The sequence below is a fragment of the Megasphaera hominis genome, from assembly GCF_014269395.1.
GTDB lineage: Bacteria > Bacillota > Negativicutes > Veillonellales > Megasphaeraceae > Megasphaera > Megasphaera hominis.
On sequence record NZ_JACOGK010000001.1, the window covers coordinates 54,532 to 109,084 of the forward strand.

The following is a 54,553-nucleotide window of genomic DNA, read 5'->3' on the forward strand; positions in this document are numbered from 1 at the left end:
GCGGGTCTGTGAGATTCTTCATCTGTGCTTCTACCAGTTTCTGTACATCGTCCAAGTCGATAGATTTAATAGCCGCTTCGGCTTCGCTCCTGGCAAAGTCTACAACGGTATCGGCGACGGCTTTCTTGATTTCTTCACGGTTCATAGTCATTTACCTCCTAGAATCAGCTGTTCATAATCTGTCACTCCCCTGGCGACAGCTCTGGCCAGGGCATCCTGGTCATGGGCAAGAATATCTTCATCGCCGGGATTGGTGATGAAGGCCAGCTCGACCAGGACGGCTGGCATGTCCGTGTTCGTGAGGACATACAGTCCGTTGACGCCGGGCGTAGCGATTTTTACGCCCCGGTCAGTGGTATCGAGGGCATTGACCAACTGGCTCTGGATGCAGTTGGCCAGCACGCTGCCACGGTAACTGCCGGCACAGGCCCAGGTTTCTGTGCCGTTGGCTTCTTCGGCTTCAACGGCATTGCAGTGGATGGACACGAAGATGTCGGCATCACTGGCATTGGCAGCTTCACAGATTTCGTACAAGCTGTCGGACTGGAGCAGTTCCGTTTCTACTCCAGCCGCATTCAGGTAGCTCGCAGCAGATTTGCCCACGGCCAGGGCCACATCACATTCGCGCAGGCCCGTTTCGCTATTGACGGCTCCGGGATCTGGGTTGCCGTTTGGCGCATGACCGGGATTAATGAATACTTTCATTCTTTTCGTCTCCTTTCATCTGTGCGGCGGACTTGACTGTGCCGCCGATATACCCGAGGAGCCCCGATGCGATAGACATCGCCAGCTCGTTCAGGCTATAAAAGATGGCCATTACCAGTGCTGCGACCAGCCCGATAATGACCATGCAGTCGGGGATATTAATTTTTTCAAACATGTATTAAGACACCACCTTGATATTCAGTGTCACTTCTGCGTTATCCGTTGCGCAGCCTTTCAAATACTCGTAAAGGGTATCCGTCAGAGCGCCAATCATGACGTTTCCAAAGTCTGTATCCTTCTCGTATGCAATCTGTATGGTTTCCGAGATTCCGGTACCTGTCGTAATAGAGACTGTGCAGCTTGCATAATGGGCATCGACTACCAAAATCAAACCCTTGGTATCTCCGCTTTCGGTAAGCAGGATTCCTTCTATCTTTGGGGTATCCGGAGACTGGTTCTCTGTCATTAGAATATAGCCAAAAAACAACTGACTGCCCTGGCCTTTCAAAGTTAGGCCGACATCCGTAAAGGGGATGGTAGGAATGACTATCGCGTCAGTGGCACTGATCACCATTCCATCCGTAATGTCAACCGTTGCATATGCACTTTGCGTACTGGATCCGCTGGATTCCTGTTCGACACCGTTCACAGTAATCTTTCCCACGGTGTAGTCGCTGTCGGATTGCAAGCTGATGCTCACCGTACTTTGATATTCCGTCTTGTACACAGTATTGCCGGATGCATCTGTCGAAGAAGACAAATCAGGGTGATTGCACGAAATAGTTAATGTCTGATGCTCTTTCTGGACGACCGTGATGCCCTTACGGCTATCTTTTGATGAGCCGGAAGCCGTCCCCTCCACAAGTTCCCCGTCCGCCGTATAAAATTTCTTTCCCTTAGCTACATCACCGGCGACCGCTGTCGTATCCGATACTTCGCAGAACCGGGCCTTCCCGCCTGCTGTAAGCGGCAACAGGATGGACGGCACTTCACTGTAGCTGGCCCCGGCAATCTTCACATCGACTTTCATGCACCATCACCTCTATTCAATCGTCAGCACCTTCGTCAGGCTGTCCTGAGACACGGCCACCGAGGTCAGCGCGCCAGTAATCTTGGCGCCGTTGATGTAGGCCGTCTTGCCGGATACAATCGTACTCGCCGCCGCTGTGGCATCAGCTGTATCGACCACGCTGGATTTGCCCGTCACGCCGAGCACCGTCACCCCGGCCTTGATATTGCCCGCAATAAGTTTGGCCTGCTCGCTGGCGGCAATGCCGACTGTGCCACTGCCGTTATGGTAGCCGGACTGGATAGTGTACGTGCCTTTGACGGTACTGATGGAACCGGACACCGCGCCATTATCCGGCATGGTGCCAGTCACCGAACCACTGCCTAAAAACGCTGTCTTGCCATTCCTGATGTCCCCCGCCACCGCGGTAGCCGAGGTCGTATCATAGAATTCTGCCGTCCCGGAGCCAGTCGCCAGAGGAATGGACACCTGCGGGACGCTTTCATACGTAACGCCATTAATCTTCAGATTCTTCGCCATGATTCTTTCTCCTTTACTCTACCCTGAGCTGGTAGCCGTTAAAACTGATTCTGCCATAGTTCGACGGGATGGCAGCGACCGTAACCTTTCGAAGTCCTGTATAGCCCTTATCCGCCTCGATGACCTGTTCCGTGTCCGTTGGAATCACGGTTTTCTCTTGATACGCCGAGGACGGCAATACAGGCATGGACAGGATGCCATTGAGTGTGCTTTTTCCCTTCACGGTTCCTTTAAATCTTTCCATGCACCGTCACCTCCCCGGTCACCAGAAACGGGCTGGGCGGAATGACCGTGTCCGTATAGCCGGATGCCAGCACCAGCTCCACGTCGTACCAATAGGCTCCGAAAGGGAGCCGGGCCGTGTCTTCCGGCACTAAAAGCAGAAGGCATTCCTGTTCCCGGCGCACGATGCCGTTATCCAGCGTTTTCACCACCACTGGGGCTTCATCAGAAAGTTCCCGTTTGACGGTAAATGTGAGCCGGTCATCTGGCCCCGGTATGAACGGTTTGCCCGTCACCCGGTCCCGGATGGACATCCTGATTTCCGCCGAATCCCCTCGCGTAATGGAAATCCGGTTCCGAATGACTGAAAAGCCCATCCTGCCACCTCCTATTCGTTCTGCCGCTGCTCGATTACATCCAGACGATGCTGCACATGGTCTGTGGCCTCCTCCACCCTGGAAAGGCGTTCCGCCATCTCCTGACGTTTGGCTTCCGTCTCGGAAAGCTGGCGCCGCAGATGGTCGATACATTCCTGCAAGCTCCGTACCGACTGGTTCAGCGGCTTGATGACGCTGAAGTTAAAAATGATGCCGCAAAGCATCAGGACGGATACCAGGGAACCCGCCATCTGTACCCATTCAGCCATACTGTTCACCTCCCTATCCTGTCCGCTGAAACATGTAAACGACAAGGGACGGCTGCATGTTGTTATGCGCCTGGCCGCCTCCTGTCCGTGAAAGGCTGTGGGAATGATTCCCATCCCAGGACGTATGCCCGTCCACCTGGTTGCCGTGCCAGCAACCATCGCCATAGCCTACCGCCACAGGCGCGTCATTTCCATCGCAGGCGTCCCACTGGAAATTTCTGGGAAGCGCGCCGCAGGACCAGTGACGATGATTTCCGCTATTTCCGACCGTATGGTCATGCGCCGGAGTTTCCGGAATCGTAAGGGTGTGTTTTTCTTCTCCCAGCTTATCCCCAGCCTTGTACATGGTTCCGCTGTCTGCCGCCCCGGCCCCGATCAGGCACCGCCCCATGGCAAAGGCCACCCAGGTCGTTCCCGGCCAGTAGGTAGCAGGATTCTTCCCGTCTGTGGAGATGTAGACGGCATTGACAGGGAACGGACAGGCTTGAATCTTAGCCACGGCTTCCTCATCCATATCGGCATAGGTAACCTTACCCCAGCTGCCATTGCTGTGCAGGACCGTATTCAGTTTCCCTGCAACCGGTGACGGAACCATACCGCTTTGTCCCGCTGTCTTTTCGCCGCAACCGCTGAAATCAGGCAGATTTATGTCCTTCGTACCGTCAAACAACACACGGTGAATTTTCCGTCCCGTTTGCAGTTTCGAAGCACTGGCCGCATTGCCGCTGATGCCGCTGACATGGGCCTTGGCATCGGTCAGATGAGCATTGATGTCAGCCGCCGTAGCGGAAATCCGTTCATAAAGACGGGCGTCATTGCTAACCAGCTGGGACACGGTCTTGTTTTGCTGGTTAAAGACTACCGGGTCTTCTGAAAGATACTGCGGGAACAGCACATCATAATCCAAGGTATTATCTACCGATTCTGCAGGCCGGACTTCCTGCCCGGCCCGGTCGGGAAAATCTGCCGACCACTTCTCCTTGATATACTCAGGCATTTGCCATCACTCCTTTCCCGGATACAATCGTCGCCGTCGAGAATGTGGCTTCGCCATTCCAGTGAATTTTTCCGTTCCAGGAATAGCCCAGATAGATAGCATAGCCCAGGTGCGCCGGCTTGTAGATATCAAGCTGCGCAATCAGCTTCGAAAGCGTCTCCGTATCCTCGTCATTCATAATGCAGTACACCTTGAAATAATATTCTTCATTCACTTCCTCGATATGCCCCACACTGTACATATTGATGATGGAGTTCATGAAGTCCACCGTGGACACATCTACATGCTGCAATTTAAAGAGAATCCGCTGCCTGCGGAATTCGTCCGTATCCCCGTCGCCGGGCTTGATACCAAGAAACGACTCATACAGCGGCAGCGCCCAGGTAGCCGTGTTCACGAAGAAGTTGTCCGCCAGGTCCTGCAGCGCCAGCCGTAACCGGTTATGCTCCGTGCTGCACGTATCCGCCGTCTTTTTAAACATCGGGTCTTTCGCCAGGAACCTGGGCAGATAATCCAAGACATCAATTTCACTTTGGCGCATCCACTCATTCGCTGACAAGGTTCAGCACCACCTTCCCCGCCACGGGAATCTGTTCATTGGTTAGGCTGATGTTGTCGGCCTTCCCGTTAAGTTTCAGGTTCCGATAATCTGTAATCCCGTTCACGCCCAGGATCAACCGGCCAATCTGGGCCAGGCTGACGTAGGACAAGTTGAAGCCGGTGTTCTTGAAATAAGCCGATACGGCTGCCGTCACCGCTTCCACATTGGCCGTCCCGTACACTTCCGCCGTGATGTCCACGGAGATTGGCGCAGGAGACACTACGGTCACAGTAGCCCCGATGGGACGCTGGGACTCGATATACTGAGCCACTTTCTGAATCAGCTCATCCGATGCCGATTCATTCTCCGCCGTCACGATGATGACTTTCACCGTACCGTTCCCATTCCAGAGCGGGATAACCTTGCAGTTGCCCACCCCGTCCACGGACATGGCCCAGGAACGGTAATGGTTGGCATTGCCAGACGTAATGGGCTGACGGACACGGAACAGAAGTCTTGCCAATAATGCGACATCTGTTTCCTCATCGGCCCCGTCCGTGCATTTTTCCTGGTTGGTCACACTGTACACGTTGGGAATGGAATAGGGAATTTCCGTAATTGTACCCGGTGCCACATTTCCACTTACGCCTGTATCACCTGCCTGGACAGCGATTTCCACTTCGGTTCCATCCGCCGGAATCGTTGCCGACTCCGTGGTGTAGAACCGCGACCCGTCTTTCGTCTGGAACAGGCTGCCGCGGATGATGTAGGCCCCGGACTGCCCAGTAACCGTCACCTTCCCATTGGCCTTCACGGCCTGTTTCCGCTGGATGCCAAATTCTTCCGCCCGCAGCGTCAGATAGTCGCCCCATGCGGTTTCGGCAAAAGCGGCGTCCCGCAGCATAGCCATCTCGGCATAGCTGTTCTCGAATTCCACGGCATTGGTATCAATCATGTCACGGGCAAAAGAGCCTTCAATCGAGGTCTTGTCCGTATCGGTCAGCGTGTGCAAGGTCTGCACCATGCGGCTTTCAATCTGGTCTTTCGTCTGGGTGTCAAACAAATTGCTCATGCAAGGCTCCTTTCTGCGGTAATCGTGATGCTTTCATCACTGTAAATGGATGTCACATCCACGACAATGAACAAATCATCTTTTTCCCGCTTTTCCACATCCCCCCGGTTGATCCGGGCGATATAGGGATTGACGGCAAGCCCTTCCCGGATATTCTGCCGGATCTGGTCTGCCGTATAGACGTTGTTGGGCATCGTTCCCTGATAAGGCTCGATAGTGATACCGTACTCATCGTGATAGGCCAGATACCGGTAGCGTTCCGTCATCAGAGCCTTATAAATCCACACCTTGAGGGCTTCATCTTCCGTCACGGTGATATTGTTCCCGTTCTCGTCATAGCGGAACCGATGCTTTTCAAAGTTATAGCCGTATTCCGAAAGGAGCGGCAATGTTTCTCTGGTACTGGCATCCGCTCCGGATGCCAAGGCCACAAAAGGATCAGCCATATCCATCCAACCTCACAATCTCGTCCAGAATCACATACTGCTGGATTTTCCCGTTCACCAGCATGGGCATGATGGCGACTTTCATGCCCGGCTTCAGTGTGTCCGTGGTAATTATCGAATCGGTATAGTCGTTATCAATATCATGGTTATGCGACTGGTAGGCCGCGTCCCCGCTGCCGCCTGCCCGGTTCTGGGTCGCCGATACCAGATGGCCCCTGGCGGTCCTGCCGTAGCCCGTCAGAAGGTAATGGGAAATCCACAGTTCCTCTTTCGTCAGGACGATGCCGTTGTATTTCACCTTGATATCCGGTGGGGACTGGAGAATCTCACCAATCTGGATGGACGGGCTGTTGCTGCTCCGGGAGACCTGTTCCATAAGGTTCAGCAGACTGATATATGGATTTTTCTGCATTTCCCGTCACCCCCTGGATGTCTTGATGATGGTCGCCGGGTAATAGTCGCTCCCCATATCGATGCTGCCTTCGTAATGATGGAAGCATCCGTACACATTAGAGCTGTTGCCCCAGCAGCCGCCGCTGCCGTCATAGACCACCACATGCCAGTTCGGGTCCGGCTTGCTGTAGCGGTTGTACATGATGATGTCGCCTTTCTCCAGCTGCGACGGGTCGTAGGGAATCGCCAGCCCCTTTGCTTCGGCATCGGCCCGGAGCTGGTCGCACCCTTTGACGTTGTTATTGTATTCCTGAGCGGCAAAGGGCGAATATCCGGCCGCCGCAATGGTTGCCCGGTCCACACAGCCTTCTGAGCCATAAGGAGATACCGTCCCGTCAAAACTGGACATACACTGGTCAATGGTATCGCCACTCGCTGCCATGCCGCTTCCCGTATAGGAAGTACCAGAAGATGTTGTCGCAGGCGGCATATAATCCGGGTTGGCATTATAGGACGCACTGTCGAGTTCTTGTTTCTGATCGGTAAGGAGCTTGTTAAATACCAAATTCAAGTCCATGATGTGCTTGTTGCCTTCAATCCGATGGCTGTCGGACTTGATAAAAAACCGCCCTTTGAGCTGTTCTTCCTGGATGTCCACGGAAAATCCGGCAATGCACTGGATGTGTCCCAGGGCATGGACAGACATATCATGGGCCACGGTCTTGAGCATGGCCCGCGCCTGGCTGGCGTCGTCCTGCTTAGAATCGGCCTTGCAGATGGCCTGGATGGTACCAAACTTTTGGATGTCCGTGTTGTTTGGCATCTCGCCTTTCGTCTGGCCCGTGCTGTCCACCACGATGACTTTGGATACCATGTCCTCAATGGACTCGGACACGGATGCCCCGGTGAGATTCGTTTCATCACTGATGAGGAAGTTTTCCACTACCTGGTCGTTCGTGCAGACCACGTTGAACTTCCCGTCCGTCATATAGATGTGGTAACCCTTGCCATCCTGAGCAGCCTGATAGGAAAGGGCCTGCTTGATAGCATCGGTTGCCGAGATATCATCGGCGATGAAGCTGCACACGACTGATAAATCCGGCATCGTCCCAGCTTCAACAGAAAAATCGTGAATTGTCTGCCGGATAGCATCGGCCACGGTCACATTGGCGTACTTGCGGGTAATGCGGGATTTAGCCAGATAGATGATATTGTCGAAGGCCACGAAATGCATGGTATAGGATTCGCTGTCCCGGCTCCGGGAAAAGATGCGCCCTTGGAAAACCGGGAACGTCTCCTGGGTTTTATCATCCAGGAAGGAAAACTGAACTTCATCCCCCAATTCCAGGACGGCATTCGTCCAGTCTTTGTCTTTCGTGGTATAGGCAATATCGAATTCCAACTTGCGCCCGGCCTGCTCCACATCGCCGGACCAGGTATAGGAAATGACGTAAACTGACAAGTCCGTGTGTTTCGGCTGCTCATTTTTCTTCCCGTCCTGCCGGGTCTCCGTATCCTGTTTATTGATCTTTACTAACTGGAACATTAGCTTCATTCCTTTTCAGGTTCATCGTCGTCAGACGGATAATGTCGCCCGTCTTGAGTCCGCCGTTGCGAATGATGCTGCGGTAGACCTGGAATTTGGAAAACTGCTCGTTATTGAGCGTGACCGATTTCCCGATGGCCCGCCCCACGACATTTCCGATGCTGTCGCCTGGATAATAGGTGATGTTCTTCTTCATCTTCTGCCAGAACGATTCCGGCCGTTTGGCAAGGCCCGTAGTTTTATCCGTCTTGGCAGACGCCGTGTCGGCTTCGACATAGCGGTATTCCATCAGTCCCAGTTCGTAATACACATCGCCGCTGCCGTCCTTTTCCCCGAACTTGAAGGAACTGATCAGGCAGGGCATGGAAAGCGGCGTATCCGATACGGTGAGCTGGCAGACCTCACCGCCAGTACGCATGGCTTCCAGCATAGAAATGCAGGTATAAGGCGACATGCTGGCATAAGCAAAAGGATAATCCTGGGCAGGAAAAAAACCGGACAGCGTCAAAGACTTCAGCCCGGTCTTGCCTTTCATGAGATAGTCCCCGTAATTATTGATGTTCACCGTGCCATGGTTCGTATTAACAGCTACCATGAGTTCTGCCGGCAGCACGGGAAAGGTCACGACAGAGCTACCTGCGGACAGGGAAATCGTCAGATTCTGTGATGCCTGCCCAATGGCGTTCAGAATCGATTCGAGAAATGATGCCATCAGATTGTCGCTCCTTTCATGCGGTTCATGCCGTACAGCCGAATTTTTTCCACCAGCTTATCGGCTATAGCATCGATGTCCTGTTCGCTGCGAACGTTCATCGTATCGATGCGGATAGTGATAGAATGACCGCCTGCACTCATGGCCTGCCGGATGCTTTCGTCATGAGGAACCACGGTACTGCCATTGGGCAGGTGGACCAGCTCGCCCCGGCGGTCTTCGTTGATGACAGCAAAGCCGCCGCCAAAGTTTTCAACGCCTTTGGCAAAATGGCTGATGGGTTCAATATTGAATCCCACATGAGTCGGCGTCCCGCCCGTCAGAGACGGGATATCAATCGAAAGGCCGTTGATGCTGGATATGAGTCCGTTCACCTGGTCCATGACCCAGTTCACGCCGCTGCGGAAAGTCCCCTTGATGCTCTCCCAGATGCCGGATGCCGTACTGCCAATGCTTTCCATCGCCCCGTCCCATGCTGAAGTAAGCCGCTGCATCCCGGCATCTACCGCTTCCGACACAGCCTGGACAGCCCCTTCGATGTACTGGGATACCGTGTCCCAGTTGCTCCAGAGAAGATACAAGCCTGCAATGATAGCCGCAATGACAAGCAGGATAGGATTGGCCATCGCCGCCGCGCCGACTGCCCGGATGACTGTGATGACGAGTTTTCCGACTGAAAGGAACGTACTTCCCAGTCCTTTAGCAACCAGACCGATGCCTTTTACTACCGGGATGATGCCCTTAAACTGTGCCGATAAATATTTGGACACGCTCCCGGCCTTGCTGATGCCCGTGGCAATAGAGGTAAAAGTACCGTAAGCCTTGCCGCCTACTGTAAGAATTCTTCCTAACGTAGAACCAAACATTTGAAAGGCTACGATACCGAAAGCGACCTGTCCGATGAGGGCTTTCTGTTCCGGCGTAAGGGAACGGAACCAGGCCGCCAGTTCCTTGACGCGCAGGGACATGGCCTTGAAGTACGGCGTAAAGGACACCGCCAGGTCCATCCCGGCGTTCTTCAGCTGGTTCATGGCAATCTGCATCTGTTCGGACGGGGTCAGCATCTTCTCGTAGGCTTCCTGCGTCATACCCGCGGAGTCGGCCATCTGTTTCATGACCTTGTCGAAGTCCCCGGCTCCCTTGCCCGTAAGGACGAGGATGCTGTTAAGGCCCTCGACAGAACTAAAGAGCTGCGCCATCTGTTCGGCATCACCGCCTGTGGCCCGCTTCACTTCATCCAGGAACTTCACCCAGCCCACGCTCTGAAGGTGAGCGGCGTTGAATTCCAGACCAAGGGACTGAGCTAGTTTCGCGGCTTCTGAGGACGGTTTCAAAATATTGCTGTAGGCCGCCTTGAGTCCCGTGATGGCCTCGCTCGTAGCAATACCGTTCTTGGTGAGGACAGCGATGGAGCCAAAGAGTTCCTGCGTAGTAACGTTGAGCTGCGAAGCAATCGGGATGACGTTGCCCATGGACTGGGCCATTTCGCCGAACGAGGTCTTGCCGAAGTTCTGCGCCAATAACATCTGGTCCGTGATATGGCTTGCTTCTTCTGCCGATTTTCCGTAGGCGTTGAGAACGGTCGTAACGCCATTGACGGCAGTCGTCGTATCTGTGAATCCGGCTTTAGCAGCAATGGTCATGTCCTTTACGAAGCTGACAGCATGACCGGCATCAACACCTGCCGAAATTGCCTGATAGACGGACTCCGAAAGGTCGGCTACGCCGGCCCCGGTTTCATCACTGACGCTCCGGATTTCCTCTTTGATTTTGTCCATGGATACTACAGTCGTATCTACCAGGGTAGACACTTTGGCCAGGCCATTGGTGAAATCGCTGTTCAGCTTGAAACCGGCCGTCGCAACAGCCAGAATCGGAGCGGACAGCAGGGCGAACTTATCTAACAGGCCGGAAATCTTGCCGCCTGTCTGCTCGATGCTTTTCGCCGTCCGTTTCTGGATGCGTTCATGCTCTGTCAGTTTCCCCGACAGACCGCTGACCGACTGCTTCGCCGCTGCCATCTGAGTTTTCATTGTATCCAGGCTGGCATTTACGCTTTTCACGGTCGGCGTGAATAAATCCCGTAGCCGGATAGCCGCATCGATGACGTTATTGGCCATGCTGTCTCACCTCGCTTTCTCAGTTTGTCTACATTAGCAAAAAAGATTATAATAAATTTAAATAATTCAAAAAAAACGCTTAAGCCACGTGTTTTGATATAAATGAATATATTGCAAAATTTAAATTACGTTTTAAAATATCCAATTATTTTTATATATTATTAAAATTCATGAAGGAGGTCTTCACAATGATAGGTAAAAGTAAAATAAGGTTATTATCAATATTTGCATTTTTCATACTGTTAGTGTGTCCAGCAATTTCGTATGTTAATGCGAATGCTGGCACAATGAAAAACGATCCGGGCGGATTTGCCGATTTATATTGGGGAGAAAGTTTAAACGAAGTTACGAGCAGTCATCAAACAAAATATCTGGGAAATAATCATGGAAGCGAACAATATGCAGTAAGTATTAAAAATGCAAATGGATGCATGTATTTGCGAGGACCCGTTTTGGTATTCGCAGTGTTTTTTAATCAAAAACTGGGAGCAATACGTATTCCGATATTTGGCGGATACTCTGCTATGATTTCTCCTTTGGAACAATTATATGGAACTCCAGAGTTTAAGAATGGTTTGTTTACATGGGAAGGCCAAAATACAGATATGATTTTTACAGCTACCAATGTACAGAAAAATGATGGAATAATATATTTGGTTAGTAATAAATTGAGGAAATAAAATCCAAGTTATTTTAAAATAAGATTTTTCTTACCTAAAGGAGCTGGCTTACCAATGACAAAAATTAAAAAAATAATTATACTTATGGCTGTTTTTTTGATACCTATTGTGTGCCCATCATTTTCACAGGCATATTATGTTACTCAGAATAACTATTTAACCGAATGCAAAATTGGCCCCTTAGGCTTAAAAAGCCCATTTGATATGAATGAACTAAATTCTCTATTTGGCAATATGACAAAACCAGCTATTCAAGGTGGTCCTGCAACGAATCCCATGGTGTTGTATTTTAACAATGCCAGAATAATTGTTATCGGCAATAAAATCTGGTGCGTTTCAGTTACCACAAATAAAGGTAAGAACGGAATAGCATTAACGACCCCTAAAGGAATATCAGTTGGCGACTCCTTGGATAAAATATTTACAAAATATGGTGCACCAGACAGCACACGCAAATCCACATTAGATAACACAACAAGGTATACTTACGGAAGTTTTGAGATTGATTTGACCTTTACGGTTAATGAGAAGAATAAAGTTACCGAAATCTCTATTGGTATGCCAACTTGTTGATACTACAGCTATTTAATAAACGGAAATTATGAAAAGAGCCTTCAAGCTATAGCAAAGGCTCTTTTTTATTCCGTTCTTCTATCTCATACCGCACAAAAGCATACAACACCTGTCGTTCCCCGTATCCCAATTTCATGACCGCTGACGGCAGCAGGTGATGGTCCCGGAAAAGGAGATACATCGCCTGCACTTCGCCATCGGTCCGGATCAGTTTTTTATGGCTTCATCCGCTTTTTTCTGCGTAGTGTAACCGTTGAGTTCAGTAATCTGCGCCGTAAGGTCAGCGATTTCTCCCGCCAGGAACAGTTTCCGGATGATGTCGCCCGGAAGGACTACCCCAAACTTTTCCATCAATTCTTTGTTCTTGAAATCGGGATCAGCGATGCCCGCCAGGAGCGTCTGGGTCTGCATCTGGTAAATGTCTACATTATCGGCATTGCCGTTCGTAAAATCCACGGCCATTTTCTGGATGTCGGCATAGCGTTCCGGATCGATGGCCCTGAGCGTAATAACGAAATCAAAGCCAAACAGCTTCGAGAGCCGCTCCATCTTCACCTTTTTAGTCGGTCGTTCGGCCAGTTTATTTACTACGTCTGCTTTCAGCAGCCTGTCTACCATATTCATAGTCATTTTCTCCTTATGCTAAATCCAGTAAATCCCAGTCCGAGAAAGTAAAGCTGTAACTTTCCTCGCCCATCTTGTCCACTTCCCAGTCTGCCAGAATCAGGCTGTCGAAGGTGGCGTCCTTGATGACGATTCGTTCACTGCCGATGGCATCCTTGTCATCAAGAACCGATACAATAGTCACCACGGTCTGTTTACCCGCCTTGATGTTGTCGTTCATCTTCCTGATCATGTAGCTGGAGACTTTGTGGAGCTTCAATTCGCCCTTGCAGTCATACCCGGTGACCTTGTAGCCCTTGCCCACATGGCGGAGCATCTTCACTTCTTCCTTAGTCAGCGTGACTTCAGCCTTAAAAGCGGTGGCTTCCGCCATGAGGTCGCCATCGATATACAGGTCGGCGTACTTGCCATTCATGACCCGTTTGGCTTCCATACTGTTCATCCGGCTTCACCTCCTCAGATATTGATCGTAATCGTGACATCTTCCATGGCATCCAGGAGCGATGCCTTGACGGAGATGAACACATTGCTGCCGATATTAGCCAGCTTGATGTCCATTTCAGACATATCCGCCAGTTCCTCTTTGGTATATTTGCCGTTGGATTCCAGCCAGATTTTCGTGGATTCCACGTCAATATAGGCGTTGTTCTGGTCCTGTTCCAGTAGTCCTTCCTGGGCCAGCTGGTCGAGATAGCCCTGGATAGCCGTTACCAGCAAACAGCGGTTGGCATAACTGTTGGCATACTTGCCGAGATAATGGTCCTGGGCCGTCGTGCGGATATCGTCGTGCATCATATCCATCAGATCCACGAGTTTGATTTTCTGGAAGCTCGTCCCCTTGTCCTGGACGGTCGTTACCAGGGAGTTGATGCCCCGGGCCAGTTTCACTTTTTCGCCGTCAAAGAAAAAGAACAGCTTCCCCGCACCCGTCATGGTATCCATTTCCTCTTTCGTCCAGACATCGCAACCGATAACTTCCGGCAACGGCGCGTAAGTACAGGAAATCGTCATGGGCGTCCCGGCAATGATGCCAGCAATGCGGCTGCAGTACTGGGCCGTCGTGTACGTTTTCGTCCGGGTCTGGATAGTCTTGTTGACGAAGTTGATGACCCCTTCCGTATCTGCTGTACACTCCGGCAACACGGCCTTTATCATCTTGTCTTTATTGGTACGCATCCCCTTGACCCAGGTGGCGATGGTATCAATATGCGACGTTTCAATATCCGGGATAACCAGATAATCGAAGCGTTTGTTCTCGATGATTTTCAGGATATCCGTATAGTCCTCGGTTTCGCTGCTGATGATTTCCGCAATGACTTTCTTCGGACTGTTCACATAACCCCGCAGAGCCAGTTCCAACTGTTCCCGGTTGCTGTCCGACAGTTCCTTGGGAATATCATCTGCCGTGTACAGGCTCACTTCCATTTCGGAAGGCAGCGTTTCTTCCTTCAGAATCATCAGGACAATGCCGCGTTCGCTCCGTTCAATCGCACTGATGCCTTTTTCCTTGAACGCGATATTAATAGATGGCATTTTCATCCGTTATCGTTTCCTTTCCCTTGTACCGCTGATGCAAGATTTCCATGAGTTCGGCTTCATCATTTTCCTCTGCCGAATCATAATAATTCAGCGTAAGCGTTACCCGGCCGCCATCGTTGTCCTCACCGATGAGTTCCTCGCTCATGGACGCGACAGCAAAAAACCTGTCCTGGACGGCAATCCCGTCACGGAACAGGTCTTCAACGGCAGCCAGTACTCCATATATGGATGTGCTGGCTGCCTGTTTCTGTGGTATATAGGTGATGTAAATATCCGTATCCCGGTATACTCCCTGACCGCCCTGCGGCGAAGTGACCGTCATGGATTTCAGGAAAAATGCGGGCGGCCGGAATCCTTCCTTTACTTCCTGCAGATACACGAGATACGGGAACCGCTCTTTCAGCTTCTGCTGTACGGCCTGCAGGATGTCGATATCATGAATCATGTGCCTCCCGCCTTCCGGATGAGTTTCTTCGTGAGTTTCTCAAGGCCGGGCTGCAGGTCCTGCGATTCAAACAATTTCACGGCTTTTTCCGTGTAGTGCTGTCCTTCGTAGTAACCGACAGTCCTGCCGCCGGGCGTTTTCTTGACATGCCCGCTGTTCAGCAGGTGATGGACCGGGTGCTTGTTGACCAGCTCGTAGGTCAGCTCCGAACCATTGAAGCCTTTCACTTTATGTTTCCATCCCTTCTTCAGCTTGCCCGTACTGCCTTCCGGGGTCTGGTTCACGCATTCCTTCTTGAGCTTGTTGCCAATCGTCACCAGTCCCTTTTCGGCCGTCCCCGGAAATTCCTCGATGGCAGACAGCAGTTTGCCGGACAATTCGTCTATTCCCTTAATATCAAATTCACTGTTGCTCATTGTCCTGCCCCCTGATTTCTTCCGTACAGTACAATTCCAGAGCTTCATGACGCATGTACGGATCTACGATGATATCGATGTCATACAGATGATTCTGATACTTCACTTTCATATCATGGGTGATACCTGGCCGCCAGCGGATGGTGATTTTGCTGTACTCCGTATCCGCCTTGCGCTCCATCTCATAGAACACTTTGCCACGGGCCGGCTCGATAGAAGCCCAACAGGTACAATGAACTACATCTTGTAACGTATCGAACCCCAAATCGTCAGTCTGTGCTTTCTGGCTAATAATCTGTACCCGTTTGTTGAGTTTTCCTGTCTGCATAATGATTCCCCCTAAAAAGCACTCCGCCGCACACCGAACAGCAGCCACCGCAGCATCTTCAGCAGGCCGGAATAATCCGCTTCTTCCCGATGCTCATACAAAAAGGCGGCGGCATAGAGAATGGCTTCATGGAACACGACGGGATTCTCTTCGGCATCCGCTTCCTCGCAGCGGGCCAGGTCCAGGCACAGCGCTTGGGCCGTTTCCAGGGATGACAGGATGACGTCATTATTCGATGTGTCATCCTCGTCAATCCGCAGATATTCCCTGACTTCTTCCAGGCTGACCAGCATGGCTTACGCCTTCGCTTTCACTTCGAGGGCTTTGACCGCTTCCTTCAGCATCAGCATACCATCGACGCGCTGGCTGGCGAGGAAGCCGATCTGGCCGTTGGCTGCATACAGTTCGTTGAGGCGCTTGAAGGAGCGGGATTCCCGGTCAGCAATCCAGTAGTAGCTGAAATCGCCGAAGAGAATCGGACGGTTCCCAGCAGCCAGTTCCGGAGCGAAGGATGTGCTGTAGCAGGGACGGTTCAGGATGGTATCCGGAGTGCCGGCCGTAACGGACGGCTGCCAGATATAGTTGCCGTTGTTGTCCTTGACCTTGCGCAGGGCCTTGATGGTGGAATCATTCAGAAGCCATACGGCCTTGCGGCGGTACGGGATGCGCAGGGAATGATACAGGTCGATGACGTCATCGAAAGTGATGGAAACCCCATTCGTCGTAACGCCAAGTTCCGCAGACGGGAACACGCCGGTCGGCTTGCTCTTGCCATCGCCCGTGAGGAAGGCTTCTTCTTCCTTGGTGCCGATACGGCGGGCGAATTCGCCGGCGATATAGCTTTCCAGGTCGAAGACGCTGTCGTTCAGAAGTTCTTCCGACACACGGATGGCCGTACCCAGCTTGTACGCCCCGATAGACTGCTGGCCAAAGGTATCCTGGCTGTCCGGATAGAGGCCGTTTTCTTCCATCCAGGCGGCTTCGCCGTGGCCCGTCACGATAGGAATCTTGCGGTCGCCGCTGGTGTGGATGACTGTTGCCAGGCTGCGGAAGAAGTTTTCTTCCTGGAGTTTGTCGATGAGCTGATGCTCGAATTCATCCGGCACCAGATAACCGCCATCGGCATCGGTACCCACGCTCAGGGCATTCTGCACATCGATGAAGTTCTTATGGCGGATGCTGTCCCAGAAAGCCTTCTGGTAGGCATTGGATGCGCGGCCCTTCTTCTCATTTTCCGTCTGGGGAGAACCCGGCTGTTCGGTAATGGGAACGCTCGTGGGTTTTGCCATTTCGGCATCCATACGCTGCTGGCGTTCCAGGCGGTCGATTTCTTTTCCCAGGTTCACTACATCCGCTTCCATCTTGTCATAACGGGCGGCATCTTCCGCAGAAATCATGCCGTTATCGTCACGTGCCGTATCCAGGAAGGCTTTCGCCGCATCCCAGAGGTTCTTGCGTTTCTCGCGCAGTGCTAAAATCGTATCCATTGTTTATTTCCTCCTGTCAATGAATGAGCAGTGCCAGCCGTTTTTCCAAATCAGCGGCTGGCACTTTCTGTAAAGGTTTATTCGGTTTTACTTTCTGTACAAAGGAATTCGTCACCGTAACCGGGCTGTACAGCATGGCGGCAGACTCCTGATCTTCTTCGTTCTTGTCAAAGAGAATCTCATCGGCAAAGCCCAGTTCCACGGCCTTGCGGGCATTGAGCCATGTTTCATCATCCATCATGTGCGAAATCTTCGTGCGGGCCAGGCCGCTCTTGATTTCATAGGCGTTGATGATGCTCTCCTTGACCTCTCTCAGCATACCGATGGTCTTTTCCATTTCGGCTTTGTCCCCGTAAGCCAGTGTCGCCGGATTGTGAATCATCAGGATGGCCACTGGCGACATGCAGACCTTCGTCCCGGCCATGGCAATGACCGAGGCTGCCGAGGCCGCCAGGCCATCAATCTTAACGGTGACGTTCCCCGGATAATCCATGAGCATGTTATAAATCTGGGCGGCAGCAAAACAGTCACCGCCCGGGCTGTTGATCCAGAGAGTGATGTCGCCGCTGCCCGCGTTCAGTTCATCCTTGAAAGCCTTCGGCGTCACTTCATCGCCCCACCAGGTCTCGTCCGAAATCTGGCCGTCCAGGTACAGCGTCCTATCACTGCCAAAGGCATCAGGCGCTTCATTGGTCACCCATCTCCAAAATTTATGTTTCATGTTCCACCCCCGTCCAAGCAAAAGAAAAGCACCTGGCAGTTTTCACTGCTAGGTGCCAATATATTGAATAGAAATTTTTAATTATTGAACATGGACAAGATTATGCTGTTTGGATAATTGTCAAACCACATATACTCTTCATGCCCCACACTGTACGCCCCGTATTGTCCGGCTCTTGGAACCCGATTAAATCCATACGCCGATTTGAATTCATACGGTGCATTGGCACAGTCAAAACCAGTCCTGTCAAAATGGCGATTGCCGTTCTGATATATTTTAATAATCCAAACGCGCTGATGTCTCATGGTCAGTTCCAATCCAAGCTTCTGATATTGCCATGTGTCTAAATTTTTCCAAGGTTTCAGGTTCTGAATTTTATCTGGCTTGCCATACTTAGCCAGCACTTCTTTTTCCGGCATATCAAGTCCGATGCCACCAACAGACTCATAATACTTTGCTGCTTTTGTTCTCATGAGCAGTATGCCTTTCCGCTCATCCATATTATCTCCGTTTAGGATAACATGCGCATGATAGCTGTCTTTTTGCAAATTTTCACCAATAACTGGCAAATCTCGATAACCATCCGCTTCAATTATACGAATAATGCAGCTGAAATTTGATCCACCTCCAGCCGGGTGGTATGCTCCTACAATAGCACAGCCATTGACAGTGTTACCTTTGAAATCCAAGACAACATTACCATCTGCATCATACCATGCTCCTTGAAGCTTAGACACGATACGTGGTGTCGCATCATAGTATGCCATTACTACTGAGCCGAAACACCACATCATGAATACAGCCACCAGCAAAACGAGTCTTTTCTTGTACCGTTTCATAACATCGCCTCCATAAAAGTATCATTCGATACTTCCATTATACAGGAGTGCCTGGGAAACTCAATCTGATGACAGCCTTTGATCGCCCTTGGCAAAAGCCCCGGCATCCTTGAGCTTGGTCATGCTGCCGTTCACTAGGTACAGGTTGCCGCCTTCCTCATCCGGCACGGGATTCATGTCTTCCATCTCCCTGATATCGTTGGCGGACAGCCAGCCGTTCTGCCGGCCGATGCTGTAGCCGGTCATGCGGCTCTCGTAGTCGCCGCGCATGAGGCCGTTCACATTGAACTTCAGGAAATACTGCTTCTTCTCTTCCGGCAGGAACAGGGCTTTCTGCATAGCCTGCTCCCAGCGGATGACCCAGGGGTCCAGCGTGTATTTCACGAATTCCATGGACTGCTGTTCGATATTATTGAAGGAGCTTTTCTCCAAATCGCCAATCATGTGCGGCGGGATGCGGTACAGTCTGGCAATTTCATCCAGCTGGAACTTCCGTGTTTCCAGGAACTGTGCCTCTTCCGGGGGGATGCCGATCTGCTGATATTTCATGTAGAGTAGGCAAGTGCCGCCGTGCATTGTTTCCAATGTCGGTTTGCACAAGCCTCTCCCCAAACCGTGCTTACACCTCTCGATGTACACGGCTTTCCATTTACACTATGACGAATGATGGATTTTCTTATGGCATTCTTTACAAACAACAAGTGTTTTCCGCTTTCTTGCAATCATCGCCATTTCCCATTGCTCCTTACCTTTGAGGTTTTTCATCTTGTTGATGTGATGAATTTCAAAAGCAATGCCATCACCTTCCGCACCGCATAATTCACATTTACAAGCCTTCAACCTGGCTTCAAGAGAATTTCTTGTGTTGAAATGGATATGGTTCTTCACCGTATCAATGCTTGGTTCGTCAAAGACAGTTCCTCGTTTGAAGTCCGAGAATTTCACAATCATCATGCGCTTTTTCTCTTTCTTCGTTTTATAAGGAATGCCCCACGACTTTCCGCACTTGAATATCCTCTTTATGCCTGATATTCTGGTTTTATGCTTCTTAGCAAGTGTTTTCAGACAGCTGTATTCCATCAGATAAACGAAATACGTCAGCTTTGAGAAATTACTGGCTATGCAGTAATAATTACAGATTCCACGAGTCTGCGAGTTATAGGTATCTACAATTTCAAGGTCAGTAAGACCCGCCATTGAGTTTCTTTGCCATGGGATGAGTTTGCCGTCCTTACCTTGAATGACAATCTCACGGTCGTACATGAACTTCTCAATCCGCTCCATGGGAATAAGCAATTCCACAGAGTTATTAAGCGTCCGCTGTAAAACCCCATTGGTTTTCCTTTTGGATTCCTGACATCTGCGCACGTTGATGTCATATCCGAGAAAATGAGCATTGCCGGAACTGTGCGTGATTTTTGTTTTCTCGTCAGACAATTCCAGTTTTAATCTTGTTGCCACAAACAACGTAAGCTCCTGCTTTATACGCTCCGCATCCTCACGGCTTCCGCTGACACCGATAATAAAATCATCAGCATAGCGTACATAGGCGATTTTCTTGTCGGAAGCGTCCTTGTATGGCAATCTGCGCTTTTCCACTTCAAGCTTATGAATCTGTTTTAACAGTTCTTTCTTTTCCGCTTCATCAACGCATTCGCCGTAACGCTTTTGCAATTTGACAATTCCTCTCACCTTTTTGCCGTATGCAGGTGTATAGGCATAATCAGCAGGCGCATTAAATTCTTTCTGCATGGCTTCTACTTTCTTGTCCAACTCATGCAGATATATATTTGCAAGAATCGGGGAAAGAATGCCGCCCTGCGGAGTTCCGCTGTATGTCTTGTGGTACTCCCAATTTTCCATGTAGCCCGCTTTCAGAAACTTTCCTATCAGATTTATGAACTTGCTGTCCTTAATCTTCTCAGAAAGCAGATTCAGCAGAACCGTGTGGTCAATGTTGTCAAAGCATCCCTTAATGTCTCCCTCGACAAACCATTTCGTACTGCGGAAAGAACGGCTGATTTCTTTCAGCGCTGAGTGACAGCTTCTATTCGGTCTGAATCCGTGCGAATGAGTACTGAAAACAGGCTCATAGATTACTTCAAGTATCTGCCGTATCGCATCCTGTATCAGTTTGTCTCTGAATGACGGAATACCTAATGGACGCATTTTTCCGTTGCGCTTAGGAATGTAGACACGTTTTACCGCTTTTGGCTCATAGGTTTGTTTTTTCAGTTCATCAATAATCTGATTCACATATTCCTTTCCAAAACCGTCAGCCGTATCATTGTCCACACCCTCAGTTCCTGCGCCCTTGTTTGCGTAAAGGTTCTTGTATGCGGTCATGTAAATATCCTCTCGCAAAAGATACCTATAGAGCCGCGTGTAGATACCGTCTGAATGCTCTTCAGAATTTCTGTACATTCGTTCTAAAATTTCAGATGTTGGTTTCATTGAGGTTTCTCCTCCCTTTCACCTTTCCTTTTAGAGTTGCATAAGCTGCGTTCCTTCGCCATGTAAGAGCTATTAACTCTCTCGGACTACTACGAACGCTCCGTACCCATGGGCGGTATTCAAGTCCTATAGACTATAGCCTTTCGGCATCCGCCTTTAGGGTATCCCCAGTTAGCGTCATTGCTTGGTATGCTCGAATTATCGGTTCCGCTTTAGACTCTTTAACACAGGTTCTCCTGCTCGTGCCGTGACATTCGCAATCATGCCGCCTTTGAAGGATGTAAAGACAGTCAGTCACGGAATGGGTAACAGGCTAATTTCCCAATTCCCCTCGGAAATGGACACTCAAGTCTCACGTTCAGTAGATACCTTAAACCTCATATCCGATTGTTGTGGCGGTTCAGTCGTACCCTTTAGCCTTTGAGTAACTTACCGCTTTCCTGTCGTGCTATGTTCCCGTATCAGCTTTCACTTTGCGGTAAGACAGGTCAACTCACCCATGATTGTGGGTGGTAGTACCAAACACTACTATCAATGACGCCCATCTGGGCGCACCCCTTCCTCGAGGACAGCCACCTTATGGGCATTGCCGCTGCCACGATAGACGGCATTCCACGAATCCCGGACCTTAGCCGGGTCTTTCAGGACGCCGGGGTGTTCCAGTACTCCGCTGGGACTGGCCCCGTTGGCAAAGAAAGACGCGCCATATTCTTCGCAGGCCATGGTCATGCCCACGGCATTGCGGGCCATGGCGATAGGAGAATATCCGACCAGGCCATCAAAGCCAAGACCAGGAATGTGCAGCACTTCTTCCTTTGGCAGAGCCACCTGCCCATACGGTTTGATGCTCGGATTTTCATCACTGGTCTTGGTGTACAGATAGAAAATCCGGCCCCGGTCATCCCGGCACACACTCATCTTGTCCGGCCGCAATGGATAGAGTCCCTGTACCCGTCCCAGGCGGTCACGGATAATCTGTGCGTAGGCATTGCCCCAGATGAGCAGGTGGCTCATGAGCGTTTCCCGGAAGATGAACGATGTCATCTCCGGGTTCGGCTCATCATGAAGCAGATGGTACAGCGGATGGTCATAGACCCGTTCCTTGCCGCCCTGCGTGTAACGGTACATCTGAAGCGGCAGGGCAGCTAAAGTTTCCGCCAGGATACGCACACAGGCATATACAGCTGTAGTCTGCATGGCCGTGAACTCGTTCACCGTCTTGCCGCTCGTGGACGGACCGAACAGGTAACGGAAGTCTGTACCGATGTAATAGTTCTGAGGTTTATCCCTTGATTTGAAGAACTGAGATAAAAACGGAATATGCATGGAAACCTCCTGAAATAAAATCAAAAGTATGATGGATCAATGCGTCTTTGCCTCTCTTGCCTTTTGATAGCATCTATGCTATCATCTAAATAGGAACACAAAGGAGATTAGGATGTACAAGATTGAATTTTATGAGAACCAGCGTGGTGAATCAGAAGTCTGGGATTTTTTGGAAACCTTGCGGGTGAAAAGCAAAACCAGTAAAGATGCCCGTATCCAGTACAACCAGATTCTTTTCTACATCGACCTGCTCGCTAAAAACGGTACCAATCTGCCAGTCAACATCACAAAACACCTGGAAGAAGATATATGGGAACTGCGTCCAGGAAATAACCGAGTCTTTTATTTCTACTATGATGAGAGCCAGTATGTACTGCTCCATCATTTCCGAAAAAAATCACAGAAAACACCAAAACGGGAAATCACCCGTGCTAAGGCAGAACGTGATGATTACATCCGTCAGAAGGAGGGAGAACAATGAGAACTTGGGAAGACTATAAAAATCATGTAAAAGCAATCAGTGAAGAAGAACGCCGCAATATGGAAGAAATCGAAGAAGTGAGCAATATTGTTTCTTCCATCATCCGGCGGAGACAGGAGCTTGGCATCAGCCAGCGCACCCTCGCAGAACGGTGTGGCATCCCCCAATCCTCGATAGCCCGTATCGAAACGCTGAAAACAACGCCAAAACTCGATACACTCGTCAAACTCATGCAAGCCCTCGACCTGAAACTCCAGGTTGCTGTAGCTGGTTAACAAAAATTAAAATGCAATAACGCCCCGTTCATCATAGACGCTGCCGCTGCCTGTTCCGTTACGGATGCAGCGATCCAGTGCCATGATGGATGCCACGATTCCGTCGATTTTTTCGACGGATTTTTCTTTGTCCGGCTTGATGTTCCCGGCCGGGTCCTGCCTCATGACCACATTTCCCGCCATCCATTTGAGGACGGGGTTGCCGCCATGGACGATATTCCCTTCCATCAGAAGCTTGAACAGTTCCTTGGAAGGCGGCGACATCTCCTTGAATCCTTGCCCGAAGGGAACCATGGTAAATCCCATATCTTCGAGGTTCTGTACCATCTGGGTAGCGTTCCACCGGTCATAGGCGATTTCCCGGATGTTATAGGTTTCACCCAGGTGTTCGATAAACTTTTCAATAAAGCCGTAATGAATGACATTCCCTTCCGTAGTCTGGATGAATCCCTGCTTCTGCCAGACATCGTAAAGCACGTGGTCGCGCCGGCATCGGAGTTCCAGTGTGTCTTCCGGCAGCCAGAAGAACGGCAAGAGCACATATTTCTCATCTTCCGTCCGTGGCGGGAAGGCCAGAACGAGAGCCGTGATGTCTGAGGTACTGGACAAGTCCAGCCCGCCGTAACACATCCGGCCACGTAAAGACTCCAGATTGATAGGCAGATTGCCTTTGTCGTAGACCTGCTCCGGAATCCAGCGGATACTGGCTGAAGTCCAGATGTTCAGGCGCAGCTGCTTGAACACGTTCTCCTCGGCCGGGTTCTCGATGGCGTTCCGGTACGCTTCCCGGACACGCTCTATGTTGATAGTGTAACCGAGAGACGGGTTCGCTTTATACCAGTTGGCTTCGTCCGTCCAGTCCTCCCCTTCTTCCAATCCATACACAACAGGATAAAAAGTGTAATCCCTCTTCCTGCCGTGCATGATGTCGAGTGCTTTAGTATGCAGTTCATAGCAGATGCTGTTCTTGTCATTGCCGGCTGTAGTGATGATGAAAAAGAGCGGCTGTTCACGGGCATCCCCAGAGCCTTTGGTCAGGACATCGTAGAGTTTCCGGTTCGGTTGGGCGTGGATTTCATCAAAAATCAGGCCGGATACATTCAATCCGTGTTTCGTGCCAGTCTCCGCTGAAAGCACCTGGTAGAACCCGGCGTTTCGGTAGTTGATAATCCGCTTGCCTGCCGACCGTATCTTGGAACGACGCAAAAGAGCCGGGCTCATCTCCACCATCTGCTTTGCTACATCGAACACAATGGATGCCTGGTTTCTATCACAGGCGGCGCCATAGACTTCTGCGCTTGGTTCGTTATCAGCATACAGAAGATACAGAGCAACAGCTGCCGCTAGTTCGCTTTTCCCGTTCTTTTTTCCTATCTCGATATAAGCCGTCAGAAACTGTCTGTTTCCGTCTTCCTTTACGATGCCGAACAGGTCACGGACTATCTGTTCCTGCCAGGGAAGGAGCAGGAACGGCTTCCCCGCCCATTTCCCTTTCGTGTGGCACAGGTTCTCTATGAAGGCGACCGCCCGGTTGGCCTTGTCCTTGTCGTAATGGGATGTCGGCAGCATGAACGCTGACGGTTTATATACAAATGCCAAATTTGTCACCCCCTTAACAGCAGTTCCATTTCATCCGTTTCTTTTTCCGCCCCATTTTCTTCCCCGACCATGCGGCTCCGGGCGGACGGTGTCAGGCCGAACTGCTCGCAGAACTTCAGCATAATCTTCAAATTGGTCTGGGCGATGGACACCTGCGGCACCTGCTGCAGATAGCCGTTCGGCGTCCGTACCATATCCCCGTGCTGGGTGATGAATTCTTCCGCCCCTTTCCACCGGGCGTAGGCCTGGCAGTAGCCGGCAAAAGTCATCATATCCAGGTTGGTCAGCATACCCATCTCCGCCAGCACTTTACCCAGGCGTTTCCATTCTTTCTTGGCGTCGTCTTCCAGCCAGTCCGGACAGCGTGGCAGCCTGCCTTTGGGCAGGGGTTCTTTCTTGTTGAGCGGCCGATGACCGGGATTGCCTTCCAGTACTTTGAGCGCTGTAGGTTTCGGTTTCCTTCCGCGAATGGCCATGGCCGTTCACCTCCTTCAAAAAAAATGTATCAAAAAAGGAACCGACACGCGGTTCCCTGTTGTTGTCGTATTCAGTTTCAGTGTTTCATGGCCCACTCGATGGCATGGCCATCGTCTTCAAAAAGTTTGTCGCTGACTGCCATCAGTCTGATTTTCCCTTCGCAGGTATGGTCCTTAGTCGTGAATGTGTAGGCTGCTCCGTACCAGTAATCCTTCCCCTTGCTGAAGTAATGGCCGGCTAGGAGAACCTGGTCGCCAAAATTCAGGATATGGATCCCGTTCATTTCGAGCTGTTCCGGTGTTGTCGTTTGTGGAAGTCTGTAGGGGTTTGTTGTGGTTTTCATGCTATGTTCCTCGCTTTCATGTGCCTTTTGTCTTTGGGGCTTGTCCCCTTCGTCGTGTATATATATCACTCTAAACGCACATAATAGCAAGTCATTTTTCGAAGATTTATGCATTTTATTTTCTGACAAGGAAAGGGCCTTACGGCCCCGTGTTCAGGCTTTCCTTATTTTATGTTCTTCAGGACATCGACCAGCCATTCGGCTCTGACATGGTATTCGCCCGTTGCCTTTTCAAGAATCCGGCTGTTTTCTTCGATGTAGTGCAAGCCTTTTCCGACTTTGATGAACCGGGCGTCTTCATAGCCTTTTACATCCGTCCGGTAAACCCGCGCCGTGCGGCTTTCGCCATCATAGCTTTTGCCGTCCCAGCCGTTGAAGGTGAAGGTCACCTTTTCCTTCGTGGCCTCGAAATGGGCTTCAAAATCGGCGCGTGTGATGGCTGTCTGGTATTCCCGGAGAGTAAAATGGTTGCGGAGCGTGTAGATGTTTGTCATGGTGAATTCCTCGCTTTCATGTGCTTTGTGTTCTTTGGGGCTGTCCCCTTCGTCGTGTATATATATCACTCTAAACGCACATAATAGCAAGCTATTTTTCGGACATTTATGCATTTTTTTCTACAAGAAAAAGAAGGCCTTGTGGCCTCCTTTCCCAACGGCTCAGTACAGTTCTTCGAGGGCTTCGTATTCCCGTTCCAGCCGGCTGAGCTCCTGGCGGATGCATTGGAACCGGAAGCGGTTCCTGCAGGCCCGCTGTTCTTTCTTCAGCTTCTGGATTTCGGCTCTGCGTCCTTGTAAAATGTACAATCCTGCACCTTTCAGCATTTCGTGGTAGTCTTTTTCGAATCTTGTCATCGTAACTTCCTCGCTTTCTGTTCCTTTTGTTGTGTATATATATCACTCTGAATGGACATAATAGCAAGTCATTTTTTGATGATTATTCGACAAGTTCCCATTCGTCCTCGCCCGGCACAAGACCGAGGCTGCCGCCCGTGTCCCACTGCACATGGATGGTGCCGGCGTCATCGACGTACTGGACAGTGCCTTCCGTCCCCGCAGGCGGTGCCTGCATATCGTCCATGGAAATCAGCCTCACCCGTGCGCCTTTCGTCCTCGCCCTGCTTTCCGTCAGCCCTTTCCGCAGGACGGAGAGGTCGAAGCCGAACTTGCGGTAGTCGCATTCCATGTTACGGTAGTACCAGTCGATTGGCTCACCGAACTTCCGTTCCTCATGCATGATGTACACGAGGCTGCGGATGGCCCCTTTGTCCGTTTCAACGGGAATAGTTTTCTTGTAGTAGAACTTTGGGAATCCCTCATACATATCGAGCCGCTTTTCGTCAGCCCGCGAGATGCGCCAGATAACCACCGGCACGAAGGCATCATCCTTCTTCTCGATAGTGGCGTAGCAGCCGGTCAGCGAGCCTTTGAAAAAAAGCTCATACCCATCTACCCGTCCAGTCCCTATCAGGGCGGCGTCAGGGCAGCGCCGCGCCATCTGGTCCTCGCTCATGTTGCTGCCATAGGCAATGTAGAATTTTTCGTTCATCACAATCATCCTTTCCGAAGGGTAGGCCCTTCTACCGCCCCAAGGGCAGCCGAAGCTGCCCGTGAGGCTATTCCCTTCAAGCGGCGGCATTGCGCCATGCGGAGTTGCCCGTAAGGTGTTTGAGGAAGTGGAGCCGGCAGGTCTTGAATTCGTCACCGATGAGTCCCAGCCGGAGCATCCAGCACCGGAAGGCGTATTTTTCGTTGTCTGTTTCTGTCTTCCGTGCCGAGGCTTTCTTCTGCGTCAGGGCCTGATGGGCAACCGCCAGGCAGAACTGGATGTAGGCCTTGATTTCGCCGGCGTGTAAAGTGCCGTTGAAAAGGCGGAACTCGACAGTTCCCTTGGTAAAAGTGGCGTGGAGGTTCAGCCCGTGGTAGCGGGTGCTGTTGTAGTGATGATTCCGTCCGTAGGGATCTTCCTGATACCAGAGGTCGGCGATGCCGCTAAGCGTATCCGGCTTTTTCCGGTTGAGGTCCTTCAGGAAAATGGTGTTCGTCTTCCGGCAGTACCGATGTTCCCGTGAAGGGTTAATCTGGAGAGCGCGGTAAATCATGTCTTCCTTGCTAGCCATGATGTTCACGAGGTTCCGCAGCGTCCTTGCCGTGAAGCGTTCCGCCCCGACGTGGATGTGGATGCCGCAGGACTTGTTGGCGAAGGCCCCGGCTTTGCGGAGTGTCCGCACCAGTTCCTGCAGTTTGGGAATGTATTCATAGGAAAGGATGGGGCTGACTACCTCGGTGCGGTAGTTCGTGGATGCATCCATGATTTCGCCATTCACTTTTTTCTGCGGAATCAGGCTGGAGTCGTTCATAGCTTTCCATTTCCGTCCCCGGTCATCCTTGGCGGTGTAAGTATCGTAGGCTCCGCCTTCATGGCGGCTTTCTGTTCCGAAGAAGCGGGCCATGAGGCTGGCCGCCCGGTTTCTCGTAATCCCTGTCATTTCCATTTCGATTCCAAAGTGCAGTGTTTTCATAATTCTCTCTGTCCTTTCTATGTGTGCGTGTGTTCTTTCAGTACACTATATATCACTCTAAAGGCACACAATAGCAAGCCATTTTGAGAATAATTATGAATTAAATTGAGGATTTATGGGTTTTGATTCCGGCGTTCTTTCTGCCGTTCCGCATGCTTTCTGGCTTCTTCTTCCGAGCGGAAGGCGCTGAAGCCGCTGAGTCCCTTGAGGAGAGCCATGCGTGATTCGTGGCTGGCTTTCGTCCCCATCCCGATGCGCAGGAGCCACATCCGCAGATAGTACTTCTCGTTCTCCGGTTTCCGTGCGGCGGGATTGATCCGTTTCGCCTTCCTTGCTGCGGAAACCATGAAGGCGGCCAGTTCCACGAGGGCGCGGTTCTTGACTGCGTTCCCGGTCGGGGAAAAATAGAACGTTACCATGTCTGGCGTGATGGTAAAGCCATGCCCGTCCTTTTCATAATTCTGATAAATGGCGAAGAAGGAAGTCTGGTCCGTTATCGGTTCCTGTTGCAGATTCCCAATCAGACCGTCCGGCACACAGATATTGTCGTGTTCCGCAGCCCGGTTCAGCAGGTACTGCTGGGCATGGAGCATGAACACCAGATTGCGCATCTGCGTTCCGTCCATCCCGTCCGCCGGGATGCTGACTTTCATCACATCCGGTTCATCCTGTGATGCTGCCACTGAAATGGATTCTGATTCCGGTTCTTGCGCTGTTTCCGGTATCGGCAGAAGGCTTTCGTTCTGCAGGAAAGTCGTGATGGCTGCTTCTGTCTTTTCATCATCACATTCAATATCCCCGCTGCGCAGGATGCGGAAACCATGCCCTTCAAAGGCAAAAGTCGGTGTTCCCGCGTAGTGAAGCTTTTCGTTATGGTTGAATGGAATCAGCCGTCTGGCCAGTTCCTTTCGGTCGTTCAGATTGGTATGGATTGTCATGGTCTATGTACCTCCTTGTTTTGCTAGTACATATATCACTCTGAACGCCGATAATAGCAAGTCATTTCTGCACTTTATCATAGGGAATTTTCTCATTTCCACGTACCACAAATACGCCATCACTTCCTGCCTGTTCGATGTACCGTTTCACAATGACATCGACAAATTTTTCGTCCAGCTCGATGCCGTAGCAGATACGGTCTGTCTGCTGGCAGGCCATGAGGGTGGAGCCGGATCCGAGGAACGGGTCGAGGACAATGCAGTGGCTCATGGATGAGTTCTGTATGGGATAGGCCATCAGAGCCACCGGCTTCATGGTCGGGTGTTCCTTGCTGGCTTTCGGACGGTCATATTCCCAGATAGTCGTCTGCTTACGGTCAGAATACCACTGATGCTTCCCGTTCAGTTTCCATCCGAACAGGCATGGCTCGTGCTGCCACTGGTACGGGCTGCGGCCCAGGACCAGGGCGTTCTTCTTCCAGATGCAGCACCCGGACAGGTAAAACCCTGCATCTTTGAAAGCCTTGCGGAAGTTCAGCCCCTGTGTATCGGCATGGAATACATAGATGGAGGCATCCGATTCCATGTTCTGTTCCATGTTTACAAAAGCGCTGAACAGGAACTGGTAGAACTTATCATCCGGCATATTGTCGTTCTTAATTTTCCCAGCCGTTTCTTCCACATTGACGTTGTACGGCGGGTCCGTCAGTACCAGGTTTGCCTTCTTTCCGTCCATCAGCCTTGCATAGGTTTCCGGCAGCGTAGCGTCCCCGCAGATAACGCGGTGGTCACCAAGGAGCCAGATATCGCCGCTTCTGGAAAGGGCCGGCTTCTCCAGCTCCCCATCCACATCAAAGTCATCTTCCCTGACTTTCTTATTGTGGACTTTGGAAAAGAGCTGCTCCACTTCCGGGGCCTCGAAACCCGTCAAATCCACATTGAAATCGACACTCTTCAAATCCACGATAAGGTCAGCCAGGAGCTGTTCGTTCCAGGCCCCGGTGATTTTATTGAGCGCGATGTTAAGAGCCTTGACCTTGTGTTCGTCCTCGATATGGACAACCACGCACTGGACCTCTTCATAGCCCAGGTCCTTCAGCACATTGAGCCGCTGGTGGCCGCCGATGACTGTCATGTCGTAGTTGACGATGATGGGTTCCACGTAGCCGAATTCTTTGATGGAGTTCTTGATTTTTTCGTATTCCTTGTCGCCGGGCTTAAGCTGCTTCCTGGGATTGTAGGCCGCAGGTTTCAGCTGCCCGATGGGCAGGGTTTTCCATTCCATATCAGATGTCTTCATGTACCGTTTCCTTTCCGAATGCCGCGGCAACGGCAGCGCCGTATCCGTTCAGGTGATGCCAGCGGCAGTAATTCCGTACGCTGTCCCGTGACAGCTTCGTTTCCCGGGCGATGGCCTTGTAGCCCATCCCCTTTTTTCGCATCGTTTCTATCTGTCGACGCTGATAGTCATCCATAAAGCCGGTTCCTTTCTAACAACAAAAAAACTCCAGGCGTTCATCGCTTGGAGCTGTCCAAAATTCCATTTAAAAATCTGCCGGTATCCCCCCTATGGAATTTCGCGTTTTTTCACGTTTGAGGGGGCGGCGGTCATGGACGGAAGGGCTGCAGAGATTTGCATACCCCTCGGGCTTTCCTTTATCAAAACATTCATGTTATTATAAGATAAAATAATATACATTGAATATAAATTACTATTTGAAGAGTGGCGCATTAAATATATTGTTTGTTATCTATGCTACTAGTATTTATTGCAAAATTTTGTCATATATAGGAGGCGAACTAAAAATGAAAAAGATTTTTTTATCATTGATATTTATCTTCTGTTTAGCATCACCGTGCTTTGCTTCAAACTGGCTTTATTTAGGTAAAACATCAGATAATTCCCAATATTATATTGATAAGGATAGTATAAAAACTCTATCCGATTTCGGGGTTTTATGGTCAAAAGTCTTACATGCTAATGGAAACTATGATGTTAACTATTTGTTATTAAACCGAAATCATAAAACTTTTGCAATTCGAATCTATTCAATTTATGACAAAAACGGTAAATTGATAAAAACTAGAAATGTTACTAATTATCCTTGGATTCCTATTCCCAAAAATTCGATGATTGAAAGTGTATATAAATTTATTTGGTGGCATTAATATTTGTATTTCCAATATCTATCTTCGGTCATCGTCTTGTGGTCATGGCAACTCTTGCACAAAGGCTGCCAGTTCTTCTCATCCCAGAACAAATCCGGGTCGCCGCGATGTGGCTGGATATGATCCACGACGGTTGCCGGGACGAGCCGTCCTTTCTCTTTGCATCGGACACACCAGGGGTGACGCTTCAGGAAGAACTTCCTGGCTTTCTGCCACTCTCTCCCGTAGCCACGCAGCATCGCGCTCTTCCGTTCGCCCCGGCACTGCCGTTCATGTTCATCACAATACTTCCTTCCATATGGCACCAGTCTCGGGCATCCCGGATACTTGCACGGTGTCTGTGGTCTTCTTGGCATAGGATATCCTTCCTTCCTCTGCACAAACCTGTTATACTAAAATCAGAAGAACGGTCTGACTTGCTAGTGAAAGGAGTACTCCCACGGCAAATCCCGCGTTTTTCAGGCAAAGGATATGTTGACGGCGGGAGTGCCGAGGGCTGCTGCAGAAGATTCTGGTTCCTGAGATACCAGCATAGCCTTTGCCGCCAAGAGAGAACCTGTCTATGGCCAGAATGCCGCCGCTGTTTTCAGCAGCTTGCGCTGGAGTTACTGATAGGTTCTTTCTTTTATTTTCCTGCATCAAAAAAGGACCGATGGCGTTCAAGCCTCGGTCCTTCATTCTTTTTTTGCTGATTATAGTATATCTTACAGAAGCCAGTGACATCAAGTGCTGCTTTAGTGACATTCAGTGACATTCGCCAGAAATTTCAATGCGTTTCAGAGCCTCGTCATGCAGGCGGTACACCTGGCGAATGTGGAGCCCGATAGCATCGGCGATGGACGCCCAGTCCTTGAAGGCCAGATAGCGGAGTTCCAGGACAACCCGTTCCCGGTCGTCCGGCACCCGGCTGATAGCCTTCATAATGTCTGCCTTGAGTTCCACCAGACGGTCGATGTCCTCATCCACTTCCTGTTCCATGTCCATCATGCGTGTGATGGTTTCTTCCAGCCGGTGCGGGTTCGGCGTCCCGCTCGGCGGCACCGGGCTGAGTGTCGATGACGCCTTGATAGCCAGCTGCCGCAAGGCGGATACCTGCTCCAGCTTGCTGTCTATCTGGATATTGATATTTCGTGCCTGTTCCAGATACGCTTTTGCTTCCATACGCTTCTCTTCTCCTTCTGTTTCCCGCTTCATAGTATACCCCCGTTTCCTGGTTCCGTCATCCCCAGGTCAGCTTTCACCGCGTCAATCAGTGCGGCCTGGGTTCCGTCTTTGTGTTCCAATACTTTCAGGATACGCTCATCAATCGTGTCCTTGGCTACGATGTGCTGTATGATGACCGTCTTGTCCGCCTGCCCCTGCCGCCAGAGCCGGGCATTGGTCTGCTGGTATAGTTCCAGGCTCCAGGTCAGGCCGAACCAGATCAGGATGGAACCGCCCTGCTGAAGATTCAGCCCATGTCCGGCAGAGGCCGGATGGATGAGAGCCACGGGAATCTTTCCTGCATTCCAGTCGGCGAAGTCCTGCGGCTCCTTCAGTTCCCGGGCTTCCATCCGCTGCTGGATGCGTTCCTTATCGTGCTTGAACCAGTACACCACCAGGACTGGCTGCCCGTTAGCGCTTTCCACCAGATCTTCCAGGGCATCCAGCTTCCGGTCATGGATATTCACGACATTCTTGTCATCTGTGTAAATGGCGCCATTCGCCATCTGCGAAAGTTTCATAGTAAGCGACGCGGCATTGGCGACTGTGACTTCGCCGCCTGGAAGCTCCAATACCAGGGACTGCTTCAGTTCGTCGTAACGTTTCTTTTCCATTTCGTTCAGCTTGACCTCTTTCGCTACGCTCACCAGCTCCGGCATCTTCAGATAATCGTTCGCTTTCATGGACACGGTGATATCTGAAATCTGATGATAAATGACTTCTTCCGCTCCCAGCAGAGGTTTGTAGGAAAATACCACCATGCCGTTGCGCTTGTCTGGTTTGAAATACAGGTTCCGGTACTGGCTGATATACTGCCCGAGCCTTTTCCCCATGTCCAGCAGCCGGAACTCGGCCCAGAGATCCATCAGCCCGTTGCCGCTGGGCGTACCTGTAAGGCCGACGATGCGCTTCACTTTAGGGCGCATAGCTTTCATGGCCTTGAACCGTTTGGACTGGGCGTTTTTGAAACTCGACAGCTCGTCCAGGACGACCATATCGAAATCCAGGCGGCTGTTCTGATACAGCCAGGCCAGGTTCTCCCGGTTCACGATATAGATATCCGCTTCCTGCTGCAAGGCCCGCCGCCGTTCTGCCACGGTTCCCACAACCACACTGCAGGTAAGTTCTTTCAGATGGTCCCATTTTCGGATTTCTTCCGGCCAGGTATCTCTCGCCACCCGAAGTGGCGCCACGACCAGTACATGTTTGATTTCGAAGGAATCATACATCAAATCGCGGATGGCTGTCAGCGTCGTTACCGTCTTGCCAAGGCCCATGTCCAGGAACAGGGCCGTAACTGGATGGGACTTGATGTATTCAATGGCGTATTTCTGATAATCATGCGGCAGAAACTTCATCTGGCACCGCCTCCTTTCCTTTCCTTCATGTGTGCCAATCCATCCAGCATCCCAGGAATATTCTCTGGATTGTCCAGGACGAAAACCGGGAACCCCATTTTACGAAGCATGGCATGGCGGCTATTTTGCAGAGGCCTTGGCTTCCGCCCCGGTGCTTTCACTTCTACAAAAGCCATTATTCCATCCGGCAAAAGTACTAACCGGTCAGGCATGCCGCTGTATGACGGCGAAATAAACTTCAATGCCATGCCCCCACGTTTCCTGGTTTCCATCACTAATTTGATTTCTGTTGTGCGTTCCCGCATGAATTTCTCCTTTCTGTGACGGACGGTGACGCCCCAAACCTAAACTTTTCTATATGTGTTTTTTCTCTAAAAAACAGCCTTAAAAGGGGTTTTATATTTGGGTGTCACCGTCCGTCACACCACTCATTCCAAAAAGTCCGAAATCTTAAGCCTGATGCCGATTATGAACCGTCCGTCCCGCTTTTTCACCCGTTCAAATCCTCTCTGCTCCAAAGTTCTGGTAAACTCTGTGGAATTACGGACAAAGTCGCCCGTCCGAATACAGAAACTCCGGTAAGATTCATATAATTTCCCAGATTGTTCGTGCGCGCCAGGATCTATCTCGCAACATTCTTCCAGGAAATGCGTCATCCAGTCATTATCTGCCCTGTATTTTTGAATGGCCTCCTTCACGCACATCAGTTGATGGAAATGGAACTGGCAGTCGATGGCCTTCTTGGCCCCTTCCATCACCCACTTCAACACGTAGGGTGCCGCATGGTCTAAGAGGTATTTTGAATAATTCTTGATATCCATCTTCCGCGTAATGGTTGCCGTAAAAGGAATGACGATAAGCCGTCTCCAGATGCCGGTGTCCATGGCACCGACGCGTGGCAAATGATTCGTATACAAGACGAGCGTATGGGAAGGCATAAAACTGGACGGGTCTTTATACTTCTTTTCTGCTGAAATTCGGTCTGTGGAGCAAAGCTGTTTTACCACTGAAGTTGAAAGGCGCATGCCTTCTTCCAATTCTGCGGCAATAAGGAGTCTCTTCCCCTTAGCTTCAGCCAGTTCAGGCTTTACGTTCCGCTTGCAGTTGGCCGTTAAAGCATCCGCAGAAATAGTACCGCTATAGCTCCCCAAAACACTGGCAATCGTATTCCAGAACGTAGATTTTCCGTTGGAACCTTCCCCATATGAAATAATCAAGGCTTCCAGCTCCACCTGTCCGATAACCGCCAAGCCCGCAATTCGTTGCACGTAATCAATCAATTCTACGTTTCCCTGGAATGTCCGCCCGACTGAATCCAACCAGAGTGCTTTTCCATCATCACCTGGAGAAACCGATGTAATCTTGGTAATGAAATCCATACTGTTATGTAACTGCCGCGATGATGCCCCTTGCTTCAAGTCATAGGTACCGTCTGGGCAATTCAGCAAGAACGGGTTCTGATCCAGATCATCATAGCTGATTTCAAGCATAGGCTTTGCCGCCTGGAGCGCTGAAACCACATATTTCATATCTCGCCGTTTCATAACAAATTTCTTATAAGCGAGGGCAGACAGATAGGCATGATAGGCCTCGACCTGTTTTTCGCTTATCTGTTTTTCAAGTGACTTTCCTCCGCTGCGGATTTCTTCTTCTGATATTCCACTTTCTTTAAGCGTGTTTATGGTATTAACTAAGGTATCCAGAGCGTCCGCCAATTGCAGGTCAAGAAATTCTTCCATTGCACCCACAGCCCGCTGCTTCGATTCCACCCAGTGCGTTCCGTCATAGCGCAAATAGTCCGTGGCAGCAGTATATTTCAGCTCACTGCCATACTCCCGTACCAACATCTTCGCCTGCCCGATATCCGAATAGTCTCCTGGCTTCAGTGACTTTCCCGTGCCAAAATCATTGTTGTACTGTTCAGGGCTGATATAGCCTTCCTGCTTAGCCACCTTTTCCCCGAACCGGACGGCGCTTTGCCAGATTTTATTGAGTTCGGCATCTTCCAAAGGCGGATCACATTTTTCGGCTTCCTCAAGGAATATGGAATATGCCCGTTCTGTTGCCCCATACCGTTTGATGACACGCCCTGCAAACCGACTCATTGTATTGTTGCGCTGCCCCTGTGGGATAGAATCATTGCTCTTCGTGTCGCAAAATAAATCAGCAATGGTTCTAGCCCCATCCTGCCAAAGGACTGATTCTGCCTGGCTTCCGTAAAGGAACCTGGCAGAATCTAGTGCAGCTCCATCAAAAAACGGAAACTGCTTTTGTACGGCTCGTTTGAGTGCTGTATAAGCATCTCCGTCTGTCATTTTGGGAATCATGAAATACGCATGAAAACGTGGCCTAGCACTTTTTCCATCTTTCTCCTTCATGTTATTGCGAGATGGGACAATAGCCACAGCCACATCGGGTAACAGGGTAATAAGTTTTTTTCCGGTCACCCATTCGGTAGGATTGTCCGTATCTCCATTGTCACAATCCATGACCGCCACATCAGATACCAGAAAGTTATCCCGGTTCCGGTAGTTGTCCTTATACACCGCACATACGTGGTCAAAGGCGGCTGCAGTTTTTAATTCCTCGCCGTTCGAAATAACTGCCTTGTTTGGATATACAGCATTGTGTTCGTTGCCAGTGCAGTCAGCAGTGTAAATCGTAAAAATCATCTTTCTACCTCCTCGAGGTCATTAGTAAAAAATCTCAGCCTGTAATTTTTCCACCGGGCTCTCCTGATTTCCGCATCCATGCCAGGAGAAATGATATCGCCGAACACCCACACTTCCCGGCATAGGCTCATCAGCACATTGCCAAAATGCATACCCATCTCTCTTTCAATCGGGTTATGGTCATCCAGGAATTGCGTAAATAACAGATGCGGTGCGATGGGGATACGGCCCTGTTCGAAAGCAAATCTGGAATATCGGCGAGCATTTTCAGTGTTTTTCAAGGTATCTCCTGAATAAGGAGAACACACATAAACCAGAGGTCGATATGCTTTCATTGCCTTTTTCTCTGCTTCAATAGTGGACAATGCTTGCTGTGGCGTAGGATCTAAGTAGTGCTCATCATTGAATTTATTCATCTCAAATTCCCCTTCCTAAAAGCTCTTTCTACTTTCCTATGGAGAAGGAAATCCATTTTGAGCAAAAATATTAATCTTTTTGATAAAATTCACATTCATATCCATCGGCTCGCAGAATAAGTCCTTCAGCCCACGGCGGCGTCCGCCCCATCTGCTCACAGATGGCGTCAACGCTGACATCCCTGTCGCATTCGATGATAAGTTCATCGTGGACATGGCCGACAATATCACTGCATCGAACAGTTTGCATGGCATAGCAGAGGATGTCACGGCTGATGCCCTGGACGATGTTTTCCACGAATTTCGGGCCGTAACTTTCCAGCCGCTCCCACTTCTTCATTGCGCCGATGCCTTCATAGGTGACGGATTCCCCGCCGAAGCGGTTCTCGCCTATTCTGGGTTTCACATAAGAAAGCCGCCGTCCGCTGGGAAGCTGGATGAACAGCATGCCGCTCTGGTACAGGAAGCGGATGCAGCCGACCCGCATGGGGATATGTTCCTTGATGGCCGTCTTCACGGCGGCATCTACCTGCCACCAGAAATCGACGATATGCAGATTAGCCGACCGCCAGGACTGCACCAGAGGATATAGCTCATTTTCTGTAAGGCCCATGTCCAGGGCTCCCATGGCCTTCAGCGCACCTACGGAGCCGCCATAACCAAGGGCCAGCTCTGCGATCTTCCCCTTCTGCCGGAGATGGCCATTGACGCCATGTTTTTCCACGGGAACGCCGAACATGGAGCTGGCCGAGGCACAATAGATATCGCCATTTCTGGCAAACACGTCCGAGCGCCAAGCTTCTCCTGCCAGCCACGAAAGCACCCTGGCTTCAATGGCCGAAAAATCCGATACCACAAACTTCATTCCCTTACGTGGCACAAAGGCGGTGCGGATCAGTTGGGAAAGAATATCAGGTATGGAGTCGTACAGAAATTCCAGGGCTTCATAATTTCCCTGGCGCACCAGTCCCCGGGCTTCCGAAAGATCCGGCAGATGATTCTGGGGAAGATTTTGTAATTGAATGTGCCGTCCAGCAAACCGCCCGGTCCGGTTGGCCCCATAGAACTGGAACATACCCCTGGCCCGGCTGTCATTACAGGCCGTCAGTTCCATAGCCTGGTATTTCTTGATCGAAGACTTTGCCAGCTTCTGCCGGAGAAGCAGTACACTGCGCAGCGGTTCTTCTGCCGTCTTCAGCAGTTCCTGTACCTGCTTCTTGCCCAAAGAATCAGTCTTCATCCCGTGCTGTTCCAGCCAGGCAATCATCTGTATGACGGAGTTCGGATTTTCTAAGCCCGTCTTTTTCTTTAACTCGTCCATCAATGATTCCCGGCACCGGGCATCCATGGCCACGGCCTGGCCGACCAACGTCCGGTCAATGGCGATGCCCCGGTCGTTGATTTCCTGATCGAGATGATATTCATCCCATACCTGCTGCGGTACGAGATACTTCTTCAAGCGCTTCTGGATGGCCATTTCCACTTCCACATCCCGTTTGTTATAGGACTTGAATAAAGTCCATTTGTCTAAGTCATGCTGAGGAAGGTTTCTTGTCCTGCCGCCATTCGATTTGGTTTCCTTGCAGGGAACGCAGAAATATCGGATCAGGTCTTTGCCTTCCTTCATTTTCTGGCTGTCCAGCTTCAGCACGGCCCCTGCGCCTTCCAGGGAAAGCGGCAGACCCATGTAGGCCGACCAAACCATGGAGCATTTCCATCCTGCCGGATTGAGGAACCTGGCACAATCCTGGGAAAGAGGATGATGGTCATGGAACGGATCCAGGCTCATCCCCAAATCACTCAGATATCGCGACAGGCAGATTCGTTCGAAACTGGCATTGAAGGCCCACTTGGTGACTGCTTCATCGGTTAAGGCTTCCAGAATATCTTCAGGGATAGTTTCTCCCTGGGCCAGGTCAACGACCTGTACTTCGTCGCCATCCACGGCATATCCGAAAAGGAGAATTTCAAAGGCCGGCGATTCAGCATATTTGTACACACCGCATTTAGCCAGGTTGACATCGCTGAACGTTTCAATATCTATACTCATGCTTTTCATATGTTTCACCTCAAGAAAAGCGGCGAGACACAAGGTCCCGCCACCACCATTTACCAATACTTATTTCCGAAAAGATTCCATCTGTTTGCGGTGATATTCCGCTTCCCGTTCTTCCCGGTGCCGTGCTATTTCTTCGTCACGTTGATCTTTCTTGAGGTCTGTATAAATTAAGGCCACAAAAAAACCGCTTGCTGCCAGTGCCACCAGGCAATACATCAGCTCTAAAATCATTTGCATCGTAGTTTCCATTGAAATTCTCCTTCCTTATGCCAAGAAATCGTCATCGTCAGCTGTAGCGAAGTCATCTTCAGCACGTGGTTTGCCACCGAGGGGTTCGCCGTCACGGATTTTCTGCAGGTTGTTCAGGCCGCAAGCAATGCCCTTATTGCCATTGCTGTTAAAAGCGTAGAAGCTGATGGAAGCACGGCCATAGACGCCAGAGTAGACTTCAGAGCGTTCCAGAATGTGCTGGCAGTCGGCATCGACAATGCCAGGCTTCGTAGTAGAATTGGCATTGATGAAGAAACTGTCCTTATAGGCATCATCACCCGGACGTTCCAAATCACCGTCACGGAGTGGGATTTTGATAGCTTCGAGGGCAGGAACTACACGATTGTTGCCTTTGAGTTTGCCCTGGCCTTCTTCGTAAGCGGCCTTAATGGCGGCGCGGATTTTTTCTACGGTCTTCGTATCCGACTTAGGGATGATCAGGCTGACACTGTACTTCGGCGTACCTCCATTGATGGACTTTGGTTCCCAAACATTAGCGTAAGACCAACGAGTGTTGACACCAGTAATTACTTTGCACGGGTTTACATAATTTTTAGACATAATTTTTTCCTCCTTAAAATTTAACATTGAAATCATCTGCCGCGGTGTGCATGGCCGGACGCTTATCCGATTCCGGCACCAGGACAGGCTTGCCCTGCGGCTTTTCTACTAAATCTGACAGCAGTTCTTCGAACCGCTTCTTGCCGAGCTGTTTCGTCATCGCCGTGATGCCGAGCAGCTTCTTTTCATATGGATTGAAGCCCGCGTCTTCCACTTTGGCGGCGACTGCATCTTCATTTACGTAGCGGCGGTTCGACCGGCCTTCGACCAGTTTCCATCCATCCCACTGCTTGCCGGATAGGGCCTGCTGTAAAGCGTATTCTTTGACATCTCCGGCCCAGTTCACCAGTTCATCGGCCTTAGAAAGGACGGCTTCGATTTCTTCATCTTGAAGCGTGGACGGGACGGCGAAATCATACTGAGCCAGTTCTAAGTTATATTCAGCCCGCTTGCGGCATGTCGCCTTGATTTTACAGAAGCGGCAGTGGTCGCCAGCCTTATACTCTCCTTCTCCCTTTGCCGCCAGTTCTGCCGCTGGCTTCAATACGGTTTCAGCCCACTGGAGCAATTCTTCTTTGGGCATGGTGTAGGTGCTGATGTTATCACGGCGGGGCTGGAAAATGGTCATCGATATCTGACGAATATCATAGATGCCATCGAACAGGTTCAGCGCGCCGAGGGCGTAGCACATCATCTGCGGATTCTTCTCGGCGCCTACTAGGACCCCAAGTCCATGTTTGTAGTCAATAACGGTCAAGGTATCATCGGCTACGATGAGGCAGTCGCCAGTACCAAAGCCGCCAGGCACCCACTTCGAGAAGTCCAGTCGCTGTTCCACCATGATGAACGGATCCTTGCAGGATGCTTTGGCCGATGCCAGGCATTCCATGACGAACTGCGCGTATTCATCGGTACACTCCGCCATCTCCTCATCAAAGTACGTCAGAGACTTCGTCGGATCTTCCAATTTCTGCCCCAGTGCCGTCTTTACTTTGAATTCACAGAGTGTATGGGCATCGGTGCCCTGGCGAGCGAATTTACTAGTCGTATCTAGCAGCCTGGCACATTCCTTCGCAGACGGCGGGCAAGCCAACCAACGGTAGCAGGATGAAGCGGACAGCACCGCGTGTTTATCCGGCATGACCAATCGCCTCCAATTCTTTCAAGAGGGTGCTGTACTGTGCCGCATCAACACTGGACAGATTGTTGGCGCCGTGTTTCTGAATGAGGCTGCGGACTTCATCCGTAAATCCCTGGCGTGACCTGTCGGCGGCGACTTTGCGGACATCTTCCAGAGTCAGTTGAGGGCCCTGTTTATTTCCGTTCGCCTTGACTTCTTGGCCATTTTCCATTTCCGCTATTTGAGCTACCTTGTCTGCTGCTTGATTGATAGCGTCTGCCGCTATGCGTAGTAATTGTGCAACTTGTCTTGCTGTTTCTTCATTTGTCATGAATTGTCTCTCCTTCCATCGTAGAATGATGCACGGCAAAGAGTAGTAAGTTCCTTGCCATTCTGGCAGATACTTGACTGATAGCACTTAGGACTTGGATTTCTTCAGCCACATTACACACAGCTATGTCGGTATCTGGATAGTTTGTATTCATCACTTATCTCTCCTTTCCAGAGGCCTTATCACACCTCCTACTTTCTTTTGGAGAAGGAATCCGATTTTGAGCAAACTTTTTTATTTTTTGCTCCCCACCCAAATCGCTCTCCTACTTTCTAATGGAGACAAGATTTATAATTGAGCAAAAAAGCCGCAGGTCTTTCCCGCTAAGGAAAGCCTACGGCTTTTTAATTGAAATATATGAATTTTCTTTGCTCAAAGAGTTCTGCTTTCTCCATAAGAAAGTAGAGGTGAGATTATGAACAAGTCAGTTGAAAACACACTTAATTCTTACTACACTGCAGAACGCATTCAGAGCGAATTATTCTTCCATATGGCTCAACGCATCGCCAAGGACATGTTAGAGGATAAGCTCATTGGCCAGAAAGAGTTTTACATCCTCTCCGACATCAATCGTGAAACATTTCCTCCGTTATTTACGGAAATATCGCCAAAAACACTTGAAATATTATGATGACAGAGTGATATATAGGCATGGAAAGGAGATGTCTACTTGAAGAAGGTAACAAAAATTGCAAAATCTCAAAATGTAGAGAACAAAAAGGAGAAAATTAGGGTCGCCGCTTACTGTCGTGTCTCCACCAGTTCAGATGCCCAGCTTGAAAGCCTTGAAGCACAAAAAGTCCATTATGAAAACTATATCAACAGCCGTGACGATTGGCAATTTGCCGGCATCTATTATGATGAAGGCATCACTGGGACAAAGAAAGACAAACGCCCAGAATTATTAAGACTCATGGATGATTGCAAAGCAGGCAAGATCGATTTTATTGTGACTAAATCCATCAGCCGATTCAGCAGGAATACGATGGATTGCCTGGAATTAGTCCGCGATTTACAGGCTCTGCATATTCCCCTTTATTTTGAAAAAGAAAATATCAATACGGGATCTATGAAAAGCGAACTTTTTTTATCACTGCTCTCCACGCTAGCCGAAAACGAATCCGTATCTATTTCAGAAAACAGTAAATGGTCCATACAAAAGCGATTTGAGAATGGCACATTTAAAATATCTTACCCACCTTACGGTTATGTTTGGGACGGTGAGCAAATGGTTATCAATCCAGAACAGGCAACGGTTGTTCAAAAAATCTTCGCGATGCTTTTATCAGGGAAAAGCACCCAAGCTATAGCTGATGATTTAAATCAAAGAAGTGTTGCATCTAAACGAAGTGGCCACTGGACTGCAACAACCATCCGCGACATGATATCTAATGAAAAATACGTTGGTGACTGCCTATTCCAAAAAACATACTCAGATTCAAATTTTGTTCGTCATAATAACCATGGCGAAGCGACACAATATCTGGTTAAAGATCATCACGCAGCTATTATCAGCCGTGAAGACTTCACGACGGCTCAAAGGCTAATTCGTCAACGAGCCATAGAAAAAGGAATTATTCAAGGGAGCGAAAAATATCAGAATCGTTATGCGTTTTCCGGTAAAGTGATTTGTGGCGAATGTGGCAACACTTTTAAACGGCGAATGCACGGTTACACTGGGTATAAATATGTTGCCTGGTGTTGCAGCACACATCTCCGGAACAAAAATAAATGCCACATGCTCTTTATCCGTGATGAAACTTTAAAGCAAGCTTTTATTATCATGATGAATAAGTTGAGATGTTTCCATCAAATCATTTTAACTCCCTATGTACAATCTTTAAAAACAGATCCTGCTAATAATTCAGTAAAAAAAATCCAGAAACTCCATACGCTGTTAGCCCATAACAGTGAAAAGAGAGAAACATTAACAAAACTTCTGTCTCAAGGTATTATTGACTCTATCATTTATAATAAGGAAACAAATGAACTCCTCTTTCAAGCCGATGCCTATCAAAAAAATATTGAGTCCTTAAAGCACACCGTTTCTGACAGTATGGCCATCATAACAGAGGCAATAAATCTTTTACGCTTCGTTGAAAAAGCACCTGCTGTGACAGCATTTGATCCAATGCTCTTTGAAAAATTTGTAGACCACATTCTCATTCGCTCACGTAATGAGATTTGCTTTATATTAAAATGTGGTCTCGCACTTACAGAAAGAAGGTAACGATATGGGACATACTCCTTATGGATATATCATAAAAAATGGCAAAGCCATCATTGACATAAAACAGGCCAATAAAATCAAAAAGCTTTATGAAAATTATCTATCTGGGATGTCACTGGCAAAAGCCGCCGTTGAAGCTGGAATTGAAACATATCATGGTACAGCTAAACGCCTGATGGAAAACAAGCACTACCTGGGAGATAACTTCTACCCTGCCATTATAGACAAAAATACGTTTGATAGAGCTTCGAAAGAATGCCTTCGACGTGCCACTGTGTTGGGAAGATTACATCGCAAAACAGCCGTAAATCCTGCATTGCTACCGACCTCTTTCCGATTGTCCAAGGCGAGTAAACATTATAAAAATCCCAAGTTACAGGCCGAATATCTTTATAGCCTAATTGAAAGTGAGGTAATATAATGGGAACTGTTATGATCATTCCGGCAAAAAAGCGAATGGGAAACACCATAAAAAAGTCGGAACAGAAAAAGTTACGCGTTGCTGCCTACTGCCGCGTTAGTACCGATTCAGACGAACAGGAAACAAGCTATGAAGCACAAGTTTCCCACTATACCGAATACATCCATAATCATCCAGAATGGAGTCTTGCCGGTATCTTTGCCGACGATGGCATTTCAGGTACAAACACCAAAAAGCGTGAAGAGTTTAATCGCATGATAGACGAATGTATGGCTGGAAATATTGATATGGTGATTACAAAATCCATCAGCCGGTTCGCACGTAACACGCTAGATTGTTTAAAATACATACGAAAGCTGAAGGATAAAAATATTCCTGTTTTCTTCGAAAAAGAAGCTATTAATACGATGGATGCCAAAGGTGAAGTACTGATTACCATCATGGCCAGTCTTGCACAACAAGAATCTCAATCACTTTCTCAAAATGTAAAACTCGGCCTTCAGTATCGATATCAACAAGGTAAAGTACAAATCAATCACAATTATTTTCTGGGCTATACAAAAGATAAAAACGGCCATCTTATAATTGATCCAGAACAAGCAGAAGTGGTCAAACGAATCTATCGCGAATACCTGGAAGGGTACAGCATGGCAAAGATTGCCCGTCATTTGGAAAAAGACGGCATTCGTACTGGGGCAGGCAAAACTAGATGGCACAGCAGTACCATTAACAAAATTCTGAGAAATGAAAAATACATGGGAGATGCACTACTGCAAAAAACATATACAACTGATTTTTTGACAAAAACACGCGTCAAGAATAACGGAATTGTTCCCCAATACTATGTCGAGAATGATCACGAAGCCATTATTCCCAAGGAAATCTTTATGCAGGTACAGGCCGAACTAGTTCGTCGCCGCGTTGTTCATGTCAGCCCTTCCGGGAAAAAGCGTAATTTTTCCAGTAACAACTGTTTTTCTCAGATTGTTCGCTGCGGCGAATGCGGAGATCTTTACCGGCGCGTTCATTGGAATAATCATGGCCACAAATCTATCGTTTGGCGTTGTATTACAAGGTTGGAACCTACTGCTGCAGATACAAACTGCACGAATCGAACAGTAAATGAAGAACTACTCAAGGACATCTCACTAAAAGCTATGAATCAGATTTTGCTAGGCAGTGATTCTTTTATTCAACAATTGCAGGAAAATCTTGCAAAAGCCATCACGAAATCCGACACGCTTTCACCAGATGGGATACAGAAACGCCTGGAAGAATTACAGCAAGAGCTTATCACAAAGGCAAACAATCGTCAGGCTTATGATGCCATTGCCGATGAAATTTTCCGCCTACGGGATCAAAAGGAAAAAGCCGAAAATAATCTGCGCAGCCAGAAAGAAGTAGCTGAACGCATTAAAACTTTGCAAGAATTCATAAAAAGACAACCTTCAAACCTTACGGCATTTGATGAACCATTAGTTCATAAGCTTATTGAAAGAATTACGGTGTTTCCAAAGCACTTCACTGTTGAATTTAAATCCGGCATAAGCGTAGACATAAATGAATAAGAGCAGGCACTCACCATAAAAAGGGAGCACCTGCTCTTTTTTTCTAATTCATTTTTCTGGCATCTACCTGGCGCACTCGACATATAAAATCATCTATGTTGAGTTCTCGGCCCCTACTATGCCATCAAATTCAAAGTTCCGTAAAACAAATATCTATGTTGTTTTACGCATTCATTTCGAACACTGGCAATTCAATACTTCAGTAAAAATCCAGACCTTGTGATAAAATAATTTTGCCACAGCCTCAACCTATCTAGTGGCGTTAATTCAAGGTTTTTGGAATGTATAGTAGAGTGAAAATTTACATAACACTACATCTTGCGTGACATCAATGCTACCGACTCAACGTGGTGCGTACGGCTGAACATGTCGACAGGTTGTACTTTTTCTGTCTTGTAGCCGTGTTCGTCCAGGTAGGCCAGGTCGCGGGCGAGGGTGGCCGGGTTGCAGGAAACGTAGACGACGCGTTTGGGTTTGCTTTGGGCAATGGCGGCGAGAACCGGTTCACCACAGCCGGCGCGTGGCGGGTCGAGGACGATGACGTCAGGGCGGATGCCGTTACGGATGAGCTCGGGCAACTTGTAGACGGCGTCGCCGAGGATGAATTGCGTATTTTTGACGTGGTTGTCCTTGGCGTTGCGGACGGCGTCACGAATGGCCGGGGCGAGGATTTCAATACCGAAGACTTCTTTGGCTTTTTGGGCCAAAAAGAGGGTGATCGTACCAGTGCCACAGTAGACGTCGACGACAGTTTCGCCGCCTTTGAGGTCGGCAAAGTCCAAGGCCGTTTCGTAGAGGCGCTGGGCCTGTTCACTATTGACCTGGAAGAAGGACTGGGCCGAGATGTGGAAGGTCAAGGGACCGATGGAGTCGTGGATCGTGTTCTTACCGTAGATAAGGCGCGTCTTCGGGCCTAGGATGACGTTCGTATGACGCGTGTTCACGTTCTGGACGACGCTCGTAAGTCCCGGAATCTGGCTGCGCAGCATGCGGACCAGGTCCTTCATGTGCGGTACCTGGTCGACAGCCGTGACCAGGCAGACCATAATTTCGCCCGTATGGACGCCGACGCGGCCCATGACGTGGCGCACGATGCCTGTGCGCAGGTCTTCGTTATAGGCGGGAATCTTAAAATCCTTCATCCACTGACGGACGACGCCGGCAATGAGGTTGTTCTGATCCTTTTGAATGACGCAGTTTTTGACATCGATGACCTGGTGTGTCGCTGCAGCAAAGCAGCCCATGGCTACCTTATGCTTGCCTACAGCCGCGACGGGAAATTGCATCTTGTTGCGGTAGTGCCACGGCGACTGGGCGCCTAAGGTCGGCAGGATGAGGACATCCTTCAGGTGACCGATGCGTTCGATGGCATCCTGGACCTGCTGGCGTTTTTCCCGCAATTCGCCTTCGTAGCTCAGGTGCTGGAGCTGGCAGCCGCCACAGCGGTCGTAGACGGGACAGAGGGGCTTCACGCGGTCCGGTGAGGGCTGGATGACCTCTTCCAGGACGGCCGTGGCGTATTGTTTCTTTACCAGGTCGATGCGGGCCCGTACGCGTTCGCCTGGCAAGGCATAGGGCACGAAGACCGTAAAGCCTTCGTAGCGGCCAATGCCTTCTCCCCCTGTGCCCAGGCGGGTAATGTCGATTTCATAGGATTTTCCCTTTTGGACGGGCAGTTGTTTTTTCTCGTTCATCTATATCTCCGTTTAAATTATTCCGTAATGATTTCGCTGACGACGGGATCGATGTGTTCCGGCTCCTGCGGCGTCACTGTGATCAGGTCGGCAGCCTGCTGTGCCAGAGCCGGCAGGTCGGCATCACTCTTGCCATAGAGCGTAAAGAGCGGTTCGCCCGGACGGACGGGGTCGCCCAATTCCTTATAGAGGCGGATACCTACCATAGGATCGATACTGTCTTCCTTGCAGGCCCGGCCGGCGCCCATGGACATGGCGATTTCACCGAGGCCGCGGCCGTCGACGGCACTAATCCAGCCGGCGTCCGTGCAAACAGGCGTATAGGCCTGTCCGGCTTTGGTGAGAGGCCGTTTGCCGATCCACGTATAGCTGCCGCCCTGGGCCTTGACGAAGGCCTTGAAGACGGCGAGGCCCTTACGGGAATCGATGAGTTCCTGCAGCTGGTGCCGTGCGTCCGCATCATCCTTGGCCTTGCCGCCCAGGATAAGCATTTGCGAGCCAATAGCCAGGACGACTTCCATGAGACGGCGGCCACCCTTTCCGGATAAGGCTTCAATGGCTTCATCGACTTCCAGGCTGTTGCCAATGGCCGTGCCCAAGGGCGCTTCCATAGAGGAAATGACCGCATGGGTCGGCCGGCCGACGAGGTGGCCGATGCGCACCATGGTGTGGGCCAGGTGACGGGCGTCTTCTTTGGTTTTCATGAAGGCTCCTTCGCCGTATTTGACATCGAGGACGATGGCCTTGGCGCCGGCAGCGATTTTCTTGCTCATGATGGAGCTGGCAATGAGGGGCAGGCTTTCGACGGTTGCCGTGGCGTCGCGCAAGGCATAAAGGAGCTTATCCGCCGGGGCAATGTCGGCAGACTGGCTCATGATGGCCATGCCTATGTTTTGGACCTGATGCAAAAATTCGTCTTCTGTAAGGGTCGTGCGAAAGCCCGGAATGGCTTCGAGCTTGTCGATGGTGCCACCTGTAAAACCCAGGCCGCGGCCGCTCATCTTGGCCACGGGGACGCCGGCCGCAGCGACCAAGGGCGCTACGATAAGGGTCGTCGTATCGGCAATGCCGCCAGTACTGTGTTTATCTACAGGAATGCCGGCCAAAGGCGACAGATCCACCATATCTCCGCTGTGGGCCATGGCCAACGTGAGGTCGGCAATTTCCTCTTCTGTCATGCCTTTTAAATAGACGGCCATGCACCAGGCAGCTGCCTGATAGTCAGCCACACGGCCATGGACGTAGTCGTCGATGAAGCGTTCTATTTCTTCTTTGGGCAGGACGAGGCCGTCCCGCTTATGGGCAATGCAATCGATGGGCCACATAATCTCACCTCAGTTCCTTCAAAAAGCTTGTACCGGCCGGCAAAGTACCGGTGCCAAAATTTTCCATAATTGTCTGGCCCAGGTCGGCATAGGTGCTGCGAATACCTAAATCGACAGGGCCTGTGAAGGACGGGCTCCAGGCCACAATAGGTACCCGTTCGCGCGTGTGGTCTGTCCCCTTCCAGGTCGGGTCGTTGCCGTGATCAGACGTGATGATGACCAGTTCATCGTCCTGGAGCTTGGTCAGGAACTCGCCGAGCATGGCGTCGAAGTCTTCTAAGCACTGGGCATAGCCGGCCGTATTGCGTCGGTGCCCGTACTGGCTGTCAAAATCGACGCAGTTGACCATGAAAAGTCCCTGCCGGTCGCGGTGAGACAGGAGCTGCTCTGTGAGCATGGCCATGTCGGCGGCGTTATCCGGCGTGTGGTACGATTCGGTCAGGCCGATGTGGGCGTAAATATCGCCGATCTTACCGACACCGACGACGCTGTAGCCGGCTTCGGAAAGATAGGAAAAGACCATCTTTTTCTTTGGCAGACGGCTGTAGTCGCGGCGGTCGCCTGTGCGTACGAAGTGACCCAAGGTGCCGACGAAGGGCCGGGCAATAATACGTCCTACCTCGTAAGGGCCGACACATACTTCGTTACGTGTGATTTCACAAATGCGGTAAAGCTCATCCAGGGGAATGACGTCTGTATGGGCGGCAATCTGGAAGACGCTGTCTGCCGATGTATAGACAATAGGCAGCTTCGTACGGAAATGCTCGGCTCCCAGGCGTTCAATGATTTCTGTACCTGAGGCGATTTCGTTACCTAAGTAATCATAGCCCGTCTTTTCCGTAAAGGCTGCCAGGAGATCCGGCGGAAAGGCGTGGGCAAAGGTCGGGAAAGGCGTTTCTACGATATTGCCCATGAACTCCCAATGGCCGCTCGTCGTGTCTTTGCCGGCCGACTGTTCTTCCATGAGGCCGTAGGCACCGCGCAAGGTCGTGTCTTCTCTATGAATATGGGCGATTTGGCCCCAGCCGAGGCTGCGCAAGGTAGGTACGCGCAGGCCGCCTGGCACATGGGCATCGATGTGGCCCAGTGTATCAGCACCGGCATCACCAAAGGCTGCCGCATCAGGAGCGTCACCGGCGCCGACGCTGTCCGTTACGATGACGATAATTCGCTTGTATTGCATGAGAATCCCTCCCTTTAGTGTTTGGCCAGGTATTTCATGGCCTTGTGGAAATTGGCAATAGTCTTGGCATCGACGATTTCATTGCTGTCGATGAGGTCTTCCACTTCTTCCGGCGTATAGTATTCGAGATTCATAAATTCATCTTCGTCCAGGTGCTGCTCCCCTTTTTGCAGGTTTGTTGCCAAATAGAGGTAAATCCGTTCGTTGCAAAAGCCCGGCGACGTGTAGACAAAGCCCAAGAATTTCATGTCCCCGGCTTTAAAGCCCGTTTCTTCTTCGAGCTCGCGGGCAGCGCAGAGATCAGGCGATTCACCGTCGTGCTCGATCTTACCAGCCGGTACTTCCAGCATAGCCAGGGCCGCAGCGTAGCGGTACTGCCGTACGAGGATGATTTTGCCGTCGTCCGTGACGGGGACGATGGCGCAGGCGCCGTTATGCCAAACGACTTCCCGCGTCGACGTCGTCTGGGCGCCGCCTTGGCCGTCGTCGATGGAGACCTTGTCAACGGTCACGTGCAGGACGTGGCCTTTCATGATTTCTTTCCGTTCGATACAAGTTTCTGTACTGATACTCATCTGTATTACCCCCTAACGAAAAAGGCGCGCAACAGTCTGCACTGCCGGCGCCCTTTTTTGTCTATTTCGTTCCTGTACTGCCAATACCGCCGCTGCGGATTCCGTCGGCTGCGTCATCGCTGACCGTCAGATAGGCCATGAAAATCCCCTGGCCTACACGTTCCCCTTTTTCCAGGGCGCACGGCGTGTCTGTCGTGTTGTAGCAGGCAATCATGATGTGGCCTTCATTATCGGCATTGTTGTAGTAGTCGCTATCGACAATGCCCGTGCCGTTGGCCAGCATAATGCCCTTCTTGAAGGCCAGGCTGGAGCGGATGAAAATGGAAAGGTATTCACCCTGTGCCATATAGGCCTTCAGGCCTGTCGGTACAACCGTGACAACATGGGGCGCCAGGACGATGTCCCGGGCCGCTGCCAAGTCGTAGCCTGCACTGCCGGCAGTTTTGCGTACAGGCAGCTGTATATTTTGGTCAGCATAGGCTGACACTACTTCAAATCCCCGTGTCTGCATAGCGTCACCTTAGCGCTTGTGGTCGTCGCGACGAGGACGGTTGCCGTGGCCGCCATGGTTGTTGCCGTGGTGGGCCGGTCCGTCGCCACCGCCGAGGAGTGCTTTGCGGGACAGGTTGATACGGCCTTTTTCATCGATTTCGATGCATTTGACCATAATTTCATCGCCTACATTGACGACGTCCTCTACCTTTTCGACGCGTTCCTTAGCGAGCTGGGAAATGTGTACGAGACCTTCCTTGCCCGGCAGGACTTCGACGAAGGCACCGAAGGCCATGAGGCGTGTAACCTTGCCGACGTAGGTTTCACCGACGACGACGTCCTTGGTCAGGTCTTCGATCCATTTTTTAGCTTTTTCGCCGCCTGCTGCTTCGACAGAGGCGATGTATACGAGGCCTGAATCATCGATATCGATTTTGGCACCCGTTTCTTCTGTAATCTGTTTGATCATCTTGCCGCCCGGCCCGATGACGTCGCGGATCTTATCCGGGTTGAGGTGGATAGTAATGATACGCGGTGCATACTGGGAAAGATTCTGGCGCGGTGCGTCGATAGCTTCGAGCATCTTGCCCATGATGAACATACGGCCTTCGTGGGCCTGTTTCAGTGCCTGTTCGAGGATTTCCCGGCTCAGGCCTTTGATCTTGATATCCATCTGGATGGCTGTGACGCCAGTCGTCGTACCGGCCACCTTGAAGTCCATATCGCCCAAAGCATCTTCCATGCCCTGAATATCCGTGAGGATCGTGAAATCGTCGCCTTTGGTGACGAGGCCCATGGCCACACCGGCAACCGGTGCTTTAATAGGTACGCCCGCATCCATAAGGGCGAGCGTGCTGCCGCAGGTACTGCCCATAGAGCTGGAACCGTTCGATTCAAGGACTTCCGAAACGACACGGATAGCGTACGGGAATTCTTCTTCGCTCGGCATAACCTGTGTAAGGGCCCGTTCAGCCAGTTTGCCATGGCCGATTTCACGACGGCCGGGACCGCGGGACGATTTCGTTTCGCCGACGCAGAAGCTCGGGAAGTTGTAGTGGTGCATGTAGCGCCGTTCTGTTTCCAGGCCTACGCCGTCAATGTGCTGGCATTCCGAAAGGGGTGCCAAGGTGCAGAAGCTGAGGACCTGTGTCTGGCCACGCGTGAAGAGGCCCGTGCCGTGCGTCCGTTTAAAGAGACCGACTTCGCAGCTGACCGGGCGGACTTCATCTACTTTACGGCCGTCAGGACGAATCTTATCGACGGCGATCATGTGGCGGACGATTTCCTTGATCATCTTCTGCGTAATTTCAGCGACATCGGCCTGGTTGTCCGGGTAAATGTCGGCAAAGTGTTCGTAAATATCGTTTTCGACAGTGTTCATCTTTTCTTCGCGCGATACCTTATCGGCGTCGAAGATCGCCGTCTTCATCTTGTCTTCGCCATACGCGTGTACGGCTTCGACGATGTCAGCAGGCGGTTCCTTTTCGACGAATTCCTGTTTCGGTACGCTAATCTGGGGCAAGAAGGATTCCTGCCATTCAACGACTTTCTTGATTTCGTCATGAGCGAACATGATGGCATCGAGGATGTCTGCTTCAGGAACCTGTTTGGCGCCGCCTTCTACCATGAGGATGGCGTCCTTTGTGCCGGCAACGCAAATGTCCATGTCGCTGGCTTCGGACTGTTCTACTGTCGGGTTGCAAATGAGCTTGCCGTCAACGCGGCCGACGCGGACACCGGCAATCGGGCCGGCGAAGGGAATGTGGGACATGCACAGGGAAACGGAAGCGCCGATCATGGCAGCGATTTCCGGGGCATTGTCGTGGTCTACGCAGAAATCATAAGCGACGACGTGTACGTCGTGGCGGTATGTTTTCGGGAAGAGCGGACGGATCGGGCGGTCGATGAGGCGGGCAAAAAGCGTAGCCGATTCAGGCGGTTTGCCTTCCCGTTTGATAAAGCCGCCGGGGATCTTCCCTACGGAGTACATTTTTTCTTCATAATCGACAGTCAAGGGGAAGAAATCTGCATCTTCCCGGGCTTCCTTAGAGCCCGTTGCCGTGACGAATACGGCTGTATCGCCGTAACGTACCAAGGCGGCACCACTAGCCTGTTTGGCGAGCTGTCCTACTTCGATGACGAGGGGACGGCCGGCAAAATCCATCTGGAATACTTGTTTTTCCATATTTTTAAATCCTCCTTGCAATGTTCTTGCAATCTATATGCAGGCTGTAGGTCATAGGTCAAAAGCCGCATCACCGGGCTCCTGGCCTATAACCTACCAACCTGATGCACGTACAATTGTTCTGAAAAAAGAGGCTGATGTGCAACACATCAGCCTCACACGTATGCGATTATTTACGCAGGTTCAGTTTTTCGAGAATAGCGCGATAACGATCGAGGTCATGTTTCTGCAGGTAAGCGAGCAGGTTACGGCGCTGGCCAACCAGTTTCAGCAGGCCACGACGGGATGCATGATCCTTCTTGTGGCTACGGAGATGTTCCGTCAGGTAAAGGATGCGGCTCGTGAGGAGCGCGATCTGTACTTCCGGGGAACCCGTATCGTTTTCATTTGCACCAAATTTGCTTACGATTTCTTTCTTTTCTTCAACACTTAACATTGTAATGCCTCCATTTTTTTAAATACTATTCGCAAAGCGCTGCGTGATCGTCGGAGATTCGAGACACCCGGCGCCCGTACGACAACATTTATTATACTATAAGTACGCTCTTCTTGTAAAGGCTTAGAACTTCTTGCCTGTCAGGAGTTCGTAGGCTTCCTTGTACTTTTCGATGGTCTTGTCGATGACTTCCTGCGGCAGGAGGTAGTCGCTGTCCGGGTTGGCTTTGAGCCAGTCGCGGACGAACTGCTTGTCATAGGACGGCTGGGACTTGCCGGCTTCGTAACCAGCCAGGGGCCAGAAACGGGAGCTGTCCGGTGTAAGCATTTCGTCGCCTAAGATGATGTTGCCCTGTTCATCCAGGCCAAATTCAAATTTCGTATCGGCAATGATGATGCCGCGGGACAGTGCGTAGTCGGCGCATTTCTTGTAGAGGGCGATGGTGTAATCGCGGATCTTTTCAGCGTATTCTTTGCCCTTGCCCGGGAAGGTCTGATCGAGGAAAGCAGCGCCTTCTTCGAGGCTGACGTTCATGTCGTGTTCGCCCAATTCGGCTTTAGTGGACGGTGTGAAAATCGGTTCAGGCAGTTTTTCCGATTCTTTCAGGCCTGCCGGCAGCTGGATGCCGCATACAGTGCCGTTTTCCTGGTAGCTTTCCCAGCCGGAGCCGGTAATGTAGCCGCGGACAATGCATTCCATAGGAATCATGGTCAGCTTCTGGCATTTCATGCTGTTGCCTTCAAACTGAGGCTGCTGGAAGTATTCAGGCATATCCTTAACATCTACGGAGAGCATGTGGTTCGGGATAATGTCTTTCGTAAAATCAAACCAGAATTTGGACATCTGCGTCAGGACGGCACCTTTCTGGGTGATCTTGTTTTTCAGGATGTGATCGAATGCAGAAATACGATCGGTTGCGACCATGATGATGCTGTCGCCAATATCGTAGACTTCGCGGACCTTACCGGATTTGAATGGTTTGTATTCTTTCATTATGTGCGCCTCCATCAGATGGGAAATGAAATTTTTTCAAAGCTCAGGTTTATCATAGCACAAACCCTGCTTATAGACTAGCAAAGATACGAGAAAAATGCGTTTTTTACTGCTTAGCGGACGCCGGCGAGCCGGGCCGGGTCCATGTGGGCGTCAAACTCTTCTGCCGTGACCCAGCCGCTGGCAATGGCTGCTTCGCGCAGGGTCTTCCCTTCCTTGGCAGCCGTCTTAGCAATGGTGCAGGCCTTGTCGTAGCCTACGACGGGCACCAGGCCCGTAA

General features: G+C 50.4%; 69 protein-coding genes (2 of these 69 running past the window's edge). 9 read left to right on the forward strand and 60 right to left on the reverse strand.

What is annotated here, in order from left to right:
• The 16 genes in view from H8J70_RS00320 to H8J70_RS00395 are tightly spaced (at most 13 nt apart) and all read right to left on the reverse strand, a layout consistent with a single transcriptional unit that may run on beyond the window.
• A protein-coding gene (locus H8J70_RS00320; protein WP_246415207.1) for a hypothetical protein crosses the window boundary here: on the reverse strand, positions 1–145 show its 5' portion. Its footprint begins 125 nt before the window's first position; 145 of the gene's 270 nt are visible here — the first part of the coding sequence; its start codon is at positions 143–145; the stop codon falls past the left edge of the window.
• Positions 146–147: 2 nt separating this feature from the next.
• Positions 148–705: an N-acetylmuramoyl-L-alanine amidase family protein gene (locus H8J70_RS00325; protein ID WP_186501773.1), complete on the reverse strand. Its 558-nt coding sequence runs from the start codon at positions 703–705 to the stop codon at positions 148–150.
• On the reverse strand, positions 689–880 hold the full coding sequence (locus H8J70_RS00330; protein WP_186501774.1) for a hypothetical protein: 192 nt from the start codon (positions 878–880) through the stop codon (positions 689–691). Before H8J70_RS00330 ends, H8J70_RS00325 begins: the two co-directional genes overlap by 17 nt.
• Before the next feature lie 3 nt (positions 881–883).
• Positions 884–1,735: a hypothetical protein gene (locus H8J70_RS00335; protein ID WP_186501775.1), complete on the reverse strand. Its 852-nt coding sequence runs from the start codon at positions 1,733–1,735 to the stop codon at positions 884–886.
• Between the two features lie 12 nt (positions 1,736–1,747).
• Positions 1,748–2,254, reverse strand: a complete 507-nt coding sequence (locus H8J70_RS00340) for a hypothetical protein (RefSeq protein ID WP_186501776.1) — start codon at positions 2,252–2,254, stop codon at positions 1,748–1,750.
• A gap of 13 nt (positions 2,255–2,267) precedes the next feature.
• Positions 2,268–2,498, reverse strand: a complete 231-nt coding sequence (locus tag H8J70_RS00345; protein ID WP_186501777.1) for a hypothetical protein — start codon at positions 2,496–2,498, stop codon at positions 2,268–2,270.
• Complete coding sequence (locus tag H8J70_RS00350) at positions 2,485–2,853, reverse strand: hypothetical protein (RefSeq protein ID WP_186501778.1); 369 nt, start codon at positions 2,851–2,853, stop codon at positions 2,485–2,487. The genes H8J70_RS00345 and H8J70_RS00350 overlap by 14 nt, the downstream gene beginning before the upstream one ends.
• Positions 2,854–2,864: 11 nt before the next feature.
• Complete coding sequence (locus H8J70_RS00355; RefSeq protein ID WP_246415208.1) at positions 2,865–3,122, reverse strand: hypothetical protein; 258 nt, start codon at positions 3,120–3,122, stop codon at positions 2,865–2,867.
• 13 nt (positions 3,123–3,135) lie between these two features.
• The gene (locus H8J70_RS00360) at positions 3,136–4,119 is read right to left on the reverse strand and encodes a phage baseplate protein (RefSeq protein ID WP_186501779.1); all 984 of its coding nucleotides are present in this window, start codon (positions 4,117–4,119) and stop codon (positions 3,136–3,138) included.
• On the reverse strand, positions 4,112–4,678 hold the full coding sequence (locus tag H8J70_RS00365; protein ID WP_246415209.1) for a putative phage tail protein: 567 nt from the start codon (positions 4,676–4,678) through the stop codon (positions 4,112–4,114). Before H8J70_RS00365 ends, H8J70_RS00360 begins: the two co-directional genes overlap by 8 nt.
• Complete coding sequence (locus H8J70_RS00370; protein WP_186501780.1) at positions 4,665–5,732, reverse strand: baseplate J/gp47 family protein; 1,068 nt, start codon at positions 5,730–5,732, stop codon at positions 4,665–4,667. Before H8J70_RS00370 ends, H8J70_RS00365 begins: the two co-directional genes overlap by 14 nt.
• A complete protein-coding gene (locus tag H8J70_RS00375) occupies positions 5,729–6,178 on the reverse strand; it encodes a DUF2634 domain-containing protein (protein ID WP_186501781.1) in 450 nt (149 codons plus the stop codon). The genes H8J70_RS00370 and H8J70_RS00375 overlap by 4 nt, the downstream gene beginning before the upstream one ends.
• A complete protein-coding gene (locus tag H8J70_RS00380) occupies positions 6,171–6,590 on the reverse strand; it encodes a DUF2577 domain-containing protein (protein WP_186501782.1) in 420 nt (139 codons plus the stop codon). The genes H8J70_RS00375 and H8J70_RS00380 overlap by 8 nt, the downstream gene beginning before the upstream one ends.
• A 6-nt stretch (positions 6,591–6,596) precedes the next feature.
• Positions 6,597–8,117 carry an XkdQ/YqbQ family protein gene (locus tag H8J70_RS00385; RefSeq protein WP_186501783.1) on the reverse strand — a complete coding sequence of 507 codons (1,521 nt, stop codon included), beginning with the start codon at positions 8,115–8,117 and terminating at the stop codon, positions 6,597–6,599.
• Positions 8,092–8,829, reverse strand: a complete 738-nt coding sequence (locus H8J70_RS00390; RefSeq protein ID WP_186501784.1) for a hypothetical protein — start codon at positions 8,827–8,829, stop codon at positions 8,092–8,094. Before H8J70_RS00390 ends, H8J70_RS00385 begins: the two co-directional genes overlap by 26 nt.
• Entirely contained in the window at positions 8,829–10,949 is a 2,121-nt protein-coding gene (locus H8J70_RS00395; protein ID WP_186501785.1) for a phage tail tape measure protein, read from the reverse strand. The genes H8J70_RS00390 and H8J70_RS00395 overlap by 1 nt, the downstream gene beginning before the upstream one ends.
• A 188-nt stretch (positions 10,950–11,137) precedes the next feature.
• On the opposite strand from H8J70_RS00395, the gene H8J70_RS00400 reads away from it, so the two are divergent.
• The gene (locus H8J70_RS00400; RefSeq protein WP_186501786.1) at positions 11,138–11,629 is read left to right on the forward strand and encodes a hypothetical protein; all 492 of its coding nucleotides are present in this window, start codon (positions 11,138–11,140) and stop codon (positions 11,627–11,629) included.
• Between the two features lie 54 nt (positions 11,630–11,683).
• Entirely contained in the window at positions 11,684–12,202 is a 519-nt protein-coding gene (locus tag H8J70_RS00405) for a hypothetical protein (protein WP_186501787.1), read from the forward strand.
• 207 nt (positions 12,203–12,409) lie between these two features.
• Here H8J70_RS00405 and H8J70_RS00410 read toward each other — a convergent pair whose 3' ends face one another.
• From H8J70_RS00410 to H8J70_RS00470, 13 genes are all read right to left on the reverse strand, one after another.
• Positions 12,410–12,826, reverse strand: a complete 417-nt coding sequence (locus H8J70_RS00410; RefSeq protein WP_186501788.1) for a phage tail assembly chaperone — start codon at positions 12,824–12,826, stop codon at positions 12,410–12,412.
• A 13-nt stretch (positions 12,827–12,839) separates the two neighbouring features.
• Positions 12,840–13,268, reverse strand: a complete 429-nt coding sequence (locus H8J70_RS00415) for a phage tail tube protein (protein ID WP_246415210.1) — start codon at positions 13,266–13,268, stop codon at positions 12,840–12,842.
• A 14-nt stretch (positions 13,269–13,282) separates the two neighbouring features.
• The gene (locus tag H8J70_RS00420; RefSeq protein WP_186501789.1) at positions 13,283–14,365 is read right to left on the reverse strand and encodes a phage tail sheath subtilisin-like domain-containing protein; all 1,083 of its coding nucleotides are present in this window, start codon (positions 14,363–14,365) and stop codon (positions 13,283–13,285) included.
• Positions 14,346–14,810: a phage tail terminator family protein gene (locus H8J70_RS00425; RefSeq protein ID WP_186501790.1), complete on the reverse strand. Its 465-nt coding sequence runs from the start codon at positions 14,808–14,810 to the stop codon at positions 14,346–14,348. Before H8J70_RS00425 ends, H8J70_RS00420 begins: the two co-directional genes overlap by 20 nt.
• The gene (locus tag H8J70_RS00430) at positions 14,807–15,226 is read right to left on the reverse strand and encodes an HK97 gp10 family phage protein (RefSeq protein WP_186501791.1); all 420 of its coding nucleotides are present in this window, start codon (positions 15,224–15,226) and stop codon (positions 14,807–14,809) included. The genes H8J70_RS00425 and H8J70_RS00430 overlap by 4 nt, the downstream gene beginning before the upstream one ends.
• Positions 15,213–15,554, reverse strand: a complete 342-nt coding sequence (locus H8J70_RS00435; protein WP_222433517.1) for a phage head closure protein — start codon at positions 15,552–15,554, stop codon at positions 15,213–15,215. Before H8J70_RS00435 ends, H8J70_RS00430 begins: the two co-directional genes overlap by 14 nt.
• A gap of 11 nt (positions 15,555–15,565) precedes the next feature.
• A complete protein-coding gene (locus H8J70_RS00440) occupies positions 15,566–15,847 on the reverse strand; it encodes a head-tail connector protein (RefSeq protein WP_186501792.1) in 282 nt (93 codons plus the stop codon).
• Between the two features lie 3 nt (positions 15,848–15,850).
• Entirely contained in the window at positions 15,851–17,041 is a 1,191-nt protein-coding gene (locus H8J70_RS00445; RefSeq protein WP_186501793.1) for a phage major capsid protein, read from the reverse strand.
• A gap of 16 nt (positions 17,042–17,057) precedes the next feature.
• Positions 17,058–17,762, reverse strand: coding sequence for a head maturation protease, ClpP-related (locus H8J70_RS00450; protein ID WP_186501794.1), 705 nt, complete (start codon positions 17,760–17,762; stop codon positions 17,058–17,060).
• Between the two features lie 77 nt (positions 17,763–17,839).
• Positions 17,840–18,601, reverse strand: a complete 762-nt coding sequence (locus H8J70_RS00455) for a hypothetical protein (protein ID WP_186501795.1) — start codon at positions 18,599–18,601, stop codon at positions 17,840–17,842.
• 60 nt (positions 18,602–18,661) lie between these two features.
• On the reverse strand, positions 18,662–19,201 hold the full coding sequence (locus H8J70_RS00460; RefSeq protein WP_246415211.1) for a phage portal protein: 540 nt from the start codon (positions 19,199–19,201) through the stop codon (positions 18,662–18,664).
• A 54-nt stretch (positions 19,202–19,255) separates the two neighbouring features.
• Positions 19,256–21,055 (reverse strand): group II intron reverse transcriptase/maturase, encoded by a 1,800-nt coding sequence (gene ltrA / locus H8J70_RS00465; RefSeq protein WP_186501796.1) that lies wholly within the window; start codon positions 21,053–21,055, stop codon positions 19,256–19,258.
• Positions 21,056–21,586: 531 nt separating this feature from the next.
• On the reverse strand, positions 21,587–22,381 hold the full coding sequence (locus H8J70_RS00470; RefSeq protein ID WP_186501797.1) for a phage portal protein: 795 nt from the start codon (positions 22,379–22,381) through the stop codon (positions 21,587–21,589).
• 112 nt (positions 22,382–22,493) lie between these two features.
• Between H8J70_RS00470 and H8J70_RS00475 the strand changes: the two genes are divergently transcribed.
• Positions 22,494–22,862: a type II toxin-antitoxin system RelE/ParE family toxin gene (locus H8J70_RS00475; protein WP_186501798.1), complete on the forward strand. Its 369-nt coding sequence runs from the start codon at positions 22,494–22,496 to the stop codon at positions 22,860–22,862.
• Entirely contained in the window at positions 22,859–23,137 is a 279-nt protein-coding gene (locus H8J70_RS00480; protein WP_186501799.1) for a helix-turn-helix domain-containing protein, read from the forward strand. The genes H8J70_RS00475 and H8J70_RS00480 overlap by 4 nt, the downstream gene beginning before the upstream one ends.
• A gap of 6 nt (positions 23,138–23,143) precedes the next feature.
• On the opposite strand, the gene H8J70_RS00485 is transcribed toward H8J70_RS00480, so the two are convergent.
• From H8J70_RS00485 to H8J70_RS00530, 10 genes are all read right to left on the reverse strand, one after another.
• Complete coding sequence (locus H8J70_RS00485; protein WP_186501800.1) at positions 23,144–24,736, reverse strand: terminase large subunit; 1,593 nt, start codon at positions 24,734–24,736, stop codon at positions 23,144–23,146.
• 5 nt (positions 24,737–24,741) lie between these two features.
• Entirely contained in the window at positions 24,742–25,212 is a 471-nt protein-coding gene (locus tag H8J70_RS00490) for a phage terminase small subunit P27 family (protein WP_186501801.1), read from the reverse strand.
• A 77-nt stretch (positions 25,213–25,289) separates the two neighbouring features.
• Entirely contained in the window at positions 25,290–25,556 is a 267-nt protein-coding gene (locus tag H8J70_RS00495; RefSeq protein WP_186501802.1) for an Nmad4 family putative nucleotide modification protein, read from the reverse strand.
• Between the two features lie 164 nt (positions 25,557–25,720).
• The gene (locus H8J70_RS00500; RefSeq protein ID WP_186501803.1) at positions 25,721–26,050 is read right to left on the reverse strand and encodes a hypothetical protein; all 330 of its coding nucleotides are present in this window, start codon (positions 26,048–26,050) and stop codon (positions 25,721–25,723) included.
• Between the two features lie 162 nt (positions 26,051–26,212).
• A complete protein-coding gene (locus tag H8J70_RS00505) occupies positions 26,213–26,407 on the reverse strand; it encodes a hypothetical protein (protein WP_186501804.1) in 195 nt (64 codons plus the stop codon).
• Between the two features lie 82 nt (positions 26,408–26,489).
• On the reverse strand, positions 26,490–27,101 hold the full coding sequence (locus H8J70_RS00510) for a DUF4314 domain-containing protein (RefSeq protein ID WP_186501805.1): 612 nt from the start codon (positions 27,099–27,101) through the stop codon (positions 26,490–26,492).
• Between the two features lie 76 nt (positions 27,102–27,177).
• On the reverse strand, positions 27,178–28,074 hold the full coding sequence (locus H8J70_RS00515; protein ID WP_186501806.1) for an amidoligase family protein: 897 nt from the start codon (positions 28,072–28,074) through the stop codon (positions 27,178–27,180).
• Positions 28,075–28,187: 113 nt separating this feature from the next.
• A complete protein-coding gene (locus tag H8J70_RS00520; protein WP_186501807.1) occupies positions 28,188–29,012 on the reverse strand; it encodes a hypothetical protein in 825 nt (274 codons plus the stop codon).
• A gap of 61 nt (positions 29,013–29,073) precedes the next feature.
• The gene (locus H8J70_RS00525; RefSeq protein ID WP_186501808.1) at positions 29,074–30,312 is read right to left on the reverse strand and encodes a site-specific DNA-methyltransferase; all 1,239 of its coding nucleotides are present in this window, start codon (positions 30,310–30,312) and stop codon (positions 29,074–29,076) included.
• Positions 30,299–30,487, reverse strand: a complete 189-nt coding sequence (locus tag H8J70_RS00530) for a hypothetical protein (RefSeq protein ID WP_186501809.1) — start codon at positions 30,485–30,487, stop codon at positions 30,299–30,301. The genes H8J70_RS00525 and H8J70_RS00530 overlap by 14 nt, the downstream gene beginning before the upstream one ends.
• 331 nt (positions 30,488–30,818) lie before the next feature.
• On the opposite strand from H8J70_RS00530, the gene H8J70_RS00535 reads away from it, so the two are divergent.
• Positions 30,819–31,181, forward strand: coding sequence for a hypothetical protein (locus tag H8J70_RS00535; RefSeq protein ID WP_118022846.1), 363 nt, complete (start codon positions 30,819–30,821; stop codon positions 31,179–31,181).
• Here the strand turns inward: H8J70_RS00535 and H8J70_RS00540 are convergent.
• The 12 genes from H8J70_RS00540 to H8J70_RS00595 all read right to left on the reverse strand — a co-directional run bounded on the left by H8J70_RS00540 (position 31,178) and on the right by H8J70_RS00595 (position 41,171).
• Entirely contained in the window at positions 31,178–31,537 is a 360-nt protein-coding gene (locus H8J70_RS00540) for an HNH endonuclease (RefSeq protein WP_186501810.1), read from the reverse strand. The genes H8J70_RS00535 and H8J70_RS00540 overlap by 4 nt on opposite strands.
• Before the next feature lie 31 nt (positions 31,538–31,568).
• Entirely contained in the window at positions 31,569–31,844 is a 276-nt protein-coding gene (locus H8J70_RS00545; protein ID WP_186501811.1) for a hypothetical protein, read from the reverse strand.
• An 81-nt stretch (positions 31,845–31,925) separates the two neighbouring features.
• Positions 31,926–32,375 carry an ArpU family phage packaging/lysis transcriptional regulator gene (locus H8J70_RS00550; RefSeq protein ID WP_186501812.1) on the reverse strand — a complete coding sequence of 150 codons (450 nt, stop codon included), beginning with the start codon at positions 32,373–32,375 and terminating at the stop codon, positions 31,926–31,928.
• A complete protein-coding gene (locus H8J70_RS00555) occupies positions 32,372–33,742 on the reverse strand; it encodes a DEAD/DEAH box helicase (RefSeq protein WP_186501813.1) in 1,371 nt (456 codons plus the stop codon). Before H8J70_RS00555 ends, H8J70_RS00550 begins: the two co-directional genes overlap by 4 nt.
• Positions 33,739–34,047 carry a VRR-NUC domain-containing protein gene (locus tag H8J70_RS00560; protein WP_118022851.1) on the reverse strand — a complete coding sequence of 103 codons (309 nt, stop codon included), beginning with the start codon at positions 34,045–34,047 and terminating at the stop codon, positions 33,739–33,741. Before H8J70_RS00560 ends, H8J70_RS00555 begins: the two co-directional genes overlap by 4 nt.
• Positions 34,048–34,170: 123 nt before the next feature.
• Positions 34,171–36,414, reverse strand: coding sequence for a phage/plasmid primase, P4 family (locus tag H8J70_RS00565; RefSeq protein ID WP_186501814.1), 2,244 nt, complete (start codon positions 36,412–36,414; stop codon positions 34,171–34,173).
• Complete coding sequence (locus H8J70_RS00570; protein ID WP_186501815.1) at positions 36,411–36,830, reverse strand: DUF7768 domain-containing protein; 420 nt, start codon at positions 36,828–36,830, stop codon at positions 36,411–36,413. Before H8J70_RS00570 ends, H8J70_RS00565 begins: the two co-directional genes overlap by 4 nt.
• Before the next feature lie 70 nt (positions 36,831–36,900).
• Entirely contained in the window at positions 36,901–38,880 is a 1,980-nt protein-coding gene (locus H8J70_RS00575; RefSeq protein WP_246415212.1) for a DNA polymerase, read from the reverse strand.
• Positions 38,881–38,949: 69 nt separating this feature from the next.
• Positions 38,950–39,138 (reverse strand): hypothetical protein, encoded by a 189-nt coding sequence (locus H8J70_RS00580; RefSeq protein ID WP_118022855.1) that lies wholly within the window; start codon positions 39,136–39,138, stop codon positions 38,950–38,952.
• 15 nt (positions 39,139–39,153) lie between these two features.
• Complete coding sequence (locus tag H8J70_RS00585) at positions 39,154–39,720, reverse strand: DUF2815 family protein (protein WP_118022856.1); 567 nt, start codon at positions 39,718–39,720, stop codon at positions 39,154–39,156.
• Between the two features lie 13 nt (positions 39,721–39,733).
• Complete coding sequence (locus H8J70_RS00590; RefSeq protein ID WP_343068677.1) at positions 39,734–40,843, reverse strand: DUF2800 domain-containing protein; 1,110 nt, start codon at positions 40,841–40,843, stop codon at positions 39,734–39,736.
• A 7-nt stretch (positions 40,844–40,850) separates the two neighbouring features.
• A complete protein-coding gene (locus tag H8J70_RS00595) occupies positions 40,851–41,171 on the reverse strand; it encodes an rRNA biogenesis protein rrp5 (RefSeq protein WP_186501818.1) in 321 nt (106 codons plus the stop codon).
• Positions 41,172–41,586: 415 nt separating this feature from the next.
• On the opposite strand from H8J70_RS00595, the gene H8J70_RS00600 reads away from it, so the two are divergent.
• Genes H8J70_RS00600 through H8J70_RS00615 form a run of 4 tightly spaced genes read left to right on the forward strand, consistent with a single transcriptional unit; the run spans position 41,587 to position 45,390 of the window.
• Positions 41,587–41,802 carry an SHOCT domain-containing protein gene (locus H8J70_RS00600; RefSeq protein ID WP_186501819.1) on the forward strand — a complete coding sequence of 72 codons (216 nt, stop codon included), beginning with the start codon at positions 41,587–41,589 and terminating at the stop codon, positions 41,800–41,802.
• A gap of 39 nt (positions 41,803–41,841) precedes the next feature.
• Positions 41,842–43,401 (forward strand): recombinase family protein, encoded by a 1,560-nt coding sequence (locus H8J70_RS00605; protein WP_186501820.1) that lies wholly within the window; start codon positions 41,842–41,844, stop codon positions 43,399–43,401.
• 4 nt (positions 43,402–43,405) lie between these two features.
• Positions 43,406–43,822, forward strand: coding sequence for an integrase (locus tag H8J70_RS00610; protein WP_118022862.1), 417 nt, complete (start codon positions 43,406–43,408; stop codon positions 43,820–43,822).
• The gene (locus H8J70_RS00615) at positions 43,822–45,390 is read left to right on the forward strand and encodes a recombinase family protein (RefSeq protein WP_186501821.1); all 1,569 of its coding nucleotides are present in this window, start codon (positions 43,822–43,824) and stop codon (positions 45,388–45,390) included. Before H8J70_RS00610 ends, H8J70_RS00615 begins: the two co-directional genes overlap by 1 nt.
• A 311-nt stretch (positions 45,391–45,701) precedes the next feature.
• Here H8J70_RS00615 and rlmD read toward each other — a convergent pair whose 3' ends face one another.
• From rlmD to fumC, 9 genes are all read right to left on the reverse strand, one after another.
• Positions 45,702–47,084: a 23S rRNA (uracil(1939)-C(5))-methyltransferase RlmD gene (rlmD, locus tag H8J70_RS00620; protein ID WP_186501822.1), complete on the reverse strand. Its 1,383-nt coding sequence runs from the start codon at positions 47,082–47,084 to the stop codon at positions 45,702–45,704.
• Positions 47,085–47,101: 17 nt separating this feature from the next.
• Positions 47,102–48,409 carry a thymidine phosphorylase gene (locus H8J70_RS00625; RefSeq protein WP_186501823.1) on the reverse strand — a complete coding sequence of 436 codons (1,308 nt, stop codon included), beginning with the start codon at positions 48,407–48,409 and terminating at the stop codon, positions 47,102–47,104.
• A gap of 4 nt (positions 48,410–48,413) precedes the next feature.
• Positions 48,414–49,592: a phosphopentomutase gene (locus H8J70_RS00630; RefSeq protein WP_186501824.1), complete on the reverse strand. Its 1,179-nt coding sequence runs from the start codon at positions 49,590–49,592 to the stop codon at positions 48,414–48,416.
• A 14-nt stretch (positions 49,593–49,606) separates the two neighbouring features.
• Positions 49,607–50,167, reverse strand: coding sequence for an NUDIX hydrolase (locus tag H8J70_RS00635; protein WP_186501825.1), 561 nt, complete (start codon positions 50,165–50,167; stop codon positions 49,607–49,609).
• 61 nt (positions 50,168–50,228) lie between these two features.
• Positions 50,229–50,678, reverse strand: a complete 450-nt coding sequence (locus H8J70_RS00640) for a dCTP deaminase/dUTPase family protein (RefSeq protein ID WP_186501826.1) — start codon at positions 50,676–50,678, stop codon at positions 50,229–50,231.
• A gap of 9 nt (positions 50,679–50,687) precedes the next feature.
• Positions 50,688–52,844: a polyribonucleotide nucleotidyltransferase gene (locus H8J70_RS00645; RefSeq protein ID WP_186501827.1), complete on the reverse strand. Its 2,157-nt coding sequence runs from the start codon at positions 52,842–52,844 to the stop codon at positions 50,688–50,690.
• A gap of 169 nt (positions 52,845–53,013) precedes the next feature.
• Positions 53,014–53,280, reverse strand: coding sequence for a 30S ribosomal protein S15 (rpsO, locus tag H8J70_RS00650; protein WP_186501828.1), 267 nt, complete (start codon positions 53,278–53,280; stop codon positions 53,014–53,016).
• Positions 53,281–53,403: 123 nt separating this feature from the next.
• Complete coding sequence (locus tag H8J70_RS00655) at positions 53,404–54,273, reverse strand: phosphoribosylaminoimidazolesuccinocarboxamide synthase (protein WP_186501829.1); 870 nt, start codon at positions 54,271–54,273, stop codon at positions 53,404–53,406.
• A 113-nt stretch (positions 54,274–54,386) separates the two neighbouring features.
• Positions 54,387–54,553: the 3' portion of a class II fumarate hydratase gene (fumC, locus tag H8J70_RS00660; protein WP_186501830.1), read on the reverse strand. Its footprint extends 1,219 nt past the window's final position; the window shows 167 of its 1,386 coding nt (coding positions 1,220–1,386); its start codon lies beyond the right edge, outside the window; its stop codon occupies positions 54,387–54,389.

Excerpts from the sequence above, each read along its gene's own strand:
- H8J70_RS00395 (WP_186501785.1), bottom strand. The coding sequence starts at position 10,949 with ATGGCCAATAACGTCATCGATGCGGCTATCCGGCTACGGGATTTATTC.
- H8J70_RS00615 (WP_186501821.1), top strand. The coding sequence starts at position 43,822 with ATGGGAACTGTTATGATCATTCCGGCAAAAAAGCGAATGGGAAACACC.
- H8J70_RS00355 (WP_246415208.1), bottom strand. The coding sequence starts at position 3,122 with ATGGCTGAATGGGTACAGATGGCGGGTTCCCTGGTATCCGTCCTGATG.
- rlmD (WP_186501822.1), bottom strand. The coding sequence starts at position 47,084 with ATGAACGAGAAAAAACAACTGCCCGTCCAAAAGGGAAAATCCTATGAA.
- H8J70_RS00385 (WP_186501783.1), bottom strand. The coding sequence starts at position 8,117 with ATGTTCCAGTTAGTAAAGATCAATAAACAGGATACGGAGACCCGGCAG.
- H8J70_RS00575 (WP_246415212.1), bottom strand. The coding sequence starts at position 38,880 with ATGAGTATAGATATTGAAACGTTCAGCGATGTCAACCTGGCTAAATGC.
- H8J70_RS00490 (WP_186501801.1), bottom strand. The coding sequence starts at position 25,212 with ATGGCCATTCGCGGAAGGAAACCGAAACCTACAGCGCTCAAAGTACTG.
- H8J70_RS00405 (WP_186501787.1), top strand. The coding sequence starts at position 11,684 with ATGACAAAAATTAAAAAAATAATTATACTTATGGCTGTTTTTTTGATA.
- H8J70_RS00335 (WP_186501775.1), bottom strand. The coding sequence starts at position 1,735 with ATGAAAGTCGATGTGAAGATTGCCGGGGCCAGCTACAGTGAAGTGCCG.
- H8J70_RS00475 (WP_186501798.1), top strand. The coding sequence starts at position 22,494 with ATGTACAAGATTGAATTTTATGAGAACCAGCGTGGTGAATCAGAAGTC.
- H8J70_RS00540 (WP_186501810.1), bottom strand. The coding sequence starts at position 31,537 with ATGCCAAGAAGACCACAGACACCGTGCAAGTATCCGGGATGCCCGAGA.
- H8J70_RS00550 (WP_186501812.1), bottom strand. The coding sequence starts at position 32,375 with ATGAAGCGGGAAACAGAAGGAGAAGAGAAGCGTATGGAAGCAAAAGCG.
- H8J70_RS00635 (WP_186501825.1), bottom strand. The coding sequence starts at position 50,167 with ATGAGTATCAGTACAGAAACTTGTATCGAACGGAAAGAAATCATGAAA.
- H8J70_RS00520 (WP_186501807.1), bottom strand. The coding sequence starts at position 29,012 with ATGACAATCCATACCAATCTGAACGACCGAAAGGAACTGGCCAGACGG.
- H8J70_RS00495 (WP_186501802.1), bottom strand. The coding sequence starts at position 25,556 with ATGAAAACCACAACAAACCCCTACAGACTTCCACAAACGACAACACCG.
- H8J70_RS00480 (WP_186501799.1), top strand. The coding sequence starts at position 22,859 with ATGAGAACTTGGGAAGACTATAAAAATCATGTAAAAGCAATCAGTGAA.
- H8J70_RS00555 (WP_186501813.1), bottom strand. The coding sequence starts at position 33,742 with ATGAAGTTTCTGCCGCATGATTATCAGAAATACGCCATTGAATACATC.
- H8J70_RS00435 (WP_222433517.1), bottom strand. The coding sequence starts at position 15,554 with ATGCAGACAGGAAAACTCAACAAACGGGTACAGATTATTAGCCAGAAA.
- H8J70_RS00455 (WP_186501795.1), bottom strand. The coding sequence starts at position 18,601 with ATGAAACGGTACAAGAAAAGACTCGTTTTGCTGGTGGCTGTATTCATG.
- H8J70_RS00510 (WP_186501805.1), bottom strand. The coding sequence starts at position 27,101 with ATGAACGAAAAATTCTACATTGCCTATGGCAGCAACATGAGCGAGGAC.
- H8J70_RS00340 (WP_186501776.1), bottom strand. The coding sequence starts at position 2,254 with ATGGCGAAGAATCTGAAGATTAATGGCGTTACGTATGAAAGCGTCCCG.
- H8J70_RS00515 (WP_186501806.1), bottom strand. The coding sequence starts at position 28,074 with ATGAAAACACTGCACTTTGGAATCGAAATGGAAATGACAGGGATTACG.
- H8J70_RS00600 (WP_186501819.1), top strand. The coding sequence starts at position 41,587 with ATGAACAAGTCAGTTGAAAACACACTTAATTCTTACTACACTGCAGAA.
- H8J70_RS00445 (WP_186501793.1), bottom strand. The coding sequence starts at position 17,041 with ATGGATACGATTTTAGCACTGCGCGAGAAACGCAAGAACCTCTGGGAT.
- H8J70_RS00375 (WP_186501781.1), bottom strand. The coding sequence starts at position 6,178 with ATGGCTGATCCTTTTGTGGCCTTGGCATCCGGAGCGGATGCCAGTACC.
- H8J70_RS00450 (WP_186501794.1), bottom strand. The coding sequence starts at position 17,762 with ATGAAACATAAATTTTGGAGATGGGTGACCAATGAAGCGCCTGATGCC.
- H8J70_RS00325 (WP_186501773.1), bottom strand. The coding sequence starts at position 705 with ATGAAAGTATTCATTAATCCCGGTCATGCGCCAAACGGCAACCCAGAT.
- H8J70_RS00585 (WP_118022856.1), bottom strand. The coding sequence starts at position 39,720 with ATGTCTAAAAATTATGTAAACCCGTGCAAAGTAATTACTGGTGTCAAC.
- H8J70_RS00410 (WP_186501788.1), bottom strand. The coding sequence starts at position 12,826 with ATGAATATGGTAGACAGGCTGCTGAAAGCAGACGTAGTAAATAAACTG.
- H8J70_RS00360 (WP_186501779.1), bottom strand. The coding sequence starts at position 4,119 with ATGCCTGAGTATATCAAGGAGAAGTGGTCGGCAGATTTTCCCGACCGG.
- H8J70_RS00655 (WP_186501829.1), bottom strand. The coding sequence starts at position 54,273 with ATGAAAGAATACAAACCATTCAAATCCGGTAAGGTCCGCGAAGTCTAC.
- H8J70_RS00350 (WP_186501778.1), bottom strand. The coding sequence starts at position 2,853 with ATGGGCTTTTCAGTCATTCGGAACCGGATTTCCATTACGCGAGGGGAT.
- H8J70_RS00630 (WP_186501824.1), bottom strand. The coding sequence starts at position 49,592 with ATGCAATACAAGCGAATTATCGTCATCGTAACGGACAGCGTCGGCGCC.
- H8J70_RS00425 (WP_186501790.1), bottom strand. The coding sequence starts at position 14,810 with ATGATTCATGATATCGACATCCTGCAGGCCGTACAGCAGAAGCTGAAA.
- H8J70_RS00645 (WP_186501827.1), bottom strand. The coding sequence starts at position 52,844 with ATGGAAAAACAAGTATTCCAGATGGATTTTGCCGGCCGTCCCCTCGTC.
- H8J70_RS00595 (WP_186501818.1), bottom strand. The coding sequence starts at position 41,171 with ATGACAAATGAAGAAACAGCAAGACAAGTTGCACAATTACTACGCATA.
- H8J70_RS00505 (WP_186501804.1), bottom strand. The coding sequence starts at position 26,407 with ATGACAAGATTCGAAAAAGACTACCACGAAATGCTGAAAGGTGCAGGA.
- H8J70_RS00390 (WP_186501784.1), bottom strand. The coding sequence starts at position 8,829 with ATGGCATCATTTCTCGAATCGATTCTGAACGCCATTGGGCAGGCATCA.
- H8J70_RS00570 (WP_186501815.1), bottom strand. The coding sequence starts at position 36,830 with ATGAATAAATTCAATGATGAGCACTACTTAGATCCTACGCCACAGCAA.
- H8J70_RS00610 (WP_118022862.1), top strand. The coding sequence starts at position 43,406 with ATGGGACATACTCCTTATGGATATATCATAAAAAATGGCAAAGCCATC.
- H8J70_RS00565 (WP_186501814.1), bottom strand. The coding sequence starts at position 36,414 with ATGATTTTTACGATTTACACTGCTGACTGCACTGGCAACGAACACAAT.
- H8J70_RS00560 (WP_118022851.1), bottom strand. The coding sequence starts at position 34,047 with ATGCGGGAACGCACAACAGAAATCAAATTAGTGATGGAAACCAGGAAA.
- H8J70_RS00470 (WP_186501797.1), bottom strand. The coding sequence starts at position 22,381 with ATGCATATTCCGTTTTTATCTCAGTTCTTCAAATCAAGGGATAAACCT.
- H8J70_RS00525 (WP_186501808.1), bottom strand. The coding sequence starts at position 30,312 with ATGAAGACATCTGATATGGAATGGAAAACCCTGCCCATCGGGCAGCTG.
- H8J70_RS00625 (WP_186501823.1), bottom strand. The coding sequence starts at position 48,409 with ATGTGGCCCATCGATTGCATTGCCCATAAGCGGGACGGCCTCGTCCTG.
- H8J70_RS00430 (WP_186501791.1), bottom strand. The coding sequence starts at position 15,226 with ATGAGCAACAGTGAATTTGATATTAAGGGAATAGACGAATTGTCCGGC.
- H8J70_RS00640 (WP_186501826.1), bottom strand. The coding sequence starts at position 50,678 with ATGCAGACACGGGGATTTGAAGTAGTGTCAGCCTATGCTGACCAAAAT.
- H8J70_RS00400 (WP_186501786.1), top strand. The coding sequence starts at position 11,138 with ATGATAGGTAAAAGTAAAATAAGGTTATTATCAATATTTGCATTTTTC.
- H8J70_RS00440 (WP_186501792.1), bottom strand. The coding sequence starts at position 15,847 with ATGCTGGTCAGCCTGGAAGAAGTCAGGGAATATCTGCGGATTGACGAG.
- ltrA (WP_186501796.1), bottom strand. The coding sequence starts at position 21,055 with ATGAAACCAACATCTGAAATTTTAGAACGAATGTACAGAAATTCTGAA.
- H8J70_RS00370 (WP_186501780.1), bottom strand. The coding sequence starts at position 5,732 with ATGAGCAATTTGTTTGACACCCAGACGAAAGACCAGATTGAAAGCCGC.
- H8J70_RS00345 (WP_186501777.1), bottom strand. The coding sequence starts at position 2,498 with ATGGAAAGATTTAAAGGAACCGTGAAGGGAAAAAGCACACTCAATGGC.
- H8J70_RS00380 (WP_186501782.1), bottom strand. The coding sequence starts at position 6,590 with ATGCAGAAAAATCCATATATCAGTCTGCTGAACCTTATGGAACAGGTC.
- H8J70_RS00530 (WP_186501809.1), bottom strand. The coding sequence starts at position 30,487 with ATGGATGACTATCAGCGTCGACAGATAGAAACGATGCGAAAAAAGGGG.
- rpsO (WP_186501828.1), bottom strand. The coding sequence starts at position 53,280 with ATGTTAAGTGTTGAAGAAAAGAAAGAAATCGTAAGCAAATTTGGTGCA.
- H8J70_RS00420 (WP_186501789.1), bottom strand. The coding sequence starts at position 14,365 with ATGAAAATGCCATCTATTAATATCGCGTTCAAGGAAAAAGGCATCAGT.
- H8J70_RS00500 (WP_186501803.1), bottom strand. The coding sequence starts at position 26,050 with ATGACAAACATCTACACGCTCCGCAACCATTTTACTCTCCGGGAATAC.
- H8J70_RS00415 (WP_246415210.1), bottom strand. The coding sequence starts at position 13,268 with ATGAACAGTATGGAAGCCAAACGGGTCATGAATGGCAAGTACGCCGAC.
- H8J70_RS00580 (WP_118022855.1), bottom strand. The coding sequence starts at position 39,138 with ATGGAAACTACGATGCAAATGATTTTAGAGCTGATGTATTGCCTGGTG.
- H8J70_RS00330 (WP_186501774.1), bottom strand. The coding sequence starts at position 880 with ATGTTTGAAAAAATTAATATCCCCGACTGCATGGTCATTATCGGGCTG.
- H8J70_RS00535 (WP_118022846.1), top strand. The coding sequence starts at position 30,819 with ATGAAAAAGATTTTTTTATCATTGATATTTATCTTCTGTTTAGCATCA.